Annotated in this window: 48 protein-coding genes and 1 pseudogene (2 of these 49 running past the window's edge); 27 read left to right on the top strand and 22 right to left on the bottom strand. The window is 72.0% G+C overall.

Translation table 11 applies throughout. From position 1 onward, the window contains the following. Together FHX81_RS12600 and FHX81_RS12595 are read left to right on the top strand one after the other, a co-directional pair. Positions 1 to 150 carry the end of a helix-turn-helix domain-containing protein gene (locus FHX81_RS12600; protein ID WP_141978060.1) on the top strand. The gene continues 705 nt to the left of window position 1, outside the view, so 150 of the gene's 855 nt are visible here — the last part of the coding sequence; its start codon lies beyond the left edge, outside the window; its stop codon occupies positions 148 to 150. Beyond that, positions 147 to 323, top strand: a complete 177-nt coding sequence (locus FHX81_RS12595; protein ID WP_141978058.1) for a DUF397 domain-containing protein — start codon at positions 147 to 149, stop codon at positions 321 to 323. Before FHX81_RS12600 ends, FHX81_RS12595 begins: the two co-directional genes overlap by 4 nt. Positions 324 to 466: 143 nt before the next feature. Here the strand turns inward: FHX81_RS12595 and FHX81_RS12590 are convergent, their stop codons facing one another. Next, a complete protein-coding gene (locus FHX81_RS12590) occupies positions 467 to 1,189 on the bottom strand; it encodes a hypothetical protein (protein WP_141978056.1) in 723 nt (240 codons plus the stop codon). 168 nt (positions 1,190 to 1,357) lie between these two features. Here FHX81_RS12590 and FHX81_RS12585 point away from each other — a divergent pair, with 168 nt between their 5' ends. Next, on the top strand, positions 1,358 to 2,539 hold the full coding sequence (locus tag FHX81_RS12585; RefSeq protein ID WP_141978054.1) for an NAD(P)/FAD-dependent oxidoreductase: 1,182 nt from the start codon (positions 1,358 to 1,360) through the stop codon (positions 2,537 to 2,539). A 9-nt stretch (positions 2,540 to 2,548) separates the two neighbouring features. After that, a complete protein-coding gene (locus FHX81_RS12580) occupies positions 2,549 to 3,484 on the top strand; it encodes a sigma-70 family RNA polymerase sigma factor (RefSeq protein WP_141978052.1) in 936 nt (311 codons plus the stop codon). Positions 3,485 to 3,557: 73 nt separating this feature from the next. Here the strand turns inward: FHX81_RS12580 and FHX81_RS12575 are convergent, their stop codons facing one another. Genes FHX81_RS12575 through FHX81_RS12565 form a run of 3 tightly spaced genes read right to left on the bottom strand, consistent with a single transcriptional unit; the run spans position 3,558 to position 6,681 of the window. Beyond that, entirely contained in the window at positions 3,558 to 5,054 is a 1,497-nt protein-coding gene (locus tag FHX81_RS12575; protein ID WP_141978049.1) for an aldehyde dehydrogenase (NADP(+)), read from the bottom strand. Further along, positions 5,051 to 5,872 carry an NAD-dependent epimerase/dehydratase family protein gene (locus FHX81_RS12570; RefSeq protein ID WP_141978047.1) on the bottom strand — a complete coding sequence of 274 codons (822 nt, stop codon included), beginning with the start codon at positions 5,870 to 5,872 and terminating at the stop codon, positions 5,051 to 5,053. Before FHX81_RS12570 ends, FHX81_RS12575 begins: the two co-directional genes overlap by 4 nt. A 26-nt stretch (positions 5,873 to 5,898) precedes the next feature. Further along, positions 5,899 to 6,681: an IclR family transcriptional regulator gene (locus FHX81_RS12565; RefSeq protein WP_073895339.1), complete on the bottom strand. Its 783-nt coding sequence runs from the start codon at positions 6,679 to 6,681 to the stop codon at positions 5,899 to 5,901. Positions 6,682 to 7,059: 378 nt separating this feature from the next. On the opposite strand from FHX81_RS12565, the gene FHX81_RS12560 reads away from it, so the two are divergent. The 8 genes and pseudogenes from FHX81_RS12560 to FHX81_RS12525 all read left to right on the top strand — a co-directional run bounded on the left by FHX81_RS12560 (position 7,060) and on the right by FHX81_RS12525 (position 13,713). Beyond that, positions 7,060 to 7,332, top strand: a complete 273-nt coding sequence (locus FHX81_RS12560) for a hypothetical protein (protein WP_141978045.1) — start codon at positions 7,060 to 7,062, stop codon at positions 7,330 to 7,332. Between the two features lie 10 nt (positions 7,333 to 7,342). After that, the gene (locus tag FHX81_RS12555) at positions 7,343 to 8,245 is read left to right on the top strand and encodes a 5-dehydro-4-deoxyglucarate dehydratase (protein ID WP_141978043.1); all 903 of its coding nucleotides are present in this window, start codon (positions 7,343 to 7,345) and stop codon (positions 8,243 to 8,245) included. After that, on the top strand, positions 8,242 to 9,498 hold the full coding sequence (locus FHX81_RS12550) for a glucarate dehydratase family protein (protein WP_141978041.1): 1,257 nt from the start codon (positions 8,242 to 8,244) through the stop codon (positions 9,496 to 9,498). The genes FHX81_RS12555 and FHX81_RS12550 overlap by 4 nt, the downstream gene beginning before the upstream one ends. Continuing rightward, positions 9,492 to 10,634 carry a hypothetical protein gene (locus FHX81_RS12545; RefSeq protein WP_141978039.1) on the top strand — a complete coding sequence of 381 codons (1,143 nt, stop codon included), beginning with the start codon at positions 9,492 to 9,494 and terminating at the stop codon, positions 10,632 to 10,634. Before FHX81_RS12550 ends, FHX81_RS12545 begins: the two co-directional genes overlap by 7 nt. Before the next feature lie 213 nt (positions 10,635 to 10,847). Continuing rightward, complete coding sequence (locus tag FHX81_RS12540) at positions 10,848 to 11,327, top strand: hypothetical protein (protein ID WP_141978037.1); 480 nt, start codon at positions 10,848 to 10,850, stop codon at positions 11,325 to 11,327. A gap of 84 nt (positions 11,328 to 11,411) precedes the next feature. Beyond that, positions 11,412 to 11,927 (top strand): hypothetical protein, encoded by a 516-nt coding sequence (locus tag FHX81_RS12535; protein ID WP_141978035.1) that lies wholly within the window; start codon positions 11,412 to 11,414, stop codon positions 11,925 to 11,927. A 234-nt stretch (positions 11,928 to 12,161) separates the two neighbouring features. Next, positions 12,162 to 12,386, top strand: a pseudogene (locus tag FHX81_RS42985) (MerR family transcriptional regulator); the annotation flags it as partial. Position 12,387: 1 nt separating this feature from the next. Beyond that, on the top strand, positions 12,388 to 13,713 hold the full coding sequence (locus FHX81_RS12525; RefSeq protein WP_141978033.1) for a jacalin-like lectin: 1,326 nt from the start codon (positions 12,388 to 12,390) through the stop codon (positions 13,711 to 13,713). Here FHX81_RS12525 and FHX81_RS12520 read toward each other — a convergent pair. Together FHX81_RS12520 and FHX81_RS12515 are read right to left on the bottom strand one after the other, a co-directional pair. Beyond that, positions 13,698 to 14,459, bottom strand: a complete 762-nt coding sequence (locus FHX81_RS12520; protein ID WP_141978031.1) for a class I SAM-dependent methyltransferase — start codon at positions 14,457 to 14,459, stop codon at positions 13,698 to 13,700. The genes FHX81_RS12525 and FHX81_RS12520 overlap by 16 nt on opposite strands. Positions 14,460 to 14,515: 56 nt before the next feature. After that, on the bottom strand, positions 14,516 to 14,773 hold the full coding sequence (locus FHX81_RS12515) for a hypothetical protein (RefSeq protein WP_141978029.1): 258 nt from the start codon (positions 14,771 to 14,773) through the stop codon (positions 14,516 to 14,518). A gap of 107 nt (positions 14,774 to 14,880) precedes the next feature. On the opposite strand from FHX81_RS12515, the gene FHX81_RS12510 reads away from it, so the two are divergent. Both FHX81_RS12510 and FHX81_RS12505 read left to right on the top strand, forming a co-directional pair. Next, positions 14,881 to 15,729 (top strand): helix-turn-helix domain-containing protein, encoded by an 849-nt coding sequence (locus FHX81_RS12510; RefSeq protein ID WP_141978027.1) that lies wholly within the window; start codon positions 14,881 to 14,883, stop codon positions 15,727 to 15,729. Continuing rightward, positions 15,726 to 15,914 carry a DUF397 domain-containing protein gene (locus tag FHX81_RS12505; RefSeq protein ID WP_141978025.1) on the top strand — a complete coding sequence of 63 codons (189 nt, stop codon included), beginning with the start codon at positions 15,726 to 15,728 and terminating at the stop codon, positions 15,912 to 15,914. The genes FHX81_RS12510 and FHX81_RS12505 overlap by 4 nt, the downstream gene beginning before the upstream one ends. A gap of 2 nt (positions 15,915 to 15,916) precedes the next feature. Here FHX81_RS12505 and FHX81_RS12500 read toward each other — a convergent pair whose 3' ends face one another. Continuing rightward, a complete protein-coding gene (locus FHX81_RS12500; RefSeq protein WP_141983909.1) occupies positions 15,917 to 17,575 on the bottom strand; it encodes a fumarate hydratase in 1,659 nt (552 codons plus the stop codon). Positions 17,576 to 17,678: 103 nt separating this feature from the next. Here FHX81_RS12500 and FHX81_RS12495 point away from each other — a divergent pair, with 103 nt between their 5' ends. Further along, entirely contained in the window at positions 17,679 to 18,614 is a 936-nt protein-coding gene (locus tag FHX81_RS12495) for a phosphotransferase family protein (protein WP_141978023.1), read from the top strand. A gap of 186 nt (positions 18,615 to 18,800) precedes the next feature. Here the strand turns inward: FHX81_RS12495 and FHX81_RS12490 are convergent, their stop codons facing one another. The 4 genes from FHX81_RS12490 to FHX81_RS41280 form a co-directional block, all read right to left on the bottom strand. After that, on the bottom strand, positions 18,801 to 19,793 hold the full coding sequence (locus FHX81_RS12490; RefSeq protein ID WP_073895269.1) for a sigma-70 family RNA polymerase sigma factor: 993 nt from the start codon (positions 19,791 to 19,793) through the stop codon (positions 18,801 to 18,803). Between the two features lie 201 nt (positions 19,794 to 19,994). Beyond that, positions 19,995 to 20,420 carry a D-aminoacyl-tRNA deacylase gene (gene dtd, locus FHX81_RS12485; protein ID WP_141978021.1) on the bottom strand — a complete coding sequence of 142 codons (426 nt, stop codon included), beginning with the start codon at positions 20,418 to 20,420 and terminating at the stop codon, positions 19,995 to 19,997. After that, positions 20,417 to 21,904, bottom strand: a complete 1,488-nt coding sequence (locus FHX81_RS12480) for a DUF7782 domain-containing protein (protein WP_141978019.1) — start codon at positions 21,902 to 21,904, stop codon at positions 20,417 to 20,419. Before FHX81_RS12480 ends, dtd begins: the two co-directional genes overlap by 4 nt. 122 nt (positions 21,905 to 22,026) lie before the next feature. Continuing rightward, positions 22,027 to 22,407, bottom strand: a complete 381-nt coding sequence (locus FHX81_RS41280) for a hypothetical protein (protein WP_211363476.1) — start codon at positions 22,405 to 22,407, stop codon at positions 22,027 to 22,029. 49 nt (positions 22,408 to 22,456) lie between these two features. On the opposite strand from FHX81_RS41280, the gene FHX81_RS12470 reads away from it, so the two are divergent. Beyond that, positions 22,457 to 23,146: a TetR/AcrR family transcriptional regulator C-terminal domain-containing protein gene (locus tag FHX81_RS12470; RefSeq protein ID WP_141978018.1), complete on the top strand. Its 690-nt coding sequence runs from the start codon at positions 22,457 to 22,459 to the stop codon at positions 23,144 to 23,146. On the opposite strand, the gene FHX81_RS12465 is transcribed toward FHX81_RS12470, so the two are convergent. After that, positions 23,136 to 24,629 carry a PucR family transcriptional regulator gene (locus FHX81_RS12465; protein WP_141978016.1) on the bottom strand — a complete coding sequence of 498 codons (1,494 nt, stop codon included), beginning with the start codon at positions 24,627 to 24,629 and terminating at the stop codon, positions 23,136 to 23,138. The two genes, FHX81_RS12470 and FHX81_RS12465, sit on opposite strands and share 11 nt — an antisense overlap. Before the next feature lie 118 nt (positions 24,630 to 24,747). Here FHX81_RS12465 and FHX81_RS12460 point away from each other — a divergent pair, with 118 nt between their 5' ends. Beyond that, positions 24,748 to 25,062: a DUF3099 domain-containing protein gene (locus FHX81_RS12460; protein ID WP_141978014.1), complete on the top strand. Its 315-nt coding sequence runs from the start codon at positions 24,748 to 24,750 to the stop codon at positions 25,060 to 25,062. Here FHX81_RS12460 and FHX81_RS12455 read toward each other — a convergent pair. Together FHX81_RS12455 and FHX81_RS12450 are read right to left on the bottom strand one after the other, a co-directional pair. After that, positions 25,044 to 25,946 (bottom strand): carbohydrate kinase family protein, encoded by a 903-nt coding sequence (locus FHX81_RS12455; RefSeq protein WP_141978012.1) that lies wholly within the window; start codon positions 25,944 to 25,946, stop codon positions 25,044 to 25,046. The genes FHX81_RS12460 and FHX81_RS12455 overlap by 19 nt on opposite strands. Then, entirely contained in the window at positions 25,943 to 26,851 is a 909-nt protein-coding gene (locus tag FHX81_RS12450) for a pseudouridine-5'-phosphate glycosidase (RefSeq protein WP_141978010.1), read from the bottom strand. Before FHX81_RS12450 ends, FHX81_RS12455 begins: the two co-directional genes overlap by 4 nt. A gap of 31 nt (positions 26,852 to 26,882) precedes the next feature. On the opposite strand from FHX81_RS12450, the gene FHX81_RS12445 reads away from it, so the two are divergent. The 4 genes from FHX81_RS12445 to FHX81_RS12430 all read left to right on the top strand — a co-directional run bounded on the left by FHX81_RS12445 (position 26,883) and on the right by FHX81_RS12430 (position 41,222). Beyond that, positions 26,883 to 27,131, top strand: a complete 249-nt coding sequence (locus FHX81_RS12445) for a DUF3039 domain-containing protein (RefSeq protein WP_141978007.1) — start codon at positions 26,883 to 26,885, stop codon at positions 27,129 to 27,131. Between the two features lie 157 nt (positions 27,132 to 27,288). Continuing rightward, positions 27,289 to 36,126: a LamG-like jellyroll fold domain-containing protein gene (locus FHX81_RS12440; protein ID WP_141978005.1), complete on the top strand. Its 8,838-nt coding sequence runs from the start codon at positions 27,289 to 27,291 to the stop codon at positions 36,124 to 36,126. After that, on the top strand, positions 36,114 to 36,716 hold the full coding sequence (locus FHX81_RS12435) for a hypothetical protein (protein ID WP_141978003.1): 603 nt from the start codon (positions 36,114 to 36,116) through the stop codon (positions 36,714 to 36,716). Before FHX81_RS12440 ends, FHX81_RS12435 begins: the two co-directional genes overlap by 13 nt. Positions 36,717 to 36,869: 153 nt before the next feature. Next, positions 36,870 to 41,222 carry a ricin-type beta-trefoil lectin domain protein gene (locus FHX81_RS12430; RefSeq protein WP_141978001.1) on the top strand — a complete coding sequence of 1,451 codons (4,353 nt, stop codon included), beginning with the start codon at positions 36,870 to 36,872 and terminating at the stop codon, positions 41,220 to 41,222. Here the strand turns inward: FHX81_RS12430 and FHX81_RS12425 are convergent, their stop codons facing one another. Next, entirely contained in the window at positions 41,223 to 42,377 is a 1,155-nt protein-coding gene (locus tag FHX81_RS12425) for a YihY/virulence factor BrkB family protein (RefSeq protein ID WP_141978000.1), read from the bottom strand. Positions 42,378 to 42,551: 174 nt separating this feature from the next. Here FHX81_RS12425 and FHX81_RS12420 point away from each other — a divergent pair, with 174 nt between their 5' ends. The 5 genes from FHX81_RS12420 to FHX81_RS12400 all read left to right on the top strand — a co-directional run bounded on the left by FHX81_RS12420 (position 42,552) and on the right by FHX81_RS12400 (position 49,137). After that, positions 42,552 to 44,270, top strand: a complete 1,719-nt coding sequence (locus FHX81_RS12420) for a DEAD/DEAH box helicase (protein WP_141977999.1) — start codon at positions 42,552 to 42,554, stop codon at positions 44,268 to 44,270. Positions 44,271 to 44,449: 179 nt separating this feature from the next. Then, complete coding sequence (locus tag FHX81_RS12415; protein ID WP_141977998.1) at positions 44,450 to 45,586, top strand: sugar ABC transporter substrate-binding protein; 1,137 nt, start codon at positions 44,450 to 44,452, stop codon at positions 45,584 to 45,586. A gap of 123 nt (positions 45,587 to 45,709) precedes the next feature. After that, complete coding sequence (locus FHX81_RS12410; RefSeq protein ID WP_141977997.1) at positions 45,710 to 46,483, top strand: ATP-binding cassette domain-containing protein; 774 nt, start codon at positions 45,710 to 45,712, stop codon at positions 46,481 to 46,483. Positions 46,484 to 46,535: 52 nt separating this feature from the next. Then, positions 46,536 to 47,963 (top strand): sugar ABC transporter permease, encoded by a 1,428-nt coding sequence (locus FHX81_RS12405; protein ID WP_141977996.1) that lies wholly within the window; start codon positions 46,536 to 46,538, stop codon positions 47,961 to 47,963. A 1-nt stretch (position 47,964) separates the two neighbouring features. Beyond that, entirely contained in the window at positions 47,965 to 49,137 is a 1,173-nt protein-coding gene (locus tag FHX81_RS12400; protein ID WP_141977995.1) for an ROK family transcriptional regulator, read from the top strand. On the opposite strand, the gene FHX81_RS12395 is transcribed toward FHX81_RS12400, so the two are convergent. The 6 genes from FHX81_RS12395 to ppgK form a co-directional block, all read right to left on the bottom strand. Beyond that, positions 49,021 to 51,138 (bottom strand): tetratricopeptide repeat protein, encoded by a 2,118-nt coding sequence (locus FHX81_RS12395; RefSeq protein WP_141977994.1) that lies wholly within the window; start codon positions 51,136 to 51,138, stop codon positions 49,021 to 49,023. The genes FHX81_RS12400 and FHX81_RS12395 overlap by 117 nt on opposite strands. A gap of 7 nt (positions 51,139 to 51,145) precedes the next feature. Further along, the gene (locus FHX81_RS12390) at positions 51,146 to 51,487 is read right to left on the bottom strand and encodes an RIP homotypic interaction motif-containing protein (RefSeq protein WP_141977993.1); all 342 of its coding nucleotides are present in this window, start codon (positions 51,485 to 51,487) and stop codon (positions 51,146 to 51,148) included. A gap of 141 nt (positions 51,488 to 51,628) precedes the next feature. Then, positions 51,629 to 51,808 (bottom strand): DUF7455 domain-containing protein, encoded by a 180-nt coding sequence (locus tag FHX81_RS12385; protein WP_015800348.1) that lies wholly within the window; start codon positions 51,806 to 51,808, stop codon positions 51,629 to 51,631. Between the two features lie 415 nt (positions 51,809 to 52,223). Beyond that, a complete protein-coding gene (locus tag FHX81_RS12380; protein ID WP_141977992.1) occupies positions 52,224 to 53,717 on the bottom strand; it encodes a vanadium-dependent haloperoxidase in 1,494 nt (497 codons plus the stop codon). 181 nt (positions 53,718 to 53,898) lie between these two features. Continuing rightward, on the bottom strand, positions 53,899 to 55,227 hold the full coding sequence (locus FHX81_RS12375) for an RNA polymerase sigma factor (RefSeq protein WP_211363475.1): 1,329 nt from the start codon (positions 55,225 to 55,227) through the stop codon (positions 53,899 to 53,901). 170 nt (positions 55,228 to 55,397) lie between these two features. Continuing rightward, the gene (gene ppgK, locus FHX81_RS12370) at positions 55,398 to 56,159 is read right to left on the bottom strand and encodes a polyphosphate--glucose phosphotransferase (protein WP_141977991.1); all 762 of its coding nucleotides are present in this window, start codon (positions 56,157 to 56,159) and stop codon (positions 55,398 to 55,400) included. 95 nt (positions 56,160 to 56,254) lie between these two features. Between ppgK and FHX81_RS12365 the strand changes: the two genes are divergently transcribed. Then, entirely contained in the window at positions 56,255 to 57,055 is an 801-nt protein-coding gene (locus FHX81_RS12365; RefSeq protein ID WP_141977990.1) for an inositol monophosphatase family protein, read from the top strand. A gap of 192 nt (positions 57,056 to 57,247) precedes the next feature. Here the strand turns inward: FHX81_RS12365 and cei are convergent, their stop codons facing one another. Further along, positions 57,248 to 57,671, bottom strand: partial view of an envelope integrity protein Cei gene (gene cei, locus FHX81_RS12360; protein WP_141977989.1) — the 3' portion only. 296 nt of this gene lie beyond the right edge of the window; only the last 424 of its 720 coding nucleotides appear in the window; its start codon lies beyond the right edge, outside the window; it ends in the stop codon at positions 57,248 to 57,250.

Raw genomic sequence — 57,671 nt, 5'->3', positions numbered from 1 at the left:
TACGCGGGCGGTGGGAAGTGGGTGGACAATCGCGCCGACGTGCAGAAGTACCTGTTGCACTTCGACGAAATGGTGAACGAGGTCGCCCTGTCGCCCAAGGAGTCGGCCTCGTTGATCAGAAAACTGGCAACCGCAATGAAGGAAACATGAACAACGACAAGGCGTGGCGCAAGAGCACCTACTCCGGCGCGGGGAACAACTGCGTCGAGCTGGCCGTGGGACGGAGCACGACCAGCGTCAGGGACAGCAAACGACCCGGACCGAGACTGACCTTCGGGGAGCGCCCGTTCCGGGCGTTCCTCACCGCCCTCCGGCAAGCCTGACCGGCAGCCCCGACCCGCCGTCCGCCCCGGTCACCGAAGCACCGCGGGCGGCGGCGACGGCACGGCAGGCAGAGTCCACAGAGGACCGGTGGCGGCGGGTCCCCGACCGCGCGGACGGCCCGCACGCGGTCCGCGCCGACCCCCTACCAGCCGTACTCGCCGTGGATGGCGGTGGCGAAGTGGATGCCGCCGCCCATGTGCGCGAGGTGGCGGGCGTCGTCCACGGTGAGGGTGAACTCGACGTACGGGTAGTCCTCCAGCGTCATCGCGGCGAGCTTGTCGGAGTACGCGTCCTCGTCGTAGTCCTCGTCCGCCTCGTCGCCGAAGTCCCACGGTGGCGGCCAGTTGCGGACCTCGCCGAGGCGGTAGTCGGTGACGACCTCGCACGCCTTGTCGTAGAACGCGCGGCCGTCGCGCTCGGTCCGCACGAACGGGGTGCCGTCGTTGCCGACGGAGAGCGACTTGACGCCGTACCGGTCCATCAACGCCTGCCGGGCGGCTTGCTCCCGCTCGTGGTCGCGGATCTCCCGCACCGCGCGGATCTCGGCCACCTGCTCGTCGGTCAGGTAGACGACCCGGCCGTGGTCCAGGCCCATGAGCTGCTCGAACGACGCTTTCAGCGCCGGGTCGTCGACGACGTTCTCCAGCTCGTCCAGGTGCAGGTGCAGCCGGTCGTCGGGCAGGTTCTCGTCGCCGGAGGTGAAGAAGTAGCCGTGCCGGATGCGGTGCCAGACCTCGATGATCATCCGCAGGGCGAAGTCCCGGCCGGGCGGGACCTGCTCGGCGTCGGGGTTGACGATGTGCACCCGGCCGCGCAGCGTCGCGCCCGACCGGTCGTCGATCGAGATGCGGTAGGTATCGGTCACTGTCGGCTGTCCCCCGTCGTCGCGGCGTGCGGACCCACCCCCAACCGACGTGGCGGGCGACAGTCCGGTTCCCCCCGCGTCCGACGTGACCCACGCCATGGCCCGACCTGTCAGGGATCGGAGCCCTGTCCCGTCAAGAGGGGGAGCGAACCGGACAGGAGTGAGAACATGACGCACCGCATCGTCGTCCTCGGGGCCGGGTACGCCGGCGCCTACGCCGCTGGGTACCTCGCCCGCCACCTGCACCACGACGACTTCACCGTCACCGTGGTCAACGCCGAGCCGGACTTCGTCGAGCGGTTGCGCCTGCACCAGCTCGCGGCGGGCCGGGACCTGCCACGCCGGGGGCTGGCGGAGGTGTTCGCGGGCACCGGCGTCGACCTGCGCCTGGCGCGGGTCACCGCGGTCGACCCCGAGCGGCGGACGGTCGCCGTCGCCGACGGCGACCCGGTCGACTACGACACGCTGCTCTACGCGCTCGGCAGCACCGTCGCCGACCACGGCGTCCCCGGTGTGGCCGAGCACGCGTTCCACGTCGCCTCCCGGCCCGCGGCCCTGCGCCTGCGCCGCCGGCTGGACGAGCTGGACGGCACCGGCGCGGTGCTGGTCGTCGGCGGCAACCTGACCGCGATCGAGGCGGCCACGGAGATCGCCGAGTCGCGGCCCGGGCTCCGCGTCACCCTCGCCACCCGCGGCCGGTTGGGCGGGTGGCTGGGTCCGAAGGCCCGCCGCCACCTGCTGCGCGCGTTCGAGCGGTTCGGCATCGCGGTCCACGAGCACACCTCCGTCGAGCGGGTCGAAGCGACCGGGGCCGTGGCGTCCGACGGCACGGTGTTCGAGGCGGACGCCACGGTGTGGGCGGCGGGCTTCGCCGTCCACCCGATCGCCGCCGCGAGCGGTCTCGCCGTCACCGACACCGGGCAGGTCCTGGTCGACCGGCAGATGCGGTCGGTGTCCCACCAGGGCGTGTACGCCGCGGGCGACAGCGTCCACGTCATCGGTGGGAACGGCCTGCCGCTGCCGATGTCCTGCGCTTCGGCCGGGTTCACCGCGGGGCAGGCGGTGGCCGCGATCGTGGGGGACCTGACCGGCCGCGAGGTCGTGAGGAAGGCGCTGCCCTACGTGGGCAACCACATCAGCCTCGGCCGTGAGGACGCGATCTTCCAGTTGGTCGACGGGGAGGCGCGGTCGAGGACGTGGGCGCTGCGCGGCCGTGTGGCGGCACGGGTGAAGGCGGGCATCCTGGCCACGGCCGCCTTCGGCGTGGGCCACCCGACGTGGGGGATGCCGGCGCGCAGGCGTCGACCGGCCGTCCCGTCCGACCGGGTCGCCGCAGCGGCCAGCGCCTAGCCTGACGCCGTGGACAGCGCGGCGGTGGAGCGGTTCGAGGCCGGCCGGGACCGGCTGGCCTCGTTGGCGTACCGCCTGCTCGGCTCGGCCGCGGACGCCGAGGACGTGGTGCAGGACGCGTTCCTGCGCTGGCAGGCCGCCGACCGCGAGCACGTCGAGGTGCCCGAGGCGTGGCTGACCAAGGTGGTCACCAACCTGGCGCTGGACCGGCTGCGCTCGGCGAGCGCCCGCCGGGAACGCACGGTGGGCGCGTGGCTGCCCGAGCCGCTGCTCGACGGCGACCCGATGCTCGGCCCGGCCGAGACCGCCGAGCAGCGGGATTCGGTGACGTTGGCCGTGCTGACCCTGATGGAACGCCTGCCACCGGTCGAGCGGGCCGTCTACGTGCTGCGGGAGGCGTTCTCCTACAGCCACGTCGAGATCGCCGGGATCCTCGACATCTCCGTGTCCGCGAGCCAGCAGCACGCGCACCGGGCCAAGCGGCACGTGGCGTCGGCGCGCACGACCGGCGGGATCGACCGCGCCGCCGCGCGCCGCGTCGTCGAGGAGTTCATCGCCGCCGCGTCCTCGGGCCGGACGGACCGGCTGGTCGCCCTGCTGACGCGGGACGCGACCGCGATCTCCGACGGCGCCGGGCTGACCGCGAAGCTGGTCCGGTACGCGGACCCCGTCCGGCTCGCCGCCGCCCTGCGCGCCGCGTTCCGGCCGACCCCGGCGAAGCGCAAGCTGGTCGGCGGCTCACCGGCCTTCCACGCGGGTGTGGTCAACGGCTCCCCGGCGGTGCTCGCGGTGCTGGCCGACCGGGTCGTGGGCGTGGTGGTCCTGGAGGTCCGCGACGACGGGATCGCCTCCGTGCACGGCGTCGCCACCGCCGCCCGCCTGGCCCGCCTCACCGACCGGTGGCGGCGGCAGGGGCCCGACGCGCCGATCCTCGGATCGTGGTGACCGGGCAGGCCGCGATCCCGAGCCGGTCCGGGCGGCCGGGCCGCCCGGACCGGAGCTTCCCGGCCGAACCCCGTCAGTGGACGCCGAGCACGCCGTCCACCCGCCGCGGGATCCCCAGCGGGTTGCCCTCCCGCAGCTCCGCGGGCAGCAGGTCGTCCGGCCACGACTGGTAGGTCACCGGGGTGACCCACCGGCGGATCGAGGTGGCGCCGACGGAGGTGTGGAGCGGGTTGGTGGTGGCGGGCCACGGCCCGCCGTGGTGCATGCCCCACGCCACCGCGACGCCGGTCGGCCAGCCGTTGAAGATCAGCCGGCCCACGACCGACCGCAGGGCTCCCGCGACGCGACCGGCGGGCTCGTGCTCGGACTCGGCGGCGTGCACGGTGCCGGTCAGGGTGCCCGGCAGGCGCGGCAGGACCAGTTCCAGCTCGGCGGGATCGGTGTAGGTGACCACGACCGCGGCCGGGCCGAAGTGCTCTTCGGTCAGCTTGTCGAGGTTGTCCGCGAACGTCGCCAGCGGCACCTGGAAGAGGCGTGGTTCGACGCTCCAGCCCTCGCTCGGCGCGGTGCCCGAGGCGACCAGCTCGGCCAGGCCGGACGCGGCCAGGTCGTCGGTGCCCGAGCGGTAGGAGTCGGACATGCGCTCGTTCAGCATCGGGCCGCCCGTCGCGGACGAGACCGCGTCCGCCAGGGCCGGCAGGAGGGCGGCCGGGGCGAAGAGCAGGCCGGGGTTGGTGCAGAACTGGCCCACGCCCAGGGTCAGGGACCCGACGAACTCGGCCGCGAAACCCTCCGGGCGCGCGGCGGCGGCGTCGGGCAGGACCACGGTCGGGTTGACGCTGCCCAGCTCGCCGTAGAACGGGATCGGGTCGGGGCGCGCGTTGGCCAGGTCGAACAGCGCCCGGCCGCCGACGGTCGAGCCGGTGAAGCCCACCGCCTTGATCGCGGGGTGCTTGACCAGCGTCACGCCGGCCTGCTGACCGTGCACGACGCCGAACACGCCCGCCGGCACGACCGACGCCACGATCCGCGCCGTCTCCTCCGACGTCCGAGGGTGCGACGGGTGCGCCTTCACGACCACCGGGCACCCCGCGGCGAGCGCGGAGGCCGTGTCGCCGCCCGCCACCGAGAACGCGAACGGGAAGTTCGACGCCGCGAACACCCCGACCGTCCCGAGTGGACGGAGCATGCGCCGCAGCACCGGGCGCGGCGGGATGATGTCGGGGTTCGCCGAGTCCAGCGTCGCCTCGACGTAGCTGCCCTCGCGCAGCACGTCACCGAACAGCCGCAGCTGGTTCGTGGTCCGCTTCAACTCGGTCGTCAACCGCGGCCTGCCCAGCGCCGTCTCGGCGTCGGCCAGCTCCACCAAGCCGTCGGACGCGGCATCGAGCGCATCCGCCACCGCGTCGAGCACCGAGGCCCGCTCCGCCGCCGGCAACGACGACCAAGCGGGGAACGCGGCCTCCGCGGCGCGGGCCACCGCGTCCACCGAGACGTCCGGGGTCTCCGGGACCGCGTCACCCACCGGTTCACCGGTCCGCGGGTCGTACCCCTGCACGCCGCCGCTCATCGACCGGCCTCCTTCACCGCGGTGTCGAACTCCGGCGTGCACCACGCGCCGCCCAGGTACGCCATGGCCGGCGAGCCGGGGTCCGGCTCCCCACCGGCCAGGACCTCCGCGGCGAACACCTCGGAGTCGTCCGCCGACTCGTACCCCAACGCCTCGGCCTCGCTCAGCGAGAACCACCGCCGCGCGTTGTCCGAGACGCCCCACACCACCCGGAACCCGGGCGACGGCGCCGACAGGCACGCCTCGAACAGCCGCGCGCCGTCGTCCGGCGACAGCCACGTCGACAGCATCCGCGCGTCGCGCGGCTTCTCGAAGCACGACCCGATCCGGACCGCGATCACGTCCATCCCGTACCGGGACGCGTACAGGCTGCCCAACGCCTCCAGCGCCACCTTGCTCACGCCGTAGTACGTGTCGGGCTTGGGGAACAGGTAGTCGCCCGCCTCGCCGTCGGCGCGCTCGTAGTACCCGACCGCGTGGTTGGAGCTGGCCAGCACCACCCGGGACACCCCGGCCCGCCGCGCCGCCTCCAGCACCACGTGCGTGCCGTTGATGTTGACGTCCAGGATCTCCGCCCACGGCCGCTCGAGGCTGTGCCCACCGAGGTGGATCACCGCGTCGACGCCCGCGCACGCCTCCTCCATCGCGGCCTGGTCGGTCACCGACGCCGTGACCAGCTCAACCCGCTCACCGTCGGCGGCCGCCGGCAGCGGCGCGATGTCGAGCAGGCGCAGGGTCCGGTCGGGTGCGGCCAGCCGGGTGCGCATGAGCGTGCCGACTATGCCGGCGGCGCCGGTGATCAGGATTCGTGCGGTCACATCGAGCCCTTTCGCGGAAGCGGAAATCAGCGGCCGAACTGGCGCAGCAGTTCGGTGATCGTGCGGGCGGCGTGCAGCAGCGCTTCGACGACCTGGCGCTCGTGGTCGGGGTCCAGCCGGCCCAGCGGCACCGAGCAGCTCATCGCGTCGAGCACGGGGTTGCGGTACGGCAGGGCGACGGCGAAGCAGCCCAGGCCGGGCGTGTTCTCCTCGCGCTCGTGCGCGTACCCGACCGCGCGGAAGCCCGCGAGCTGCGCGTGCAGCGCCGGGCGTTCGATGATGGTGTTCGGCGTCAACGGCGTCAGCCGGGCGGGCAGGATCGCGTCGACCTCGGCGGGCGTGCGCGCGGCGAGCAGCGCCTTGCCCAGCGACGTGGAGTGCGCGGGCAGCCGTCGGCCGACGCGGGACACCACGCGCAGGTGGTGCTCGGACTCGCGGCTGGCCAGGTAGACGACGTCCGCGCCGTCGAGGCGGGCCAGGTGCACGGTCTCGTTGATCTCGCGGCGCACCTGCTCCATCACCCGGATGGCGACCTGCACCACCGGGTCGTGGTCGAGGTACGACGTGCCGACGAGCAGGGCGCGCACGCCGATGCCGTACGTGCCGCGGGTGGGGTCGAGCTCCACCCAGCCCCGGGCGACGAGCGTCTGCAAGAGCATGTAGAGGCTCGACTTCGGGTAGCTCAGCTCGCGGTGCAGTTCGGTCAGGGTCAGCGGGCGGTCCGACGCCGACAGCACTTCGAGCAGTTCCACAGTCCGATCGGCCGACTTGACCGCGTTCGGCCGAGCGGGTGACGCGGGTCCAGTCACCAAGTCCTCCACGGGAAACGTTCCGGCAACACGCACTTGACACGTCGCTGCGCCGATTCTTACAGTCCGCCCAACACGTTCACAAGTACGACCGCGATTCATATATATGAACGCTCCGGTCGCGAACAGGAGTCGCCGTCCATGACACCCACCCGCCGGTGCGCCACGGCCCTTGCGGTGGTGACCGCCGCGGGTCCCGGCACGCACCCGAGCTGCGGGTACGTGTCGGCGACGGGAGCGGTGCGCCGCCACGCGCCGCCCGAGGGCGGGACGTGCCGCCCGACGGGGTTGCCCGACACCCCGGACCCGGTCTCCCGGCGCGCGGCCGGGGTTGCGCAAAACCTGGACGCGGACCGCCCGTTCGCCCAGGGTGGCCCGGTGACACCGATCGACACCACCCGAGACGTGGGGGTGACGGCCAGTGGCGGCGGTGCCGTCACGACCCACCCCGCGGGGCGGCCCCGACGTCGGGGTCGCCCCGCGGAACCGCACCCGAACCACTGCCACGTCGGCGGGGATTCGCTCATCAGCGCCGATGTGCCCCTGCTGCTCCACCTCGCCGCCAGTGCGCTCGCCGCCTGTGCGCTGCCGCGCGAGGAAACGCGAAAGTCCTTCCTGCGTGGGATCACCACCGGAGCGATCAAGGGATGAAGGTCTGGGTATGCAACTGGATGGGGTGCTGTTCTTCCCGGTGACGCCGTTCGACGCGGACGGCGCGCTCGCGGAGGACGTGCTGGCCGAGCACGTCGGGCGCGGGGTGGCGGCGGGCGCGGGCGGCGTGTTCGTCGCCTGCGGCACCGGCGAGTTCCACGCGTTGGAGCCGTCGGAGGTCGAGCGGGCGGTGGCCGTCGCGGTCGAGGCGACGGCCGGGCGGGTGCCGGTGTTCGCGGGCGTCGGCGGCCCGCTGCCGACGGCCAAGCGGATCGCCAAGGCCGCCGAGGGGGCGGGCGCGGACGGTTTGCTGCTGCTGCCGCCGTACCTGGTGACCAACCCGGCCAAGGGGCTGGTGCGGTACGTGACGGAGGTGGCGGCCGCGTCGGACCTCGCGCTGATCGTCTACCAGCGCAACAACGCGGTGTTCACGCCGGAGACCGCGGTGGAGGTCGCGTCGCTGCCGACCGTGATCGGCTTCAAGGACGGGCTCGGCGACCTCGACCAGCTCCACCGCATCGTGCTCGCGGTGCGGTCGTCGGTGGAGAAGCCGTTCCAGTTCTTCAACGGCCTGCCGACCGCCGAGCTGACCGTGCCCGCGTACCGGGGCATCGGCGTGGACCTGTACTCGTCGGCGGTGTTCTGCTTCGCGCCGGAGATCTCGCTCGGCTTCTACCACGCCGTGCACAGCGGTGACGACGCGCTGGTCAACAGGTACCTGCTGGAGTTCTACAAGCCGCTGGTCGAGTTGCGCGACAAGGTGCCCGGCTACGCCGTGTCACTGGTGAAGGCGGCCGTGCGGGCCACCGGGCTCGACGTCGGCGGCGTCCGCGCGCCGCTGCTCGACCCGACGCCCGAGCACGCGGCGGAGCTGGAGAAGATCGTCGCGGCGGGTCGGAGCCTGTCCGCATGAAGATCACCGACATCGTCATCACCCCGGTCGCCTTCCGCGACCCTCCGCTGCTGAACTCGGTGGGCGTGCACGAGCCCTGGGCGTTGCGCACCATCGTGGAGGTGCACACCGACGAGGGGATCTCCGGGCTCGGCGAGAGCTACGGCGACATCGGCCACCTCAACCGGATGCGCACGGCCGCACCCGCGCTGGTGGGCCTGGACGTGCACGCGTTGAACGAGATGCACTCCCGCATCGCGGCGGCGCTGGGCGGCGAGGCCGGGTCCGACCGGCACGGGCTGACCGGGCCGCTCACCGTCGAGTCCACTGTGGACCGGGTGTTCTCGCCGTTCGAGGTGGCGTGCTGGGACATCCGCGGCAAGGCGCTCGGCCGCCCGGTCAGCGACCTGCTCGGCGGCGCGGTGCGCGACGCCGTGCCGTACAGCGCGTACCTGTTCTACAAGTGGGCCGGGCACCCCGGCGCGGAGCCGGACGGGTTCGGCGAGGCGCTGGACCCGGCGGGCATCGTGGCCCAGGCCCGGTTGCTGGTCGAGCGGCACGGGTTCGGCTCGATCAAGCTCAAGGGCGGCGTGTACCCGCCCGAGCAGGAGGTCGAGGCGATCCGCGCGCTGCGCGAGGCGTTCCCCGACCACCCGCTGCGGCTGGACCCCAACGCGGCGTGGACGCCGGAGACGTCGCTGAAGGTCGCCGAGGAGCTCGACGGGGTGGTCGAGTACCTGGAGGACCCGGCACCGGGCATCGACGGGATGGCGGAGGTCGCGGCACGCGCGCCGATGCCGCTGGCGACGAACATGTGCGTGATCGCGTTCGAGCACATCGCCCGGTCGGTCGAGGTCGGCGCGGTGCAGGTCATCCTGTCCGACCACCACTACTGGGGCGGCCTGTCGCGGTCCAAGGAGCTGGCCGGGATCTGCCGGACGTTCGGCATCGGCCTGTCCATGCACTCCAACTCGCACCTGGGCATCAGCCTGGCCGCGATGACGCACCTGGCCGCGTCCACGCCGAACCTGAACTACGCGTGCGACACGCACTACCCGTGGAACTCCGCGGACGACGTGATCACCACGCCGTTCACGTTCGTGGACGGTGCCCTGCCGGTGCCGACCGCGCCCGGCCTGGGCGTCGAGCTGGACCGGGACGCGCTGGCGCGGCTCGCGGAGAACTACCGGACGTGCGGCCTCGTGCAGCGCGACGACACCGGTTACATGCAGGAGCACGACCCGTCCTACGAGAGGAAGCGCCCCCGGTGGTGACCACCGTTGCGCACGTCTACCCCTGGGATGTCGTCGGCGACCCGGCCGCCGTCGACCGGATCGCGTCGTTGGGGGTGGACGCGGTCGCGTTGGCCGCGTCGTACCACACGGTGCGGGCCGCGACGCCGTTCCATCCCTCGCACCGGATGGTGGACGCGCGGCACGCGGCGTTCTACCTGCCCGTGCGGGAGGAGGCTTGGAGGGGCAAGCGGTTGGTGCCCGCCGAACCGTCGTGGATGGACGGTGCGGACTCGTACACGGAGGCTTCGGACGCGCTGAGGGCGGCCGGGCTGCCGGTGTACGCGTGGACCGTGCTGACGCACAGCAGCCGGTTGGGCGACGCTCACCCGGACGTGGCGGTTCGTAACGCTTTCGGGGATCTGTACCCGTACGCGTTGTGCCCGTCGAACGAGGACGTGGTCGAGTACGCGCGGACGCTGGTGTCCGAGGTGCTCGCGCTCGGGCGGCCGGACGGGATCGTGCTGGAGGCGTGCGGGCCGCTCGGGTTCTTCCACGGCGGGCACCACGAGAAGACCGACGGCGCGGACTGGTCGGCGGTGCAGCAGAAGCTGCTGTCGTTGTGCTTCTGCGCGGGGTGCTCGCGGCGTCACGACGACGTCGAGGGCTTGCGCGCTCTGGTGCGTGCGGGTGTGGACAGCGCCGCCACCAGCGTGGAGGAGGCTCTGGGTGCGCGGGCCGACAGCGTGCGCTCGGTGCGCACCGACCTGTCCCGTTCCCTCCGACGTGACCTCGTCGGGCTCATCCGGTCGACTTCGCCGTCCACGCGCATCGCCGCGCACGCGACGGCCGACCCGTGGGGCACCGGGCCGTTCGCCACGGTGGCCGGGGGCGTCGACGCCGACGTCGACGTGCTGACCGTGACGTGCTGGCCGGGCGTGGACGCGTCGTTGCCGGCGATCCGCGCCCTGCGCGCGGAGGCGGACGTGCGCACGGCGGCCTACGTGCTGGCCCTGCCGCCGAAACCGGCCGACGGCGACGAGCTGCTGAAGGAGTGGCTGGCCTACGCGGAGGCCGGCGTCCAGGAGTTCCACCTCTACCACGCGGGCCTCGCCTCCGAGTCGCGCCTGACCGCCCTCCGCCACGCCATCGCCGGCCTCACCCAATCCCTCCGCTAACGCGAGAGTCGAACGCTCAGCGCCCGAGAGTCGAACGCTCAGGTACCCCGAGTTCAACGCTCAGGTCGGCACGCCCGTGTCCTGAGCGTTGAATTCAGGGGTCCTGAGCGTTCGACTCTCGGGACCTGAGCGTTCGACTCTCGGGGTCGCCTGAACGGGTAACTGTGAAGAAGGGTGGGCAACCCGGGGGTGGGGTCGGTCCGTCCTTGGGTCATGAGAAGCCTTGGAACCGCGATCGGCGCGGGTGTGCTGCTGGTCGTGCTCGCCGCCTGCGCAACGTCCACGCCCGTCGGTCCGGGCAACAGCGGACCGACGCTGACCACGTCGGCCGAACCGACTTCGCCCAGCGTCGAAGAGCCGGAGTTCGAGAGCCCCGTGCCGCCGGGCGGCAAGGAAGTGCCCAAGGAGCGGATCGACGCGAGCAGCGTCCCCGAGGGCAACCCCACCACCACCTGGACCGAGGGCGACGGCAGCGTGCTCGGCGTCATCGCCCAGGAAGCGGGCTGCGGCAAGGCGAGCGTCGAGATCGCCGAGCAGAACGCCCAGGTCGTGAAGGTGGTGCTGGTCGAGACCACGCCGGCGGACCAGCCGGTCTGCACGATGGACATCCGCTACCCGCCGCTGACCGCGAAGCTCGACGCGCCGCTCGGCGACCGCCAGGTCGTGCTGAGCACCCGGCAGGACCAGAAGTAACCCCTCGGGTGCCCGGTCGACCTGCCCCCGGTCGGCCGGGCACCGCCTTGCAACCTCCACGGCGGCGACTACCGTCCTCGAGGTATGAGACACGTCCACGTCGCCGCCGCCGTTCTGGCCCTCGTCGCGCTCGCGGGCTGCACGAGCAACACCGCCAACGCCCCGTTCGGCGGCGGCCAGCCTTCGTCGAGCACGGCGACGACCAGCTCTTCGGCTGCTCCGACAACGTTGTCATCGTTGTCCGAGTCCGAGCCCACGCCGCCACCACCCCAGACGAGCGCCGCACCGCTGGCGGGCGGCGGGACCGAGGTGCCGGCCGCCCAGGTCGACAGCGGCGCGCTCGGCCACCAGGAGCCGGTGTGGACGTCCGCCGACGCCCGCACGATCCGCGTCACGGGCGAAGAAGGCGGCTGCGACCGCGTGCGCGCCGAGGTCACGGCCCAGTCCGGCGACCAGGTGCTGATCACGCTGGTCACGACCAAGTACTCGGAGTCCGCCGCCTGCACCGCCGACATCCGCCACGTGCCGCTCGACGTCACGCTCGACGCACCCCTCGGCCAACGTCGGATCCTCCTGGAGACCCGCGAAGAGTCGGCTTGACCTCCACGCGGACGTCAAGCCCTGCGGTCGGCCGCATGACGACGGCCATCGGTCAGCGCGGTCGGCCGTGCCCGGCGGCGAGCCCTGCGCGGCGTTGACGTCGGCGCTGGAGAGCCTGACCCGGAGCTGGGCCGTGCAAGTACGCGCCGCACGGCGTGCGAGCGGTGGCCGTAGAGCTGGGCCCGATCGCCACACCCATGCACGAGCAGCCGGACGAGGCCGCGTTCTCAGACGCCCAACGGCTACCGCCGGTACGGCCCCGGCACGGTCGATCGCGCGCACTCGATCCGCTACCTGCTCGAGCACGGCCTCACGCTGGAGGACATCGCCCACTTCCGGCACCGCCTCGACGGCGACGTGGCGAACGCCGATGGCGCGGGCGTCCGTCCGGGTGATTACCTGAGAAAGTCTCGCGTCAGCGGTTCCGGTCGGGTCGACCGGACCACCAGACTCCGGTGACGTGAGACGACCCCTCGGCCTGCTGCTCGCCGTCGTGCTCGCCGCGTCGGCCGCCACCGCGCTGACCACGCCCGCGTCCGCCGACGTCACCGGCCAGTCCACCGGCCGGTTCTCGGTGCTGACCTACAACGTCGCCGGCCTCCCCGAACCGCTGTCCGGCTCGAACCCGGCGGAGAACACCCCGCTCATCGGCGCGCGGATCCGCGACTACGCCGTGGTGAACGTCCAGGAGGACTTCAACTACCACGCCGCCCTCTACGCCGCCGACAACCACCCGCACCGCACGCCGACCAGCGGGGGAGTGCCGTTCGGCGACGGCCTCAACACCCTGTCCGCCTACCCGTACACCGACTTCACGCGCGTGAAGTGGGACCGGTGCAACGGCACGGACTGCCTGACCCCCAAGGGCTTTTCGTTCGCCCGCCTCCGCCTGGCCGAGGGCGTGTACGTCGACCTCTACAACGTGCACGCCAACGCCGGCAGCTCGGACGCCGACCTCGCCGCCCGCCGCGCCAACATCACCCAACTGTCCCAGTACGTCACCCGGAACTCGGCCGGCAACGCGGTGATCATCATGGGCGACACCAACACCCGCTACACCCGGGCGGGCGACAACATCCGCGACCTGGTCCACTCCAACGGTCTCACCGACGCCTGGGTCGAGCTGGTCCGGGGCGGTGTCGAACCGGCCGCCGGCGCACCGGCGCTCGTCTGCGACCCGCAGAACGTCACCAGTTCGTGTGAAGTCGTGGACAAGGTCTTCTACCGCGACAACGCGTTCGTCGACCTCACCGCCACCACCTACCGCAACGACCACGCGGCGTTCCTCGACGCCGACGGCGAGCCGTTGTCCGACCACTACCCGCACGCCGTCGGCTTCACCTGGCGGCTCGCCGACCACCTGCGCCTGAGCGACCCGTTCGGCGGCCCGCACGGCACCCCGTTCACCGACGTGGACACCGTCCACCCCGGCACGACGGTCCGCTCGCTCACCCTGAGCGGCGGCGCGCGGCTCGACCGCGTCGGGATCACCCTCGCCGACGGCACCACCCGCACCCACGGCGGTCCCGGCGGCACGCCGACCACGCTCACCCTCGAACCCGGCGAGCGCCTGACCGCGGCCACGCTCACCCGCGGTCAACGCGACGGCCGCACCCGGATCTTCTCCGTCCGCATCACGACCACGCTCGGCCGGACGATCGCCGCGGGCACCCCGACCGGCGACGCGGTCACGGTCACCGCACCCGCCGGCTGGCACATCGCGGGCTTCACGGGCCGGTCCGGCACCGAGGTGGACCAGCTCGGGGTGATCTACACCCCCGGCTGACCGTCCTTGCGCGCCTCGACCAGGAACCGCTCCGAACTCGTGACGAACGACCCCTCCCTCGCGATGTGGTCGTGCATCGCGACCAACCGGTCCCGGTAGGACTCGACGGTGAAGTCGGGCACCGCCCACACCACCTTGCGCAGGAAGTGCACGACCGCGCCGACGTCGAAGAACTCCACCCGCAACGACTCCGACCGCAGGTCCACGACCGTCAGCCCGGCCGCCTCCAGCCCGGTCACCGCCCGTTCGGTGCTGCGCTCGTCGCCGACGGGCCGCGGACCCATCATGAAGTCGGTGATCTCCCGCAACGTGCCCATGCCGACCTGCTGCGACAGGTAGGTGCCACCCGGTCGCAGCACCCGGCCGACCTCGTCCCACCGCGTCACGACCGGGTGCCTGCTCACCACCAGGTCGAACGACGCGTCCGGGAACGGCAGCGGCCCGTCGTCCTCGGCGCGCACCACCCGCGCGCCCAGGGGAGCGAGGGTGCGGCGGGCGATCTCCAGGTTCGGCGGCCACGACTCGGTCGCCGCCAGCACGGGCGGTGCCTGCGGGATCTCCGCCAGCACCTCACCGCCGCCGGTCTGGACGTCGAGCGCCGCCTCGGCCGTCGCCATCCGAGCGGCCATCAGCTTCGAGTAGCCCCACGACGGCCGCCCCTCCGTCGCCCGGCCCTCGAACCAGGAGAAGTCCCACCCCTCCACCGGCACGGCCGCGCCCTCGGCCACCAACTCGTCGAACGTCATGCCGCCAAGGTGCTACAGCGGTCCGGAGCACGCGACTGCTTTACCCCGCGCACCCGTCACTCGGCGGTCGCGAACGCGGCCACCCCGTCCCACGCCAGCCACAGGTCGGCGTCCACCTGGTCCTCGTCCGCCACGATCACCCCCGCCTCGCCGACGTAGAGCCCCAGGTCGCACCGGCGGTCCAGCAACGTCCGCACCATCCACGCGTGCAGGTCCTCCGTCCCGTCCGCGGGCTCCCGCGTGATCTGGCGGAAGAGCGACGTACCGCTCCCGGACGACTCGATCACGCTCACCTGGTAGAAACGCGACCCCATGGTCACTCACTCTCCGCACTTGGTTGTATACTCCCCGAATTCGGGACAACCATCTCGTACGTACACCATGTGCACAAGTCCCGATCGGGTGATGATCGAGGAGAGCGATGACCAGCCCACACCGCAGTGCCGCCCGCATCCAGATCGGCACGACCTTGCGCCGCATGCGCGAAGAGGCAGGCGTGCCCCGGGAACGCGTGGGCGAGGTGCTGCACTGCACGCTGACCAAGGTCAGCAACATCGAGAACGCCATCAGCGGCATCAAGCAGGCCGAGCTGGAGAAGCTGCTCGACCTCTACGGCGCCGACGACGAGACCCGCGAGGACCTGTTCGCGCTCAACTCCGACGCCCACCGCCGCCGGCCCAAGAGCAAGATCGGCGGTCCGATCCCGCCCTGGCTGCGCCGCATCCTCGACGTGGAGGCCATCGCCACCGAAGCGCTGTACTCGTCGTTCGAGCTCATCCCGGCGGTCCTCCAGACCGAGTACTACACGCGTGCACTCATGGCCGGGGTCGGCCTGAGCGGCGAGGTGCTGGAGAAGAACCTTTACCTGCGCATGGAACGGCAGGCGTTGCTGACCGAGCGCCAGCCGCCGCTGAAGCTGTGGGCGGTGATCTCGGAGCCAGCCTTCCGAGCGAACATCGGCGGCCCGGAGATCATGCGCGACCAGCTCAAGCACGTGCTCGCCATGACCGAGCTGGACAACGTCGTGGTGCAGGTGATGCCGCAGGGAGCCGGGGCGCACGCACTGACCGGTACTACGCTGACCTTGTTCCGGCTACCCAACAAGATGCCGTCGCTGGTCAGCGTCGACACCCCGTTCGGAGACCACTTCGAGGACGGGGTCAACCACGTGGAGAAGGCCGGCCGCTGGTTCGACCACACCCGGGCGAAGGCGCTGGGAGTGGAGGAGAGCCGCGAACTCCTGACCCGGATCACAGAGGAGACCGGATGACCCTGAAGCCAGGCGAGTGGACCAAGTTCAGCGGCGGAGGTTCGAACTGCGTCGAGGTCATGCGCACGGACGACGAGGTGCTCGTCCGCAACAGCAACCGGCCGGAAGAAGTCCCACAGCGCTTCACCTTCAGCGAGTGGGACTTCTTCACGCGCGGCGCCAAGCTCGGCGTGTTCGACCTGTAGGGCTACTTCCGGAACGAGATCTGGAGGGTCGGGGCGGAGGTCTCGGCGAAGAAGTCGTTGCCCTTGTCGTCCACCACGACGAACGCCGGGAAGTCCTCCACCTCGATCTTCCAGACCGCTTCCATGCCCAGCTCGGGGTACTCGAGCACCTCGACCTTGCGGATGCAGTCCTGGGCCAGCCGGGCCGCCGGGCCACCGATCGAGCCCAGGTAGAACCCGCCGTGCGTGGCGCACGCCGACGTCACCTGCTTGGACCGGTTGCCCTTCGCCAGCATCACCAGCGACCCGCCGGCCGCCTGGAACTGCTCGACGTAGGAGTCCATCCGGCCGGCCGTCGTCGGCCCGAACGACCCGGAGGCGTAGCCCTCGGGCGTCTTGGCCGGCCCGGCGTAGTACACCGGGTGGTCCTTGAGGTACTGCGGCATGGGCTCGCCCGCGTCCAGCCGCTCCTTGATCTTGGCGTGCGCGATGTCGCGCGCCACCACCAACGGCCCGGTCAGCGACACGCGCGTCTTCACCGGCAACGCCGACAGCGTCGCGCGGATCTCGGCCATCGGCCGGGTCAGGTCGATCTTCACGACCTCGTCGGACAGGTCCTCGCCGGTCACGTCGGGCAGGAAGTGCGCCGGGTCCCGTTCCAGCTGCTCCAGGAAGATGCCCTCGGGCGTGATCTTCGCCTTGGCCTGGCGGTCCGCCGAGCACGACACGGCGATGCCGACCGGGCAGGACGCGCCGTGCCGGGGCAGCCGGATCACGCGCACGTCGTGGCAGAAGTACTTGCCGCCGAACTGCGCGCCGATGCCGAAGTTCCGGGTCAGCTCCAGCACCTGCTGCTCCAGGTCGACGTCCCGGAACGCGTGCCCGGCGGCCGAGCCCTCGGTGGGCAGGCCGTCGAGGTAGCGGGCGGACGCGAGCTTGGCGACCTTCAGGTTCTGCTCGGCCGACAGGCCGCCGACGACCACGGCGAGGTGGTAGGGCGGGCACGCGGCCGTGCCGAGCGAGCGCAGCTTCTCGTCCAGGAACTTGGCCAGCCGCGAGGGGTTCAGCAGCGCCTTGGTCTCCTGGTACAGGAACGTCTTGTTGGCCGAGCCGCCGCCCTTGGCCATGAACAGGAACTCGTACTTCGGCTCCACGCCCGGCGCGGTGAACAGCTCGATCTGCGCGGGCAGGTTGGTGCCGGTGTTCTTCTCGTCCCAGAACGTGACCGGGGCCATCTGCGAGTACCGGAGGTTCAGCTCCTGGTAGGCCTCGAAGATGCCGCGCGACAACGCCTCCTCGTCGGTGCCGCCGGTCAGCACGGACTCGGTGCGCTTGCCCATCACGATCGCCGTGCCGGTGTCCTGGCACATGGGCAGCACGCCGCCCGCGGAGATGCACGCGTTGCGCAGCAGGTCCATCGCGACGAACCGGTCGTTGCCGCTGGCCTCGGGGTCGTCCACGATCGCGCGCAGCTGGGCCAGGTGCGAGGGCCGCAGCAGGTGCTGGATGTCCCGGATCGCCTCCTTGGCCAGCAGCGTCAACGCCGCGGGCTCGACCTGGAGGAACGTCCGTCCGGCGGCCTCGACGACCGACACGCCGTCCGGCGTCACGAGCCGGTACTCGGTGTGGTTGTCCTTGGCCAGCGGCAGGACGTCGGTGTACTGGAACGTCGGTCCCAACAGGTTCGACGAGGTCACGTCGCGGGCTCCCTTGCGCGCTTCGGGTTCCGCCGAACTTATACCGACAGCCCCGTCAGGTCCCGCCAGGCGTGGTGTGATTCGCGTCGTGGTCGACAGCCTCACCAAGCGCCGGCTCCCCGAAGCCGAACTCGACGCCCTGGTCCGCCGCGTCCTCGGAGTGCCGCTCGCCGCGCACGTCGAGCTGACCGAGGGCATGTTCAACACCGCCTACCGGCTCACCGCGGCGGACGGCCGCGAGACCGTGCTGAAGGTCGCGCCACCGCCGGACGTGCCGCTGCTCACCTACGAGCGTGACCTGATGCGGACGGAGGCGTTGGCGTTCGAGCTGATGGCGGCGCACGGCCTGCCCGTGCCGCAGGTGCTGCTGCACGAGGACGGCCTGCTGCTCATGACGGCGCTGCTGGGCGAGCCCTGGTCGTCGGCGCGGGCCCGGCTGACCGATGCCGAGCACGCCGCGCTGCGCCGCGAGCTGGGCGTGGTCGTCCGCGACCTGCACCGGATCACCGGTGACGTCTTCGGTTACGTGCAGGGGCCGAACGGGGCGACGTGGCGCGAGGCGTTCACGGCCATGGTGGACGCGGCGCTGGCCGACGCGGACCGGTTCGGCGTGGAGCTGCCGGACGTGCGGCCGGCGTTCGAGGCCCGCGCGCACCTGCTGGACGAGGTGGCCGAGCCGGTGCTCGTGCACTTCGACCTGTGGGAGGCGAACATCTTCCTCGCCGGCGGCCCGGACGGGCAGTACCGGATCGAGGGGATCATCGACCCGGAACGGGCGATGTTCGGCGACCCGCTGGCCGAGATCGCGACCGTGGCGCTGTTCGCCGACCTGGACGACGACTTCAAGGCCGGGTACGGCGTGACGGCGTTCAGCGAGGCCGAGCTGACCCGGATCGCGCTCTACCGCGCGTACCTGTGCCTGGTGATGATCGTGGAGGGCGTGCCCCGCGGTTACACCGGCGAGGAGCACGAGGCGCACGTCCGGTTCTTCCGCGAGAAGCTCGTGGAGTACCTGGGCGGCTGAGCGAAGATGCGGAAGGCCGGGCCGGCCCCCGACCGCCCCGACCTTCCTCGGCGTGCGACAACCTCCGCGTGATGGGGCGGAGGTGTCGCTTGGCTCGTGTAACGCACGACCGTGCCGTGACTGGCGTCACAAGTCAATCCCGCGCGGTGGTGACTTCCCGCTGGGTGGACGCTGTATCGCGTCAGCTCAGCTGGCGTAGGCCCGCAGCTTGGCCGCCCGCTCGCCCTGGCGCAGCTTCGACATGACCTCGCGCTCGATCTGCCGCACCCGCTCCCGCGACAGGCCGAACTGCTTGCCGATCTGGTCCAGGGTGCGCGGCTGGCCGTCCTCCAGCCCGTAGCGCAGCCGGATCACCGCCTGCTCGCGCGGGTCCAGCGTGGCCAGCACCCGGCGCAGGTCGTCCTGCAGCAGGCCGGAGATGACCGCGCTCTCCGCGTCCGTGGCGTCGGAGTCCTCGATGAAGTCGCCCAGCGGGGCGTCCTCCTCGGTACCGACCGGCATGTCCAGGCTCACCGGGTCGCGCGCGTGGTCGAGCAGGTCGACGACCTTCTCCGGGGACAGGCCCGACTCCTTGGCCAGTTCCTCGTTGGTCGCCTCGCGGCCGAGCTGCTGGTGCAGGTCGCGCTTGATCCGGGCGAGCTTGTTGACCTGTTCCACGAGGTGGACGGGCAGCCGGATCGTGCGACCCTGGTCCGCCATTCCCCGCGTGATCGCCTGGCGGATCCACCAGGTCGCGTAGGTCGAGAACTTGAAGCCCTTGGTGTAGTCGAACTTCTCCACCGCGCGGATCAGACCCAGGTTCCCCTCCTGGATCAGATCGAGCAGCGGCATTCCGCGCCCGGTGTATCGCTTCGCCAGCGAAACCACCAAGCGCAGATTCGCTTCGAGAAGGTGGTTCTTTGCCACGTGCCCATCCCGGATCAACGCGCGGAGTTCGCGTTGGCGCTCCTCCGGCAGCTCCGGGTGGGTCTCGAGCTTGTGCTGCGCGAAGACGCCCGCCTCGATCCGCTTGGCGAGCTCCACCTCGTCCGCCGCGGTCAGCAGCGCTGTCTTGCCGATCCCGTTCAGGTAGACCCGAACCAGGTCCGCGGCCGGTCCCTGGGCGTCGAGGTCCAACTCGGCGCTCGTGCTGGTCGTCTCGTTCCCGACCTGACGGTCGAGGAGCTTCGGGACGGTCATGGCGCTCCCTCCCCCTTGTGTCGCGGGCTGGCAGTGCGGTCGTGTCGCACACTCCGCGCTGCGCTGCGCGGCCACCTTTCGGTGTCTGTCACTGGGGGAAACGCGAACCGGGTCGAAATGGTTCCCGCTTCCCATGACCAAGAGACGTCACTGCCGTCACAGCGGTTGCGCCGCGAATCCTGAGGATTGCCTGAGAACGATCTAGAGTTCGACCAACACGGTGAACGGACCGTCGTTCGCACTGCGCACGGACATCATCGCGCCGAACCGTCCGGTTTGTACCCGGGCGCCCTTCCGGCGCAGTTCCGAGACCACTTCCCCCACCAACGGCTCGGCGTGCTCGGGTCGTGCGGCGGCCGTCCAGGACGGCCGCCGACCCTTCCGCGCGTCTCCGTAGAGTGTGAACTGACTCACCACGAGCAGGGGTGCGCCGGTCGTGGCGCACGACTCCTCGTCCCGCAGGACGCGCAACTCGTGCAGCTTCCGCGCCATCACGTGCGCCTTGGCCACGTCGTCGTCCACGTGGATGCCGAGCAGGACCAACAGGCCCGGTTCGGCGATCTCGCCCACGACCTCGCCGTCCACCGTGACCGACGCCTCTGTGACGCGTGCCACAACCGCTCTCACGCGGGCACCACCATGCCGTGCCGGACGAGGTCGCGGACGATCGGGAGGGCGGCCGCGGCCAGCGCGTCGGCGTCCAGGTCGTGCGCGTAGGCGAGCAGCGTGACCAGGTCGGCCAGCGGCAGCGCGCCCCGGAAGCCGGCGAGGAGCTTGGCCGCGGTCTCGTCCAGCTCGTGCTGCCAGCCCGGGCCGTCCACGCGGTGCAGGCGGCGCACGACCGCCTCCCAGCCCTCGTCGGTCGGCTCGGAGACCTCTTCGAGGAGCACGGTCCCCGGCACGGTGAAGCGGGTGGCCAGCAGCCGGTCGTTGTCGGTGGCGCGCAGCCAGGCGACCCGGTCCAGCCAGGCGGCGGACTCGGGGCCCAGCGGGTCGTCGAAGGCGTGGCGCAGGTCCTCGCACACCACCTCGGCGTGCGCGGCGTCCGTGCGGCGGAGGGTGACGAAGCCGAACCCGATGCCCTCGACGTCGTTGTCGGCGAACCAGTCCAGCCACGCCGACGCCTTGGCGCGGCCCTCGGCGCTGCGCGGGTCGACGCCCGCGTCGCGCAGCCACGTGCCGACGTAGAGGGCGGGGTCGGCGACGTCGCGCTGCACGAACCAGGCGTCCACGCCGCCGCGCGGCAGCCAGGACGACACGCGGTCGGCCCAGTCCTCGCCCCTGCGGTGCAGCCAGGAGGCCAGCAGCTGGCCGACGCCGCCCTCGTTGAGGAACGCCGGCATCTGGCGCACGACCAGGGCGCTGGCGTCGTCGCCACCGAGGCCGGAGTCGCGGTAGACGTAGTCGACCCGGGGCGGGCCCACCACGAACGGCGGGTTGCAGACGACCTGGTCGAACCGGCGGCCGCGCAGGGGGCCGAACCACTCGCCCTGGCGCAGTTCGACGTCCACCTCGTTGATCCGGAACGTGCCCGCCGCCAGCGCCAGCGCCCGGTCGGACAGGTCGGTGGCGGTGATGCGCTCCGCGTGCCTGCTCGCGTGCAGGGCCTGGACGCCGCAGCCGGTGCCCAGGTCGAGCAGGGTGCCGACCGGGCGGCGGGACGTGGCGCGGGCCAGGCTGATGGAGGCGTGGCCGACGCCGAGCACGTGGTCGGTGGGCACGGGGCCGCCGCGCTGGTCGGCGTCCTGGTCGGCGATGACCCACCAGGAGCCCTCGTCGTCGCCGTAGGGGCGGATGTCCAGCCCGGCGCGCAGCCCGTCGCCGTCACCGCGCAGCACCTCGGCCTTGACGGCGGTGTCCAGGTCGACGTCCGGCAGGGCCGCGCGGACGGCGGCCTCGGGCTCGGTGTCGCCGAGCAGGAACAGGCGGACCAGCGTGCCGAGCGCGCCCGCGTCACGGGTGGCCCGGCGGGCGGCCTCGGGTTCACCGCGGCCGAGGGCGGCGTGCGCCTGCGGCCCGAGCACGTCGACCACCCCGTCCGCGTCGTAGTCGGCGGCGCGGAACGCCTCGCGCAGCCGTGCGGTCAGGTCGGCGGAAAGATCAGGGAGCACGCCGCCATGGTCTCGCGCCCCACCCGCCCGCGCCCGACCAGCCCACCCGAACGTCGAACTCGGGGTACCTGAGCGTTCGACACTCGGGACCTGAGCGTTCGACACACGCGAGAGTCGAACGCTCAGGTCTCGAGAGTCGAACGTTCAGGACCCCCGAATTCAACGTTCAGGTCCCTCACGAACGCGGTGAAGCCGCAGGAGGTCCGCGCGCGGTAGCCCACGAATAGGCGGTTGGCCAGCGGCACGGCCCAGCGGCCCCGGCGGGCGACGTTGCGGACGCGGTGGGTCAGGCGGCTGCCCCCGGCGGTCGCCTCCACCTCGTACTCGCCGCGGTACCACCACCCGCCCTGAACGGCGACCGTCCGCCGCACGCGGTCCACCTCGATCCGGCCACCCCCGGCGGCACGGATCGCCGCCTCCACCGCGGCCAGCACGACCTCCGGGGACGCGGCGACAGCAGCGGTCAGCTCGATCAGCGGTCTCGGTCGAACAGTGTTCGTCACACGAACGATGTTCCGAACGAACGGTGTTCGTGTCAAGTACGGTGTTCGCATGACGCAGGACCCGCCCTGGCGCACGCCACCCGCCAAGCCGGCCGTCAAGCCGCGCCTGTCACGGGAGCTGATCGTCCGCACCGGCCTGGACGTGCTGCTCGCCGAAGGCCTCGACGCCGTCAGCATGCGGCGGGTCGCGCACGCCCTCGGCACGGGCCCGGCCTCGCTCTACGCCCACGTCGCCACCAAGGACGAGCTGGTCGAGCTGATGCTGGACCGGGTCCTGGAGGACGTCCCGCTGCCCGCGCCCGACCCCGATCGCTGGCAGCACCAGGTCAAGGACCTGCTCCGCGCCCAGGTCGCGGCCATGCAGGCCCACCCGGGCATCGCCGAGGTCGCCTGGCAGATCATGATCCCGATCGGCCCGAACGCCCTGCGGCACGGCGAAGCGCTGCTCAGCCTCCTGCGCGCGGGCGGCCTGTCGCTCACCCGGGCGGCCTACGCCGCCGACGCGCTCACCCTCTACACCAAAGCGTTCGCGTACGAGGGCAGTGCGTGGCTCGCGGTCGACCGGACCGAGGTCGCCGACCGGGGCAGCCGGATGGGGGAGTACCTGAGCTCCCTGCCACCGGACGCGTTCGCCAACACGCTCGCCGCCGGCCCCCTGTTCACCGCCGAGACCGCGGCGGAGCGGTTCGAGTTCGGCCTGGACCTGCTGCTCGGCGGCTTGGCGGCGCTCAGGGCGTGATCGCCAGCGCGATGGCCATCGCCAGCCGCTGCTCCGGGTCGTCCAACGGCAACGACGTCACCGCCGCCATCCGCTGCATCCGGTACCGCAGCGTGTTCGGGTGCACGGACAGCACCCGCGCCGCCTCGCGCGAATCGCCCTGGGCCGCCAACCACGCCCGCAACGTGACCGCGTACTGCGTGCCGTGCTCGGCGTCGTGCCGCACCAGGTCCGCCACCGGCCCGCGCGACGGCAACCGCCCGGCCTCCGCCACCGCCGCGAGCCGCCGCAACAGCACCCGCGCCCACGCCCGGTCGTACACCACGGGCTCGCCGCCGGACAGCGCCAGGCACTCGTCGGCCTCACCGCGCGACGCGGGCAGCGACGCCGCGTCCGCCCGGCCACCCACCCCGGCCAGCACCAGGGCTTCCGCGGGCAGCTCACGCCCCAGCGCCCGCACCCAGTCCACCGCCGCCGACGGGTCGTCGCCGCACGGCAGCACGGTGTAGAGCACGTTGCCGAACAACGCCGACCGGCCGGGCCGCGACCAGCCGAAGCCCGCCGTCGCCCGGGAGAACGCGAGCAGCGCCGCGCCGTGCTCACCCTCGCCGGCGTGCGCCTGCACGGCGATCACCCGCAGGTCGGTCGACGGCAGCCCCAGCCGGGCCAGGTTCGCGGGCAGCCCCGAGTCCAGCGCCTCGATCACCAGGTCCGCCTCGGCCTGCCGCTCCAGATCCGCCGACGCCCGTGCTCGCAGCAGGTGCAACGCCGCCGTGCGCGCACCGTCCACCAGGGCCGACGCCCGGGCCGCGTCCACCGGCTCGTCCACCTCGACCCAGACCGATCCCAGCAGCTCGCGCCCGGCCCGCACCGCCGCCACCAACCGCCCGCCGAGCTGGTCGGTCAGCTTCGGCACGAACAGCGGCTCGTCGGACCGCGCCAGGTGCGTGAACACGCCGTACGCGTCCAGCGCCTGCCACGCCTCCTCCGGCACCCGCCGTCCCAGGATCGTCTGCACCCGCACCGGGTCGACGCCCTGCTGCCGGTAGGAGTAGGCCAGCACCCGCGACTGCTGGTCCTCGATGGTCACGGGCCCGCCGACCACCGCCGCGATCGCGTCCGCCACCGCGAACAGGTCACCGGAGCCCTGACCGCCGAGCACCAGGGTCTGCGCGACGTTCGCCAACTGCCCCCACGGCACCGACGGGTCGACCAGCAGCACCGCCGCGCCGGACTTCTTCGCCGCCGCGAGCACCCGCTCGTCCAACGGCGGGGCGCCGTGCAGCACGACCGCCGCGGCCGCCGTCGTGCCCACCAACCTGGCCGCGGCGGCGGGTGAGGGCACGCCCAACCCGAGCAGCACGTCGTCCGGGGCGGCGGTCGTGTGCTCCGCCGGGTCGTGCAGCGCGACCCCGCGCAGGTCCACGTTGCGTCCCCGGGGCGCGCAGCTCAGGTGCGTGCCGAGGCTCCCCAGCACGTCGACCAGGCGATCAAGGGCGACCACAACGGGATCCTAAGGTCACCGGCGCGCCCGTGCGGCGGTCACGCCGGCCGGCACGAGCAGCAATCAAAAACACACCGGGCAGGTATCCGTCGGGCTCACGCGGTGGGACGATGGAGGCATGGTCAGTCCCGAGCGCGACGGCACACCGGTGCTCATCACCGAAGCGGCGCCCTCCTACGAGGAGCAGCACGCCGCGCGCAAGCGCAAGTACGCGATCATGATGGGCGCCCGCATCCCGTGCCTCATCCTGGCGATGGTCTTCTACCAGACCTGGTGGCTGGCCCTGGCCTTCCTGGTGCTGTCGGTACCGCTGCCGTGGATGGCGGTGCTGGTCGCGAACGACCGGCCGCCCCGCAAGGCGGAGAAGGCCAGCCGCCTCGTCAAGGAGCACCGGGCGATCGAGTCGCGCCCGCATCACGTCATCGAGGGCTGAACCCCCGACGGCTGGACCTCCGCCGGCTGCGCGCCGACGGCGGACACCGCCCGCGCCGCCGCGCGCACCCCGCCGAGCAGCGCGTCCCGGCGTGACGCCCCGGACAGCCACGCCGCCAGCAGCCCGGCGTCGAACGCGTCCCCCGCGCCGGTCGAGTCCACGCACTCGACGTCCTCCGCCGGCACGGACACCACGCCGTCGGCGTCGACCCAGCTCGCGCCGCCCGCGCCGGACGTCAACGCCACCGCGCCCACCACGTCCAGCAGCGACGCGGCCGACGCGGGCTCGGCCGACCCGGTCAGCGCCACCAGCTCCTCGGTGTTGGGCAGCAGCAGGTCGACGCCGCGGATGTCGTCCAGGAACCCGTCGTAGATCAACGCCGACGACTGCGGGTCGACCGACGTGGTCAACCCCGCCTCGCGGGCCGCGCGCAGCACCGCCAACCCGGCCGGCCGCGACGACGCGTCCAGCAGCACGTACCCGGACAGGTGCAGGTGCGAGGCGTCCCGCAGCAGCCCCCGGTCCAGGTCGCCGGGGGAGAAGCGGGCGTTGGCGCCGCGGTCGGGCAGCATGCTGCGCTGACCGGTGTCGTCCACCAGCACCACCACGCAGCACGTCGCCGCCTCGGTGTCCACGGCGAACGCGCACCGCACCCCGGCCGACGTCAGCTCGGCGTGCACCTGCCGTCCCGCCGAGTCCGCGCCGACCCGGGCGACCAGCACCGGCGACGTGCCGCACGCGGCCAGCCACACCGCGGTGTTCGCGCCCGCGCCGCCGGGTTCGATGGTCACCGACGCCCGCGAGTCGCCGCCGTGCACGATCGGGCCGGCGTGCCGGGCCACCACGTCCAGCCCGGCGTCGCCGACGACCACGATCGAAGTCACGACGCGAGCTCCACGGCCACCGACGCGGCCAGGGAGGCGTTCGACACGACCAGCGCCTCGTTGGCGTCCAGGCTCACCCCGCCGCTGGCGGTGTGGAAGTGCTCCAGCAGCACGGGCGTGACCTCCTTGCCCTGCACGTTCCGCTCGCGCAGCAGCTCCAGGCCCTCCGACAGCAGCCGCTCGTGCAGGTCGGCGTCCATCTCGAACTCGACCGGGATCGGGTTGGCCAGCAGCACGCCCGCCACACCGGGCACGGTCCGGTGCGCCGCCACCACGGCCGCCGCACCGGCCGCCGAATCCACCCGCCACGGCACGCCGAACTCCGATTCCCGCCGGTAGAACGCGGGGAAGCGGTCCGTGCCGAAGCCGATCACCGGCACCGAGCGGGTCTCCAGCAGCTCCAGCGTCGCGCCCATGTCCAGGATCGACTTCACGCCCGAGCACACCACCAGCACCGGCGTCGTGGCCAGCACGTCCAGGTCCGCGGACACGTCCCACGTCTCACGCGCACCCCGGTGCACGCCGCCCAGCCCGCCGGTGGCGAACACCCCGATGCCCGCCGCGTGGGCCAGCGCGGCCGTGCTCGCGACCGTCGTCGCACCGTCGCGCTTGAGCGCGTACGCCGCGCCCAGGTCGCGCCGGGACAGCTTCACCAGGTCGTTGGCCGGGTCGCAGACGTGGTCGAGCTCGGCGGGGGTCAACCCGATCTTGGGTACGCCGCCGAGGACGGCGATCGTGGCGGGCACCGCGCCCGCGGCGCGCACCACGCCTTCGAGCCGTTCGGCGACCTCGCGGTTGCGGCCGGGCGGTAGCCCGTGGGACAGGATCGTGCTCTCCAACGCGACCACCGGCCGGTTCTCGGCCAGGGCGGATCGGACCTCGTCGGTGACGCTCGGCGTGCTCACGAGGGGCCATCATCCCAGGTACGCTGTTCGCGTGAGCACGCAGACTCTGCCCGAGGTGGAGACCCGGCCGGAAGGCACGGACCACACCGGGGACGACACCCCGAAGATGTTCCACTACGTGCGCAAGGCCAAGATCGCGGAGAGCGCGGTGATGGGCACGCACGTGGTGGCGCTGTGCGGCGAGGTGTTCCCGGTGACGAAGTCGCCGAAGCCGGGCTCGCCCGTCTGCCCGGAGTGCAAGAAGATCTACGACGGCCTGCCCAAGGGCGGCGGCGAGTAGGACCCGGCGGACCGCACCCCGGGCGCACCGGTCGACGCGCCCGGGGTTTTACCGCGCCTGGTGGCGCGTTGGTGTTGTGTGAGCCGAGTGTGAGGACCCCTCGTTAACGTTCCGGCCGGGCTGAGGACGGCCCGTCAACGGAACCTGGGGGGGACGCGTGAGACGCGCGCCGGTAGTTCGTGCTGCCCGAAGATGGTTCGTCCTGCTGCTGGTGCTGGCGGTGGTCGCGCCGGTGGTGCCCGGCTCGCAGACCCCGTTCGGCCCGGGGCGGGGGCTCCCCCCTGGGGCGTCGACCACCGCTCCCGAGCAGCGCGGCGGCACCGCCGACGACTCGACGCACGACGCCTCCGCGCAGGACTCGCGGTTCGGCCGGGAACTCCCGCCGCGCGACCAGGCCCGTCCGGCCGGCGCGGTGCCCGACCAGGCGGCCCCGCTGCCCGAGGTGCGCGCCTTCACCGCCGGGCAGCAGCGCGTCACACCGGCCGTGACCGGTGCTCGCGACGTGCCCGCGATCGACGCGAACGCCGTCGAGCGCACGGGTGACCGCACCGAGGACTCGCAGACCTTCGACAACCCCGACGGCACGCGGACCCTGCGCCTGCACACCGGTCAGGCCAACGTCCGGCAGGCCGACGGCTCGTGGCAGCCGGTCGACCTCACCCTCGCGCCCGACGGTGACCGCGTCCGGCCCGGGACCACCCCGGTCGAGGTCAGCTTCGCCACCTCCGCCCAGGCGCGCGACCTGGTCCGGGTCGAGTTCGACGCGGACCACCACCTCACCTACGGCCTGCGTGACGCCGCCGCCTCCCGCGGTGAGGTCTCCGGCAGCGCGATCACCTACCGCGCCGTGCTGCCCGCCACCGACCTCCGGCTCACCGCCACCCGGACCGGGCTGAAGGAAGACCTGGTGCTGGCGTCGGCCGCCGCGCCCACGTCGTACTCGTTCACCCTGTCGACGCGCGCCCTGCAACCGCGGCTCGGCGCGGCGGGTGACGTGGAACTCGTCGACGGCGACGAGGTCGTCGCCGTCATCCCGGCCGGTTTCATGGACGACGCCGCCGGCGTGCGCTCCACCGGCGTCCGCTACGCCCTCGACCGGTCCGGTGACGCGTGGACGTTGCGCGTCGACCTGGACCAGGCCTGGCTCCGCGCGCCCGAACGGGTCTTCCCGGTGACGGTCGACCCGTCGGCCGGCCGCTTCACCACCGACCTGGACGACACCTACGTCCGCTCGAACCAGGCCAGCCGACCCAGCGCCATCGACCTGGAAGTCGGTCGGGTCCAGGGCCAGCCCGCATCCCGCGCGTACCTGCGCTTCGGGGCGGCGCAGAACTCCCTGCGCAACACGTTCGTCCTGAGCGCCTCGCTGGCGGTCGACAACATCTACTCGCCGAACTGCACCCCGCGCTCCGTGACGGTGTTCGAGGTGACGCAGCCGTGGAACGGCACGACGCCCTGGCCCGGCGCGGCGGTCGGCCAGGCGCTGTCGAGCAAGTCGTTCGCGCACGGCGGCCCGGCCGGCAGCGCCTGCGCCGCACCCGGCTGGGAAGGGCTCCCGCTCGACGCCTGGCTGATGACCAGGTGGACGCACGGCGCGGCCCTCGCCCACGGCCTGTCGCTGCGGGCGTCCGACGAGACCGACGTCAACGGCAAGCGCTTCGCGTCGGCGAACTCCGCGAACCCGCCGTACCTCGACGTGCGCTACTCGCCGGAGGGCGCGTCGTTCGAGGTCTCCGGCGTCACGCTGCCCACGAACAGCCGCGCGGGCAGCCTCCAGGCGACCGCGGTGAACCTCGGCTCCTCCACCTGGACCCCCGGCGGCGGCACGCGGTTCGGCTACATCGTCAAGCAGGGCGACACGTTCATCCGCACGCCCACGTTCGCGCCGCCCCACGACGTCCCCCCGATGGGCTCGGCGGCGTTCGACGTCCCGATCGACCCGCTGGCACCCGGTGACTACCAGCTCTACCTGACCATGTTCACCCCCGGCGGCCACGACTACTTCGTCGCGCACGGCGTCCCCTACGGACGGGTGGACCTGACGGTTCACAACACCCCGCCGTCGTCGAACTACCAGCAGCCGGGCAGCGGCTCGGTGGTCGAGTCGGTGACGCCGACGCTGTTCGCCGAAGGGGTGGACGACGACAACTGGCCGGCCCGCGGGCTGACCTACAAGTTCCTGGTCTGCACCGACGAGGCGTTGACCGCGGGCTGCCAGGAGTCCGGCTGGACCGCGCAGTCGTGGACGCCGGAGCCGCTCAAGTGGGCCGAGACCTACTTCTGGGCGGTGAAGGTCTACGACACCGTGGACGCGACCCCGTTCTGGATCGGACCGCTGGTCCTGACGACCCGCGTGCCGCAGCCCCAGATCACCTCCCACCTCGCGGGCAACCCGGACGGCGCACTGGCGCCCGGCCTCGACCCGAACATCGGCAACTACTCGACCACCGTGACCGACGCCGCGGTGGCCACCGCCGGACCCGACCTCACGATCACCCGCACCTACAACAGCCTCGACCCGCGCCGCGACACCGCGTTCGGCGTCGGCTGGGCGTCCCGGCTCGACATGCGCCTGGAGCAGGACGACGACCGGTCCGGCAACGTGGTGGTCACCTACCCGAGCGGCAGGCAGATCCGGTTCGGCCGCAACAGCGACGGGACCTTCGGCTCACCCCTGGGCGACAGCGCCGAACTGGTCCACGACACCGCGTCGGGGTACTACACGCTGCGCGACTCAACCGGCGGCCAGTGGCGGTTCGACGTCCTGGGCAGGCTCCGCGCGATCGTGGACCCGGCGGGGCTGGTCGAGGACCTGCACTACGACGCGAACGACCACGTCACCAGGATCGCCAGCGCGGTCAGCGGCCGTGAGCTGACCATGACGTGGGTCGGCGGGCACGTCACGGCCGTCACCACGCAGCCTCCCGCGACCGGCGCGGCGCCGCTCGTGTGGACCTACGAGTACGTGGGCGACCGGCTCACCAAGGCGTGCGTGCCCGGTGTCGGGCCGAACTGCACCACCTATGGGCACACTGCGGCGTCGCACTACCCGAGCTCGGTGCTGGACGACAAGCCGAGGACCTACTGGAGGCTCGGCGAGACCGAAGGCGACACGTTCGCCAACGCCACCGCGCGGCGTCCCGGCGAGCACGCGGCCACCCCGCACGGCGTCATCCTCGGCACGGGGGGCGCGCTCGGCGGCACCGGCGACGCGGCGGCCTCGTTCGACGGCAACAGCAGCTACGTGACGCTGCCGGACGACCTGACCAAGGGCACCATGTCGCTCGCGGTCGAGCTGTGGTTCAAGACCACCGCGCACGGCACCCTGATCAGCTACGCCGACCAGCCGTTCCCGAGCGGCACGCCCACGCGGTCCACCCCGATCCTGTACGTCGGCACCGACGGCCTGCTCTACGGCGGGTTCTCGCTGCGGGACACCGGTGGGCCGCGGCAGGTCGTGAGCACCCGACCGGTCGCCGACGGCCAGTGGCACCACGCCGTGCTGTCCGCCGCCATCGACACCCAGGTCCTCTACCTCGACGGACGTGCCGAGGGCACGCTGTCCGGGCTCGTGGACCCGAAGCAGCAGGGCAAGCTCACCCTCGGCGCCGGCGTGGCGAAGGACTGGCCCGCCACCAACGGGGCGAACTTCCACTTCGACGGCTCCATCGACGAGGTGGCGCTCTACGGCCGCCCGCTCGGCGCGCTGGCCGCCCGGCAGCACTTCGACGCCCGCGCGTCCATCGACGTGCTGACCTCGATCACGCTGCCGCAGGACGACCGGCAGTTCGCCCGGATCACCTACGACGACGTGAACGACCGGGTCAAGACCCTGGTCGACCACCACGGGCGCACCTGGTCCACCGACACGCCGGTGGTCCTGGACGCGACGCGCACCGCGGTGCTGCGCGGTCCGGCCAACCACGGCGACTGGACGCACACGTTCGACGTCGACAACGGCGGCAGGCAGACCGGACGCCTGCACCGGGGCGTGTGGCGCAAGTACGAGTACAACACCGCCGGTTTCCGGTCCGCGGTCGTCGACGAGAGCGACCGGCGCACCGAGGAGACCACCGACGAGCGCGGGAACGTGCTGAGCCGCAAGACGTGCCGGGCGCCGGGGTCGTGCAACACGACCTACTTCACCTACGTCCGGTCGACCGACCCGCTCGACCCCCGGCGCGACAAGGTGGAGTCCACCTCCGACGCGCGGTCCAGCGGCCCCGAGGACACCACCTACCGGATGACGTTCGCCTACGACGAGGACGGCCGCCCCACGCGCACCACCCGGCCCAAGCCGGAAGGGGCGGCGACCGCGCCCGTCGAGACCCACACCTACTCGACGGGGGTGGAGCCCTCGGCGGACGGCCGCACCGTCCCGGCCGGCCTGCTGCTGACGTCGACCGGCGCGCGCAACCAGGTCACCTCCTACTCGTACTTCGCCAACGGCGACCTGGCGCAGGTGACCGGACCGACCGGGCTGCGCGTCCGCCACACCTACGACGCGCTGGGCCGCCGCACGGCGATCACCCGGGCCAACGCGGGCGGTGTCGCGTTCGGCACGACCACCTACGAGTACACGCCGCGGTCCCAGCTCGCGAAGACGACCGAGCCCACCACGACCAACCCGGTCACCGGCGCGAAGCACGCCAAGGTCACCTCCTACGAGTACGACGGCAACGGCAACCTGGTGAAGACCGTGGTCGCGGACGCGTTGCCGGTCGACCAGGGCGGTGCTGCCGCGCGCTCGACCACCATGGCCTACGACGCGCACGACCGCCTGGTCTCCACCCGGTTCCCGGACGGCGGCGAGGAGACGCGCGCCTACCTCGACCACGGCCTGACGCAGGTCGTCACCGACGTCAACGGCACCGCGTGGGCTTCGCAGTTCGACGAGCGCGGCCTGCTGCTGTCCAGGACGACGACCGGTGCCGGTGTCGACCCGGAGGACCCCGCCGCGACCGGCCTGCTGGTCGAGTCGCACGTCTACGACCCGTCCGGTCTGCGCCAGACCTCGTACGACGCCGCGGGCCGCCGCACCGAGTACCGCTACTACGACGACGGCCTGCCGGCTTCGGTGGTGCGCAAGGACCACTCGCGCCCCGACGGCTCGGTCGTCGACGTCACGCTGGAGGAGCGGTTCTACGACCCGGCCGGGAACCTCACCCAGGTCGTCGGGGCCGGTGGCCGCAAGACCGTGCAGGCGTTCGACGCGGCGGGCTTCGTCACCACCGCCACGGTCGACCCGGAGGGGTTGCAGCGCAGCACCACCTACCGGCGCGACGCGGACGGCAACCCCGTCCGGGTGGAGTCCCGCGGCGCCGCCGACCCGAACCGGGTCGAGGTCGCGGCGTACGAGTACGACGCCGCCGGCCTGGTGACCCGCGAGGACGCGGTCCTCGACGCCACCACGACGTTCAGCACGCACTACGACCGCGACGAGCGCGGCCTGGTGCTGGCCGCGACGGACCGGCGCCAGATCACCACCTCGTACGACTACGACCCGAACGGCCTGCCGGTCACGACCACCCACCCGCCGACCGAGGTGTGGGTCGCGGGCGTGCGGACCACCGGCTTCGCCCGCACAGAGGTCGTCGGCCGCAACGCGTTCGGCGAACCGACCCACGTCAAGGACGGCAACGGCGGCGTCACCACCTACGACCGCGACCTGATGGGCCGGGCCACGACGACCACCGTGCCCGAGTACACGCCACCCGGCGGCACGCCCGTCCGCGCGGCCGCCCGCAGCGAGTACGACCACGCGGGCCGCCTGACCCGCATGACCGACCCGCTCGACCGCGTGACGTCCTACGAGTACGACCCGTACGGGCGGGTGCTGGCGGTGACGCTCCCGCAGGTCGGCACCGCGCCGAGCGTCGAGCGGACCACCTACGACCGGGTCGGCCAGGTGCTCTCGCGGACCGACCCCGCGGGTGGGCAGACCAGGTTCACCTACGACGACCTGGGCCGCCAGGTCACGTCGACGCAGGTCGACCGGTCGTCGGGCACCGCGCTCTACTACACGACGACGGTCCGGTACGACCCGGCCGGCAACCCCGTCGCCGTCACCAACCCGCTGCAGTCGACCGAGACGGCGGCGTTCGACGCGATCGGCGCCGTGCTGAGCAGGACCGACGCGACGAACCGCACCGTGGGCTACGGCTACGACAACGCGGGCCGGCTCGCCACCGCGACCGACACCGCGGGCGTCGTCACCGTCCACACCTACGACCTGCTCGGTCGCAAGACCCGCAGCGCGCAGCTCGTCGACGGCGTCGAGCGGCGGGCCACCGGCTTCCGCTACGACGCGGCCGACAACCTGGTCGAGGAGACCACGCCGCAGGGCCGGGTGCGCGGCTTCGTCCACGACGAGCTGAACCGGGTCGTGCGGCAGGTCGAGCGGGTGGACGCGACCAAGGCGATCACCACCGCGACCGGCTACGACAAGGTCGGCAACCGGAGCCGGTTCGTCGACGGCAACGGCAACGCCACCGACTACACCCACACGCCGTTCGGCGCCGCGGAATCGGTGGTCGAACCGCCGACCGCGGCGCACCCCGCCCCGGCCGACCGCACGTGGACCACGGTCTACGACGCGGCCGGGCAGGCGGTCCGGCTGGTCAAGCCGGGCGGCGTGACCGTGGAGCGGGAGTACGACGCCCAGGGGCGGGTGACCGTCGAGCGGGGCGCCGGCGCGGAGGCGGCCACGGCAGACCGGACGTTCGCCTACGACCTCGCGGGCCGTCTCGTCCGCGTCGGTTCGCCGAGCGGTGACAGCGGCTACCGGTACGACGAGCGCGGCAACCTGGTCCAGTCGTTCGGCGCGGCCGGCAACGCCACCTACACCTACAACGGCGACAACACCGTCCTGACCAGGGAGGACGCGTCCGGGAAGGCCACGTTCGGCTACGACAGGGCGGGCCGGCAGGCCAGCACGGTCGACGCGCTGTCCGGGCGGACCGTCGACCACCGGTACGACGCGGCCGGGCGCCTGGCGCTGGTCTCCGACCGCTCGGTCAGCTCGTGGACCAGCAGGCAGCTCGCTTACGACGCGCTCGGCCGGCCCTCGTCCGACCAGGTGTTGCAGTACGTCGACAGCGGACTTCCGCCGCGCGTCCTGCTCGGCGCGGAGTACGACCACGACCTCGACGACAAGCTGGTGGCCAAGTCGGTCACCGACACCTCGACCGAGGAGACCAACGAGTACGGCTACGACGGCGCGGGCCGGCTCACGTCCTGGAAGGACCACACCGGCACGACCACCCAGTACCGGTGGGACGACGCGGGCAACCGCACCGGCGTCGGCGTCGAGACGTTCACCTACGACCAGCGCAACCGGCTCCAGTCGGGCGAGGGCGCGACCTACTCGTACTCCGCCCGCGGCACCCTGGCCTCGACCGTCGCGGCCGGGCAGTCGAAGGCCTCGGCGTTCGACGCCTTCGACCGGCTCGTGGCGAACGGGGCGGCCCAGTACGCCTACGACAGCCTCGACCGGGTCGTCACCAGGGGCAGCGCGCGGTTCCAGTACGCCGGGCTGTCCAACGAGGCGGTGGCCGACGGGACCAGGCTGATCAGCCGCCTGCCCGACGGCAGGCCGCTCTCCGACAAGCAGGCGTCCGCCACCACCAAGGGCAAGATGCTCTTCACCGACCGGCACGGTGACGTGATCGGCCGGTACCTCGGGGCGTCGGTGGACGGCCTGCGCGGGTTCGACCCGTTCGGCGAGGTGACCAGGTCGTCCGGCGAGACGTCGTCGCTGGGCTACCAGGGCGACTGGACCGACGGCGACACCGGCGCGGTCAACATGACCGCCCGCTGGTACTCGCCCGGCACGGGCTCCTTCCTCAGCCGCGACGACTGGGACATCCCACCGTCACCCTCGTCCGCCGCGAACCGCTACCAGTACGGCAACAACGACCCGGTCGGCAACGCCGACCCCTCCGGCCACTGCCCGCCTTGCCTCGCCGCCGCCATCATCGCGGCCGCGGGCGGGATCACCGCCGGTCAGGCGGCCACCGGCGCGGCGGTCCTGGTGGGTGGCGCGCTGGTGATCCACGCCGCGGAGCAGGCCGTGGACAACATCGATTCGATGAGCCGGACCGGCACGTCCACGACCACCTCGCCCAGGACCGGTTCACCCGGCCGCCCGATGCGACTGGACTGCGCCCGGGGCGCCCGTTGCTACGACACCGTGGGCGGCCCCCGTCCGCCCGGGACGTCCGCGCCGACCATCCCGAGGTCGCCCGCACCGATCGTGCGGCCTCCCGCGCCGCCGCCGCCCCCGCCGTGGGTCGTCAACGCCCTCGTCCCCCTGGCCAGGGCCGCCGCCGGCGAACTGGCCAGGCAGGACCTCGACCCGACCATCGAGCTGCACCCGACCTTCGGCGCGACCAATCAGATCGACAAGGCGATCGACGAGAACACGGTGATCACGAAGGACGGGTTCACCCACTCCGTCGACACCCCCGACATCACCAAGTCCCGCAAGGACACCGACGAGGAGAAGGGCTGCCTCGACGGTGAGCTGAAGAGCTCGGTGGTCTGGTACGGGCCGTTGCAGAACAACCACGCCACCGGAGTGGTCGCCTGCCTGACCAAGTTCCGCGGCGCGGCGACGCGCGAGGCGTACCCCGAGTTGACGGGCTACGACTCCGAGTGCGAGCTGGCCAAGGCGCACGGCCACCTGCTGGCCCACTGCCTCGGCGGCTTGGACATCCGGGAGAACTTCGTCCCGATCAACCAGAACTCCGCGAACGTCTCGCAGATGTGGCACGGCGTCGAGAAGCAGATCAAGAAGGCGCTGGAGAAGGACGAGACGATCTACTACCAGGTCATCCCGCACTTCCCGGAAGACCCCGCGATGATCGAGCACTACGGGGTGGGTGTCCCTGACTACATCGACATCTACGCCAAGGGGAACAAAGGCTTCGAGTGTGCGGCGAAGGTGCACAACGTGACGACGAAGATCCCGAGTTACAAGGGGTGCAGGCAGTAGTGTTCATCTACCGCAAGTACTGGACGGAAATGCACCAGCCCGCCTCCATGAAGCGCCCGTTGGACTGCTTCGAGCAGGTGGCGGCGGTGCTGGGCGAGCCGGGTGCGCCCGCTCCCGAGGTGGACTGGGACGAGGTCCGACAGCAGCTCGGCGTCGCGCCGCCCGCCGACTACCGGCGGTTCGTCGACCGGTTCGGCGCCGGGTGGGTCGGAGCCCTGCGCGTCTTCGCGCCCCGCGCGAGCACCCCGTCGTTCGACCTGTTCCGGCAGGTCGAACGGGTCACCGAGCTGACGACCGAGTTCCGCGGGAGCACCACCCCGACGTTCCCCGGGCCGTACCACCCGCAGGAGGGCGGCCTGATCGTCTGGGGCGAGATGGACGGGCTCCACTTCTTCTGGAACCCGGCCGGTGCCGACCCGGACGCGTGGCCGGTGATGATCTCGGACGAGAGCTGGCTGATGACGTTCACGCCGGACAAGTCGTTCACCCTCTTCCTGGCCGATTACCTCGCGGGGAAGAACGCCGGCTCGGGCGCTCCTCTCCTGTCTCCCGACGAGGGGGTCGGGGTGCGGTTCGTCCCGGCTTCCTGATTTCCCTGTTGCAGCACCAACCCTGAATGGGATGACATGACAATAATGCGACGTGCGGCCGTCACGGCCGTGTGTTTCACGCTGGGGGCGGCTGTCGTCGCAGCTCCGGGGTGGGCGGCCGCCGAGCCGTCGAACGGGTCCAGACCCGATGTGGTGAACTCCGCCGACGACGCGAGACCCGGCCAGACGGTCGCCAAGGACGCCGAGGGCCGCACCCTCGTCTACGTCGAGGGTGCCGACGAGAACCGGCTGCGCGACGCGGTCGCCAAGGCGGGCGGCGTGGTCGCGGACTCGGACGGCGGCCGCGTCAAGGCCGCCGTGCCGGGGGACAGGCTGGACGTGGTGGCGGCCGAGCCCGGCGTCACCGAGGTCCGGCTGCCAGACCGGGCCGTCGCGATGGCGGGGCCGGTGACGTCCGAGGGCGTCGGGCTGTCCGGCGCCCAGGGGTGGATCGCCGACGGCAAGCGCGGTGCCGGGGTGAAGGTCGGCGTCATCGACGTCGGCTTCGGCGACCTGGTCGAGACGCAGACCGCGGGCGAGCTGCCGTCCGGGACCCGGTTGGAGATCAACAACACCAACTGCGTCGACGCGAGCGAGAAGACCGCGCACGGCACCGCGGTCGCCGAGATCGTGCACGACATGGCGCCCGACGCCGACCTGTACCTGGCGTGCATCGAGGACACGGTCAGCTTCTCGGCCGCCGAGGAGTGGCTGCGCGGCAAGGGTGTCCACGTGATCACCGCCGCCGTCGGCTTCCTGAGCCCGACGGGCGGTCGCGGTGACGGCACCGGTCCGGCGGGCAGCCCGGCGGACGTGGTCAAGCGCAGCCGCGAGGCGGGCATCCTGTGGTCCGTCGCCGCCGGCAACCAGGCGCGCCTGCACTTCGCGGGCAAGCCGGTCGACGCCAACGGCGACAGCTGGGTCGAGTTCAGCGGCAGCACGCAGAACAACGGGTTCCCGGTCCAGCCGGGCGTGTCGGCGACGGTCGGCGTCCGCTGGGACGCGTGGCCGCGCACGACCCAGGACCTCGACCTCTACGTGATGTCCGGGTCGCAGCCGCCCACCGGGCCGAACGACCCGAACATCGTGGCCCGGTCGACCAGGGCGCAGAAGGACACCGCGGGCGGCCTCAGCCCGAACGAGGAAGTCACGTTCACCAACCCGAACGTGGTGACCTACACCTACTACGCGTTCGTGAAGAACAACAACGCGCAGTTCACCACGCCGTTCGAGTTGTTCGTCACGGGCAGCAGCGGCCAGCTCCAGACGTTCACCGAAGCGGGGAGCGTGACCGAGCCCGCGACCTCACCGCACGTGATCGCGGTCGGCGCCACCGCGGCCGGCTCCGGCGTGATCGAGTCGTCCAGCGGGCGCGGTCCGACGGTCGACGGCCGGCTCAAGCCCGACCTCACCGGTCCGGACAAGGTGGCCACGTCCTCGTGGCACCAGCCGATGGCCGGCACCTCGGCCGCGGCGGCGCACGTGGCGGGCGCGGCGGCGTTGCTCAAGGCGGCGAACCCCGCCATGGACGCGGCCCAGATCCAGGCCGCGCTCCAGGGCCGGACCTCGCCGAAGACCCACGACACCACGTGGGGTCACGGCGTGCTCAACCTGGGCCCGCACTCCGACGTGCCCGCCTTCCCCGGCGCGGGCTTCACCGTGAACCAGTCGCAGCAGCGCATCCACTCGCAGTGGTACGCCGCCGGGCAGGTCGTCACGCTGCCGTTCCCGAACGTCCCCGGCGACACGACCGCCGTGGCGATCACGATCAGCGCCCGGTCCGCCGCCGACAACGTGGTGGAGGTCTCGCCCGGCGACCCCGCCGCCCACGCCGGCCGGACCACCGCGGTGCGGCTGCGGGGTGACGACCGGTTCACCGCGCTGACCATGTTCGCCCCGCTCGGTGACGACCGCGCCATCCGCATCCGGAGCCGGGACGCCGGTGCGTGGGTGGTGGTGGAAGCCCTCGGCCACTTCAGCCCGGCGGAGAGCACCGACCTGTTCACCGCGGCGCAGACGCCGCGACGGGTGCTCGACACGCGCGGGTTCACGTCCAGCCCGCGCAGCACGCCGTTGAAGAAGGACGACGTCCAGGAGCTGCCGATCCGGGGACAGGTCGGCGTACCGACCAACGCGACCTCCGTCGTGGTCAACGTGACGGGGTTCGAGGCGACCGGCGTCTCGTACCTGTCCCTGCACGGCGACAACCCGACCGGCATCACCACGGTGGCCCTGAGCCAGGCCGACCGGCGCTCGAACATCTCCGTCGTCCCCATCGGGGGTGACGGCAAGATCCGGATCGCGAACCACTCGGACGGGGCCCGGACCGGTGCGGCGGTCGACGTCGTCGGCTGGTTCGTGCCGGGCTCCGGCTCGCGCTACGTCACGCTGCCCACCTCGACCCGCATCGCCGACACGGTGACCGGCCAGGGTGTGCCGGTCGGCCCGGTCGGGGCGGGCCAGTCGGCGAACGTCCAGGTCAAGGGCATCGGCGGGATCAGCTCGCAGGCCGTCGCGGCGGCGCTGACCGTGACGTCGACCGGTAACTCGGCCGACACCGAGCTGACCGTGTCACCGTCCGAGCGCGGGTGGTCGCCGGTGACCAACACGGGCTCCCGCAAGCTGGAGTCGATCGCGGGCCTGGCGCTCGCGCCGCTGGGCGCGGGCGGCAAGGTGGACGTGCGCAACGAGCGCGGCCAGGCCGAGGTCTCGGTCGACGCGTCCGGCTACTTCGTCGGCGGCCAGGCGTACGCGCCGCCCGCGTCCAACTGCGTCACCGCCGTGGACGGACCGGGCTTCACCGGCGTGTTCGACGGCCGGCACGAGTCCGAGCTGTCCGGCTGGCGGATCGCGGGCACGACCAAGGTGCAGCGCGACGGCTGCGAGCTGGTCACCACCACCGGCACCGACGTGACCTGGTACGCCGCTCGCACCTACAACAACGACTACACGCTCAAGCTGGACTGGAAGGCCACCTCGGCCAACTCCGACTCGGGCGTGTTCGTGCTGTTCCCGGCACCGGTCACCAGCTCCGGCACGACGACGGTCGGTGCGACGGGGAAGGGCGTGGAGGTCAACATCGGGCCGACCGGCGCGACCGACACCCTCAAAACCGGCGGCATCGTCGCGTGGCAGGCGCCGAGCACGACCGCGCCCGTCAAGCCGGTCGGCGAGTGGAACACGTTCGAGCTGGTCGTGCACTGGAACACGGTGACCGTGCTGCTCAACGGCACGCAGGTCAACCAGTTCACGGTCCCCGACGGCGTGTACGCCCGCAACAGCTACTTCGGGTTGCAGAACAGCGGCGGAAACGACCCCGTCCGGTTCCGCAACGTGCGGGTCAAGCGGGACACGCCGGTCACCTCGGGCCAGTTCCGGGCCGGTGGCATGTGCCTGGACCTGACCAACGGCGATCCCGGCCTGGGAGCGGTCGCCCTGCACAGCTGCCACACCGGCTTCGCCCAGGTCGTGACGACCAACGGCGACGGATCCGTCCTGCTCGGCGGCCGGTGCCTGGCGGCGGAGGGCTCCGGCACCGCCGACGGCACGCGGGTGGTCCTGCAGGGCTGCGCCGGCAACGACAGCGAGCAGTGGGTGGTGCGCCAGGACGGCCGGATCGTCAACACCCTGTCCGGTCGCTGCCTGACCCCGACGTCGATCGCGCTCAACGCGCCGCTCGTGCTCCAGACCTGCGCGACGAGCCTGTCCACGCAGGTCTGGCAGATCCCGGCCGAGCGCGGCCGGGTCGGGAAGGTCACCGGCCCGCCGGGGCAGTGCCTCGACGTCTCCGGGAACAACCCGCTGGAGAACAAGGTCGTCCAGTTCGGCTGCAACGGCTCGGTGGCGCAGAGCTGGGTGGCGATCGGCGGCGCGCTGCGCGGCGCGGGCAAGTGCCTGGACGTGTCGGGTGGCGTCACCGCGGCCGGTACCCCGGTGATCCTCTACGAGTGCAACGGCAGCGCGGCCCAGCAGTGGCAGGCGCGACCCGACGGCACCCTGGTGAACCCGGTGTCCGGCCGGTGCCTGACCTCGGCGAGCACCGCGTCGGGCGCCGCGCTCTCGATCGAGAACTGCGGCGCCGCACGGGACCGGCAGGTGTGGCGGATGACCGCGGAGACGGTCATGCGCGGCGCCCTGATCGGGCACGTCGACAAGTGCCTCGACGTCGTCGGCAACGACCCGAGCCGCAACGACCTGTGGCTGTGGACCTGCTACGGGCCGGGCGGGCAGCTGTGGTGGAACACCGGCGACGGCGCGTACCGGGCGTTCGGCAAGTGCCTGGACATCGGCAACGTCGCCGCGCTGACCCCGGTGCTGCTGAGCACCTGCAACGGCAACGAGAGCCAGCAGTGGGTGGCCCGGCACGACGGCCGGGTCGTCAACCTGCTGGCGAACCGGTGCCTGAGCGTGCGCGACGCCAACACCGGTGACGGGGCGACGGTGCAGATCAACGACTGCAACACGCACGTGGCGCAGCGCTGGACCATCCCGGTCAAGGCGAGCTGATCACTTCGGGAGCCCCCGTCCGCGCCGCGCGGGCGGGGGCTCCCACCGCTCCCCGCCACCCCGTTCGCCCCGGTCGGCGGGCGGGCGGTGCGCGCGTTCCACGGGCAGCGGCACGGTGTGGTTCCGGTCCGCCGGCGACGGTGCGGTGTGGTTGCGCTCCGCCGGCAGCGCCTGCCTGCCCTCGTCGGACCGGATCCGCTCGGCGGCGCGCTCGATCTCCAGCCGCTGCCACCGCCGCCGCTGCCGTCGCGTCATCCGCGCCGGCCACATCTCCTGCAACGCGCTGTTGAAGTACGCGCCGAGCGTGATCGCCAACCCGATCAGGTAGGCGAACAGCAGGAACGCGATCGGCGTCGCCAAGGCACCGTAGGTGTACCCGGTGGTGGTGATCCACTGGATGTAGAGCCGCAGCCCGATGGACGACAGCAGGAACACCGCCATCGCCAGCACGGCACCCGGCACGAGCCGGTGCCACGGCAGCTTGTTCGGCAGCGACAGCTTGTAGAGCGTCGCCAGCGCCAGCACCAGCAGCACCGCCATGCCCGGGTAGTAGAACCCGCTCAGCCACGACTCGATCGTCGGCTCCCACGAGTCCGGGAACACCCGCGGCAGCAGGTCGGGGCCCAGCGCCACCACCGGCAGGCCGATGATCAGCAGCACCAGGCTGGCCATGTAGAGCAGCAGCGCGAAGATCCGCTGCCACACCTCGTTCCGCACGCCGTACTGGTCGTGCGCGGCGGTGATCGCGTCCACGAACGACGACATGGCCGACGACCCGGCCCACAGCGAGATCAGGAAGCCGACCGAGACGATCTCACCCTTGCCGGTGGTGAGGATCTGGTCGACGGTGGGCACGATCACCCCGTTGACCACGTCCTGGCTGAAGATCGTCCGGCAGGTCGAGATGATCCGGTCCTTGACCGCGCTGACGACCTCCGGCCCGAACCAGTCACCGAGGTACCCGAGGCTGCCCAGCAGACCCAGCAGCAGCGGCGGGAACGACAGGACCTGCCAGAACGCCGCCTCGGCCGCCTCGGAGAAGATGCTGCCGTCCCAGGCCTTGGACAGCGTGCGCGCCAACAGACGCAGGGGCCCCTTGCGACCCGCGCTGCGTGCTGTGTCGTCCCTCGGCGAACCCATCGCAACATCAAGCATGGTGCATGCCGGGTGATTTCGCGGCATCGGCGACCGTGCGTCGCGGACGCAGCGGGTAGGCTGTCGGTGCCCTCGACGGTCAACCGCACCGAGGGCATTTGCGTGTCCACCACCGCCACACCGCCGCACCGGCACCGCGGCACGGCCGCTGATCAGCGCAGAAGGGGTTCGAGGTTGTCGCAACCGCAAGTCGCCACGACCCGTCCCCTCCGCGCCTGGCAGCGCCGGGCGCTGACCAAGTACCTGGCCGCGAAGCCCAAGGACTTCCTGGCCGTCGCCACGCCCGGCGCGGGCAAGACGACGTTCGGCCTGCGCGTCGCGGCCGAGCTGCTGGCGGATCGCACGATCGAGGCCGTCACGATCGTCACGCCGACCGAGCACCTCAAGCACCAGTGGGCCAAGGCGGCGGCCGAGGCCGGCATCGCGATCGACTCGAACTTCCGCAACACCAACGCGATGACCTCCCGCGACTACCACGGCGTCGCGCTGACGTACGCCCAGGTCGCCGCGCACCCGATGCTGCACCGGGTCCGCACGGAGAACCGCAAGACGCTCGTGCTGCTCGACGAGATCCACCACGGCGGCGACGCCAAGTCGTGGGGTGACGCGATCCGCGAGGCGTTCACGCCCGCCGTGCGGCGGCTGTGCCTGACCGGAACGCCGTTCCGCTCGGACGACTCGCCCATCCCGTTCGTGAGCTACGAGCCGGGACCGGACGGCGTGCAGCGCAGTCGCGCGGACCACTCCTACGGCTACTCCGACGCGTTGCGCGACGGCGTGGTCCGGCCGGTGATCTTCCTCGCCTACTCGGGTGAGGCGCAGTGGCGCACCAGCGCGGGCGAGGAGTTCTCCGCCCGGCTCGGCGAGCCGCTGACCCAGGAGCAGACGGCGCGGGCGTGGCGGGTGGCGCTGGACCCGACCGGCGAGTGGATGCCGTCGGTGCTCAAGGCCGCCGACATGCGCCTGACCCAGCTGCGCGAGGGCGGCATGCCGGACGCCGGCGGGCTGGTGATCGCCACCGACCAGACCGTGGCCAGGGCCTACGCCGAGATCCTGAAGCGCACCACGGGCCACGACGCGACCCTGGTGCTCTCCGACGACCCGAAGGCGTCGGGCCGGATCGCCGAGTTCTCCGCGTCGAACGACCGCTGGCTGATCGCCGTCCGGATGGTGTCGGAGGGCGTCGACGTACCGCGGCTGGCCGTCGGCGTCTACGCGACCAGCGCCTCGACACCCCTGTTCTTCGCCCAGGCCGTGGGCCGGTTCGTGCGCGCCCGCGCCAAGGGCGAGACGGCCAGCGTGTTCCTGCCCAGCGTGCCGGTCCTGCTGGGCCTGGCCAGCGAGCTGGAGCAGCAGCGCGACCACGTGCTGGGCAAGCCGCACCGGGAGAAGGACGGCTGGGACGACGAGCTGCTGTCCCAGGCCAACCAGGTCAAGGACGAGCCGGGCGAGGAGGAGAAGGCGTTCACCGCGCTGGGCGCCTCCGCCGAGCTCGACCAGGTGATCTACGACGGCTCGTCGTTCGGCACGGCCGCGTTCGCGGGCAGCGACGAGGAGCAGGAGTACCTGGGCCTGCCCGGCCTGCTGGAGCCCGACCAGGTGCGCGCGCTGCTGCGGCAGCGCCAGGAGAAGCAGCTGGTCGAGGCCAGCAAGCGCCAGGTCGCCGCGCCTGCCGCCCCGCCGCCCGCGCCGACGCGCACGGCGAGCGTGCAGGAACGGCTGGCGCAGCTCCGCAAGGAGCTCAACACGCTCGTGGCCATGTACCACCACCGCACCAAGAAGCCGCACGGCAAGATCCACAACCAGTTGCGCGAGTACTGCGGCGGCCCGCCGACCGCGATGGCCAGCATCGAACAGCTCGAGGAGCGGATCGCCACGCTGCGCTCGTGGTGACCTTTGTTGTGACCTGACGTAACCGACTACTGCATTCGGTGTAGTCAGATGTCCGTTCGGTTACCTGGCCGTTAGCGCATCGTGCCTACTTTACCGGTCAAGTGTGCTTCCGGTCACCGGCTGTCCCGGCATACGTTGTGCGCCACAACATTTACGCTCCTGCGTGAAAGGGATGGCGGATGCGCAGCAAGAGCCTCGCTCTCATCGCCCTTGGCACCGGCCTCGCCGTGGCCATGACGGCATGTGGCGCCAACACGTCCGGCGGTGGCAGCACCACCTCGGACACCAACACGAACAGCGGCTCGGGCGGCGCGAAGGTCGGCGTCATCCTCCCCGAGACCGCCAGCTCCGCGCGCTGGGAGGGCTTCGACAAGCCGCTCCTGAAGAAGGCGCTGGAGGCGGAGGGCCTCCAGGCGGACATCCAGAACGCCCAGGGTGACGTGCAGAAGTTCTCCACGCTCGCCGACGGCATGATCAACGCCGGCGTCAAGGTGCTGATCATCGCCACGCCGAACAGCGAGATCGGTGCGACGGTCGCGAAGAAGGCCGAGGCGCAGGGCATCCCGGTCATCGACTACGACCGGCTCAACCTGGGCGGCAGCTCGAAGTACTACGTCTCGTTCGACAACGAGAAGGTCGGCGAGCTGCAGGGCCAGGGCCTGGTCGAGGGCCTCGCGGCGCTCGCGCCGGGCAAGAAGCCGGCCGAGGTCATCGAGATCGAGGGTGCCCCGACCGACAACAACGCCACCCTGTTCTACAACGGCCAGCAGAAGGTGCTGAAGCCGAAGTACGACTCGGGTGACCTGAAGCTGGTCCAGTCGAAGCCGATCGACAAGTGGGACAACCAGGTCGGTGGCACCACCTTCGAGCAGATCCTGACCGGCAACGGCCAGAAGGTCGACGGCGTCGTCGCCGCGAACGACGGCCTCGCGGGCGCGATCATCACCGTGCTCAAGAAGTACGGCCTGAACGGCAAGGTCCCGGTCACCGGCCAGGACGCCACCCCGGAGGGCCTGCAGGCGATCCTGCGCGGCGACCAGTTCATGACGGTGTTCAAGCCGATCAACGAGCAGGCGGACGCGACCGCCAAGCTGGCCGCCGCGCTGGCCAAGGGCGACACGGCCGCCGCCGACAAGATGGCGACCGGCGTCACCAAGGACACCACCGGCAACCGCGACGTCAAGTCGGTCCTGCTGCCCGCGCAGCTGATCACCAAGGACAAGGTCAAGGTCGTGGTGGACGCGGGCTTCGTCAAGGCGACGGAGGTCTGCGTCGCCGACCTCGCGGCCGTCTGCACCGAGCTCGGCATCAAGTAAGTCAAGGCTCGCGCCGGGGCGGGGTGTGGGAGACGCACCCCGCTCCGGCGCGCCCACCCACGTGTGGGGCTGCACCCGAGAACGGGTTGGACCCCTTCAGACGGGTTAGACGGAGGAATTCCAGTGAGCGAGCCGATCCTCGAGCTGCGCGGCATCAACAAGAGCTTCGGTCCCGTGCACGTCCTGCACGACATCGACTTCGACGTCCACCCAGGCCAGGTCACCGCCCTCGTCGGCGACAACGGCGCGGGCAAGTCGACGTTGGTCAAGTGCATCGCGGGCATCCACCCCATCGACTCAGGCCAGGTCCTGTTCAACGGCGAGGAAGTCCACATCAACGGCCCGCGTGACGCCGCGCACCTGGGCATCGAGGTCGTCTACCAGGACCTCGCGCTGTGCGACAACCTCGACATCGTGCAGAACATGTTCCTCGGCCGCGAGCGCGGCAAGCTGGGCATGCTCGACGAGGCCGACATGGAGCAGGCCGCCCGCAAGACGCTGACCTCGCTGTCGGTGCGCACGGTCAAATCGGTGCGCACGCAGGTCGCGTCGCTGTCCGGCGGCCAGCGGCAGACCGTGGCGATCGCCAAGGCCGTGCTGTGGAACAGCAAGGTCGTGCTGCTGGACGAGCCGACCGCGGCCCTGGGCGTCGCGCAGACCCGCCAGGTCCTCGACCTGGTGCGCCGACTGGCCGAGCAGGGCCTGGGCGTGGTGCTGATCAGCCACAACATGAACGACGTGTTCGAGGTCGCGGACCGCATCGCGTGCCTGTACCTGGGCCGGATGGCGGCCGAGGTCAACACCAAGGACGTCACCCACGGCCAGGTGGTCGAGCTGATCACCGCGGGCCGTTCCGGCGACCTGGGCATCGCCCGACCCGAAACCGCGACCATCTGATGCCTTCCCCGGACCAACGCCGGCACAGCGCTCCACACGACGAGGAACGAGCATGACCAACACCACGAGCGAGACGGCCCCGGACGCACCCCAGGGCGCGATCTCCGACTTCGGCATCGACACCACGTCCCAGTCCACCGGCGAGGCGGTGCGCGACTACGCCGCCCGGCTGCGCGGCGGCGAACTCGGCTCCCTGCCCGCGCTGCTCGGCGTGGTCGTGCTGCTGATCGTGTTCAGCTCCCTCGCGGACACCTTCCTCACCCTGGGCAACATCGCCAACCTCCTCGCGCAGGGGGCCAGCGTCGTGATCATCGCGATGGGCCTGGTGTTCGTCCTGCTCCTGGGTGAGATCGACCTGTCCGCGGGCACCGCGTCCGGCGTCACCGCGTCGGTGATGGCGCTGCACCTGATCAACGGCGGCAACCTGCTCGGCGGCATGGGCGACACCGTCTTCTACCTCTTCTGCGGCCTGCTGGCGCTCGCCGCTGTGCTGGCCGGGATCATGCGCATCTGGGCGGGCGTCGCGATGTCCGTGATCGCACTGGTCATCGCGCTGATCGGCGTGCCCGCCAACCCGTGGGTCGAGATGCTGCTGGCCGTCTGCGTCGGCACCGCCATCGGCTGCATCACCGGCTTCCTCGTCGCCCGCGTCGGCATCCCGTCGTTCGTCGTGACCCTCGCGCTGTTCCTGGCCTGGGGTGGCGTCATCCTCCAGTTCATCGGTGAGGGCGGCACGCTCGGCCTGCGCGACGACGTGCTCTTCAACGTCGCCAACGGCAACCTGAGCACTGCGGGCTCGTGGGCGTTGTTCGTCCTCGCCGCCGGCGGTTACGGGGCGGTCGTGCTCGGCCGCCACTTCAGCAGGCTGCGCCGCGGCCTGGTCGCGTCGCCCACCCCGATCGTGCTGGTCAAGGTCGGCGTGGTCCTGGTGCTGGGCGCGGTGGCCACCTACGCGTTGACGCTCAACCGCTCCAAGAGCGACCTCGTGGTGATCACCGGTGTCCCGTTCGTGGTGCCGATCGTGCTCGTGCTGCTGGTCATCGGCACGTTCGTGCTCGAGCGCACCCGCTACGGCCGGCACGTCTACGCCGTCGGCGGCAACCAGGAAGCGGCCCGCCGCGCCGGCATCAACGTGGCGCAGATCCGGATGAGCGTGTTCGTGATCGCCTCCTCCATGGCGGCCATCGGCGCGATCGTCTACTCGTCGAAGGTCGGCTCGGTCGACCCGAACGCCGGTGGCGGCAACACGCTGCTGATGGCGGTCGGCGCGGCCGTGATCGGCGGCACGTCGCTGTTCGGCGGCAAGGGCAAGCTGCGTGACGCGGTGATCGGTGGCGCGGTGCTCGCGATCATCCAGAACGGCATGGGCCTGCTCGACCAGCCCGCCGCCGTGGTGTTCATCGTGACCGGCCTGGTGCTGCTGCTCGCCGCGAGCGTCGACGCGCTGTCCCGCCGCCGGGCGGCGTCCGCCGCCCGCTGACGTGAGCACACCTACCGCGGGAGCCCGACCCGACGAGGTACGAAGGCACAACAGAACGGCGCTGCTGCGCCGACTGCACGTGGACGGGCCCTCCACCAGGGCGTCGCTGGCGGCCGAGCTGGGCCTCAACCGCAGCACGATCAAAGCCCTGGTGGACGGCCTGGCCGAGTCGGGTGTGGTGGCCGAACGGGTGCCGGCGCAGCGTTCCGGCGCCGGCCGCCCGTCGCTGCTGGTGCTGCCGCAACCGCACGCCGCCGTGGTGATGGCCATCGACATCCGCGTCGAGCAGGTGGCGATGGCCATGGTCGGCCTGGGCGGCGACATCCTCGGCCGGGACTCGTGGAACCTGCACCACCGGTCCCGCGACCCGGGCGAGGTGATCACGCACGTCGCCGACTCGGCCAAGCTGCTGGCCGACGAGCTCGACGTGCAGGCGGTCGGCGTCGGCGTGTCCGTGCCCGGCGTGGTGCGCCGCGCCGACGGGCTGGTGCACGAGGCGCCGAACCTGCACTGGACCGACGTGGCGCTGGGCGAACGGCTCTCGTCGGTGCTCAAGGTCCCCGTCCAGGTCGGCAACGACGCCGAGCTGGGCGCCTTGGCCGAACACGTGCGCGGCGCGGCACGCGGGTCGTCGGACGTGGTCTACATCTCCGCCGACGTCGGCATCGGCGGCGGCGTGATCTCCAGCGGCCGGCCGCTGCGCGGCACCGGCGGCTACGTCGGCGAGCTGGGGCACATGGTGGTGCGGCCCGGCGGGCGGCGCTGCTACTGCGGCTGCCAGGGCTGCTGGGAGACCGAGGTCGGCGAGGCGGCGCTGTGCCGCGCCCTGGCCCTGCCCGAGGACTCGCCGCGCGGGACGGTGGTGGCCGAGCTGCGGTCGCTGGCCGGGTCGCCGGACAGCGTGGCGCACCGGTTGGGCGAGTTCACCGAGTGGCTGTCCATGGGCCTGATCACGGTGGTCAACATGCTCGGCCCGGAGCTCGTGGTGCTGGGCGACCTGTTCACGGCGCTGCCGGAGACGCTGGTGGACCAGCTGCGCCGCACCGTGCAGAAGCGGTCACTGGTGTCCCGCGCCGTCGGCGGCACCAGGATCGTCTCGTCGCCGCTGGGCCGTGACGCCAAGCTGATCGGCGCCGCCGAGCTGGCCTTCGAACCCGTCCTCGGCGACATCTGACCACCGCCGCACGGCTTGCCGGGTGATCGCCACGTCGGGGTGGTCCGGGCCGAGGACGCGGAGCTGGTCGGCGAGCAGGTCCCGGAACCCGGCGAGCGCGGTCGCGACGTCGCCGCCCAGCGCCCGCGAGTGCGCCGACCGGTAGCGGGTGACCAGGGTGTCGGGGTGGTCGGCGCCGAGGACCCGACATCGGTCTTCCGCGACCCGGGCCAGCTCGTCCGCCGCGCGGCGCGCCTCACCCGCGTCGCCCCGCCACACGGCCAGGTTGTAGCGGACGGTCAGGGTTCTCGCGTGGTCGGGACCGACCGTGCGCAGGAGACCGGCCAGCACCTCTTCGAGTTCGGCGATCGCCTCGGTCCGGGCGCCCGCGCCGGCGCGCGCCATCGCGAGGTTGTTGCGGGCGGCGAGGGTGTCCCGGTCGTCCGGGCCCCGGGCCCGCAGCAGGTCGGCGAGCAGGTCCGCCAGCTCCGCGATCACGTCGGCCGTCGTCGTCCGCAGCAGGGCGAGGTTGTTGCGGACGGCCAGGGTGTCGCGGTGGAACGGGCCCAGGATCCGCGCGGAGTCCACCGCCAGGCGCTCGTACTCGGCGACGGCCTCGGCCTCCTGCCCCGAACGCCGGGTGAAGAACGCGACTTCGTGGCCGGCGTGGAGGGTGTCGTGGTGATCGGGGCCCAGGTGGTGTTCCGCCTGTCGCCGCAGTTCTCGGAAGTGCGCGGCGGCTTGGGCCGCCAGACCCGCCTCGCCCAACGACTTGCCCGCCTGGAACAGCACCGCGTGCGCCCGCGGTGCCCACAGCGCCGGTGCGGTGTGGGTGTGCAGGGCGTTCGCGACGGACCGCAGTGACGCGGCCAGCGCGCTGTCGGTCTCATGCGCGGGCCAGGCCGACAGGAGCGCGTCCGCCGCGAGGTGGGCCAGGGGAGTGAGCCGTGGCGGGGCGATGGTGTCGCGGACGGCGCGTTGCAGCAGGGCGTGCGCCCGGACGACCCGGGCGTCGAGGGTGACGAGGCTGAGGCGGTGCAGGCACGCCAGCGCGTCACCGACGGCCTCGGCGTCCACCCCCAAATGTGCCAGGACGTTGTCCCGCGTGAGGACGGTGACGGGCGTGCCCGCCGGGTCGAGCAGGCTGATGATCTCCAGCAGCGGCCGGGAGAGCCCTTCCGGGCGCAGGCTGTCGGCGCGTTCGACGGACAGCGACCAGGTCGCCGCCACGGTGTCGCGGTGCTCGTCCGGCAACTCGTGCCGCGTCGGCATGACCTGCGCCAGCGTGCGGCGGCGGTCCGCCAGGCGGTCGCGGTAGCCGGCGACCGTGAGCAGCGGCTTGTCCGCGATGAACGCCGCCGCCTGCGCCAGGGCCAGCGGCAGGTGGCCCAGGTCCCCGGCCAGCTCGCGGAGCCCGTCGGTGTCCGGGAGCTTCGCGGTCAGGTAGGCCGACGACTCCGCCTCGGTGAACACGCCGACCTCGACCAACCGGCGGTCGTCGCGGACCAGCGCGGCGTCACGACGGCGGGTCGTCACCACGACTCGGCCCGTCGGCGTGGTCGGCGGCCACAGGCCCTTGAGGTCCGCCGGGTCGTGCACGTCGTCCAGGACGACCAGCCACCGCCGGCGAGTGGAACCGAGCCAGGCCTGGAAGGCCGCCGCCGCGTCCTCCGGCGTGCTCGGCGGATCGCGCAGCACCCGGTCGGCCGCGTCGGCGTACCCGCCGATCACGGCGGACCGCGTGTCGGCGGTGAGCCACAGCGCCAGGTCGACCGACTCGTCCCGCCACACCGCGTGCGCGTGCCGTGCCGCCACCTGCGACTTGCCCACACCGCCCAGCCCCGACAGCACCACCGACGTCTCCGCCACCGCCGCCTCGGCCGCGCGGCGCTGGTAGCGGTCCGCGAGCGGCGGCAGGACACCCACCCGCACGGGCCACTCGACCGGTGGCCGTGGCGGCAGGTGGATGTGCTGCACGTTCCCGTCGCCGATCTGCACGCCGACGTTGCCGCGGACGTCCACGGGACGACTACTCGCGGCCGAAGTGCAGCGTCATGGTGTTGTGGTCGCCGATCTGCACGCCCTGGTTGTCGTGCACGTGGACCGCTCCGGCCCGGCCGGTCAGCTCCAGCACGGCGCGCGCGGCGGCGAGCAGCTCGGCGTCGGCGTCCACGTCGGCCGCGACCAGCGCCGCGCGCAGCTCGTCCGGATCGGCGGTGTCCTCGTCCGCCCCACCGCGGCGCAAAGCCCGGCGCGTCAGCGACTTCAAGCCCTGGTAAGCGTCCCCCACGGCGGTCGACGCCGTGTCCGTCACACCCGCCGCCGCACCCGCGGCCAACGCCGCCACCACGAGATCGACCGACTCGATCACCGGCAACCCCCTCCGTCACGACGAGTATCGCCGACCCGACGGTGCGTGCGTACACCGGAAAAATGAGGGGGGCGGGGATCCTCTCGGATCCCCGCCCCGGACGGCTAGGGTGCTACGAGTCCCTGCCGGGACTCGTGGTGTTCAGCCCTGCTGCAACTCGGCAGCGAGCTCACGCAGCTTGGTGCTGTGCTCACGGGCGTGGTGCCCGCAGAACAGCAACTCGCCCCCGGAGGGGAGCACGGCGCGAACCTGGGCAGCAGCCCCGCAGCGGTCGCAGCGGTCGGCAGCGGTCAACGCGGGGCGGGTGAGCGTCGTAGTCATGGAAATCTCCCTCCGTCCCGGCACCGGGGATCGGTGCCCTCACACCTAGCTGCGACCACTTCGCATCTGGCGGGTGCGCCGTGTTCGCTGCTTCCACTCTTGCAGACGCGCGGGCGTAAGTCAGTGTTCCCTGGATCGTGGCGACCCGCGTCACTCGTCATTTACCCGGCGCCGGGGCACCCGGAACCTGCCACTTCCACCGGTTCGATCGGCACCTGCTCACGTTCCGCTGTCGTGGCAACGGATTTCCGACCTGCGAATACGGCGTTCGACGCACCTCCGATGCTCCAGAAGGTGGGTTCTCCGAAGTCGCCGGTGTGACGGGTAACACTTTGGTCAGCCGAGAGCGAACACGGCTCCACGTTCCACGATCCGGACATGATCCGTCCGGTTCACGCGCCGTTCGACCGACCGTTCAGATCGTCAGCCGACGGCCGTCGAACCGCGTCAGGCCGAACGACGCGTCCTCGTGGTTGACCCGCACGTGGTCGCGCAGCACCCCGATGCCGACCGCCTCGCCGAGCAGCACGGACTCGGTGAAGTCCGACCTCCAGTGCACGCCCGCCATGTTCCGGCCGGTCGCGACGTTCGCCGCCACCTTGTCCAGCTCGCCGCCCACGGTGAGCACGTCGGCGCCGGTGTAGGGCACGAGGGCGGTGCCGTCGGCGTCGGGCACCACCGGGTGGGGCAGCACCCACGACTCGTCGAACCACGCCTTGAGCACCGTGACGCACGCCCCGGCGACGGTCGCGTGACCCGAGCCGTACGACGGGTGCGTCGGCGAACCCTCCGGGAACGCCTGCGGCAGCAGGTACGAGCCGTGCTCGTCGTAAGTGAGCTTGACCGCCTCCGAGTCCAGCACCTCGCGGTCGATCACGCCGTAGTCCCGCAGCCCGGACAGGTGCGCGTGGACCCGACCGCCGAACGCCTCCGGTCGGAGCCTGCGGTGCACGAACCACTTCTGGAACCAGATCGCCTTCAACGCCCTCGTCGCCACCTCCGTCACCAGCGACAGCAGGTGCGGCCCGCCGTAGGTGCCGAAGCCTGCCTGGGTGGCCGAGTGCCGGTACGGGTTGCCCGCGTCGACCGGCGCGCCCAGGTCGAGCAGGATCAACGCGGCGTTGAGGTACGCCTCGTACAAAGCGTCGAAGTGCACGTAGTTGGCCAGGTCACGGGGCGTGCGCAGGTACCGGCGGTTGACCTGGTCCCGCTTGACGGGCGGCGTCGCCCCACCCGACTGCACCGCCCGCCACGCGTCGAAGTCGGTGAGGAAGTCGCGGCCCGGTCGCACGGTGTCGTGCAGCTGCGGGATGCGCAGCGTGCCGTACTGGATGTCGCGCAGCAGGAACTGCGACAGGAACGGTCCGCGCAGGTCGCCACGCGTGTCCCCGCGGAAGATCGTGCCCGGCGTCACCTCGCCGTCGACCTTCGGCGCTCGGTAGTCGCCCAGCCTCGACAGCTCGGCCGCCGCCTGCGCGATCAACGGGTGGTCGTCGTACGCGGTGAACGGAACGTCCCTGGTCAGCGCCATCCAGTAGAGCTCGACCGCCTCGGCGGAGTTGCGCGCGCTGTCGAGGCGCGGCGCGGGCGGCACGGCCAACGACTGCGGGTCCGGGCCCTCCAGCTCGAACGCCAGACCGGCCTGCGGGTTGGTCAGCTCGACGCCCCCGCCGAGCGGGATGCGCTCGAAGTCCTCCGACCGGCCCGTGGCCAGGGCCCTCAGCAACGTGTTGTACGCCTCCGGCCGCACCTCACCGACCTCGTCGTGCGGCAGGCCCTTGCTGTAGTTGGCGATGTACGGGTAATCGCCTTCCTCGCCGTTGTTGACGTGCTCCGGCCACGGTTGCCGGTCCAGCGCGTCGGCCGAGGCCAGGCGGGCGAGGCGTGCTCCAGTGCGACGTTCGCTCATGACTTCCCCCTGAGTCGGCGCGTACCCCTGTGCCGCCCCCCGGCGGCCGCGCCACTGTCCAGGACAGCACGGAGGGTGATCAGGTGCAGCGTCCGAACGGGTGACGACGCAGAAAAAGAGCAAGGGCCCCTCGACCGAACGGTCGAGGGGCCCTTGCTCGGAGTGATCTTCAGGTCGGCTATCAGTCCAGGTAGTCGCGCAGCACCTGCGACCGCGACGGGTGCCGGAGCTTCGACATCGTCTTCGACTCGATCTGCCGGATCCGCTCGCGCGTCACGCCGTAGACCTGGCCGATCTCGTCCAACGTGCGCGGCTGGCCGTCGGTGAGGCCGAACCGCAGCCGCACCACGCCCGCCTCGCGCTCGGACAGCGTCGCCAGCACCGACTGGAGCTGGTCCTGCAGCAGCGTGAACGACACCGCGTCCACGGCCACCACGGCCTCGGAGTCCTCGATGAAGTCACCGAGCTGGCTGTCGCCCTCGTCGCCGATCGTCTGGTCCAGCGAGATGGGCTCCCGGGCGTACTGCTGGATCTCCAGCACCTTCTCCGGGGTGATGTCCATCTCCTTCGCCAACTCCTCCGGGGTGGGCTCGCGGCCCAGGTCCTGGAGCAGTTCGCGCTGGATGCGACCCAGCTTGTTGATGACCTCGACCATGTGCACCGGGATGCGGATGGTGCGGGCCTGGTCGGCCATCGCGCGGGTGATCGCCTGGCGGATCCACCACGTCGCGTACGTGGAGAACTTGTAGCCCTTGGTGTAGTCGAACTTCTCCACCGCGCGGATCAGACCGAGGTTGCCCTCCTGGATCAGGTCCAGGAACGCCATGCCGCGACCGGTGTAGCGCTTGGCCAGCGACACCACCAGGCGGAGGTTCGCCTCCAGCAGGTGGTTCTTGGCCCGCTCGCCGTCCCGCACGATCCACCGCAGGTCGCGGCGCATCTGCGGAGTCAGCTTCTCCTGCTCGTCCTCGGCGCGGCGCACCCGCTCGGCGGCGTAGAGGCCGGCCTCGATGCGCTTGGCGAGCTCGACCTCCTCCTCCGCGTTGAGCAGGGCGACCTTGCCGATCTGCTTGAGGTAGGCGCGGACCGAGTCGGCCGACGCGGTGAGCTCGGCGTCCTTGCGGGCCTGCCGCAGGGCCTCCGACTCCTCCTCGTCCCAGACGAAGTCGCCCTCGCCGGGCTTGGCCTCCTCCTCGGCGGGCTCCTCCTCGACCGGCTCGTCGATCAGCTCGACGTCGTCGACCAGGTCTTCGGCGTCTGGAGCGCCTTCGAGGTCTTCCGGTTCCTCGCCGTCCTTCTTCACCTTGCCAGGCGCGGCAGCGGCGGCCTTGGCGGCCGTCTTGCGCGGCGCCCGCGTGGCCGTCTTCCCCGCCGCGGCGGTCTTCGCCGCCGGCTTCTTCGCCGGGGCCTTCCTCGCCGAGGTGGCCTTGGGCGTCTCCTCGGCGTCAGCCTTAGCTGCCTGAGTCGTCTTCGCGGCTGCCACGTACGCCCTTTCGCGACTGTCGATCAAGGCCGACCGAAGGGCGCGAACCTCGGTCGCCTGAGTACGGGGGATCCCCCGCCGGATCGTTCGTCAGCGGGGCACCGTTCCATTGTAACGACGAGAATCGCGTGCCGTTGCGCCCCGGCGTCATCCGAGGTGGTCCGGCACGCGTTCCCGCAGGTGGAACACCCCGGAAATCAGTGCCGGAGACCTTGCGCGGCGGCCACGGCGGCGCCGACGATGCCCGCGTCGTTCTTCAGCGCGGCGGCCACCACCTCGGTGCGCACCTCGAGCAGCGGGAGCCACTTCTCCGCCTTCTTGCTGACCCCGCCGCCCGCGATGACCAGGTCCGGCCAGATCAGGTTCTCCAGGACGTTGATGTAGCGGGACACGCGGGGCGTCCACTCCGCCCAGGTCAGGCCCTTGTCCTCCTTCACCGAGGCCGCCGCGCGCTTCTCCGCGTCGTGGCCGTCGACCTCCAGGTGGCCGAACTCGGTGTTGGGGACGAGCTTGCCGTCCAGGAACAGGGCGCTGCCGATGCCGGTGCCGAACGTCAGCAGGACCACCAGGCCGTCCCGGTCGACACCGGAACCGAACCGCATCTCGGCGATCCCGGCCGCGTCGGCGTCGTTGAGGACGACGACCTGGTCGGTCGGCCAGCCGAGGCGTTCGGCGAACAGCGCGGCGGCGTCCGTGCCGATCCACGCCTTGTCGACGTTCGCGGCGGAGTGCGCGACACCGTGCTTGACGACGCACGGCAGCGTGACGCCGACCGGACCGTCCCAGGTGAACTTCTCGACGATCTCGGCGACCACGTCGGCGACCGCGTCCGGGGTCGACGGTTGGGGTGTGGTGATGCGCAGTCGCTCACCGTCCAGCGCCCCCGCTTCGAGGTCCACGAGCCCGCCCTTGATGCCGGAACCGCCGATGTCCACGCCGAACCCGCGGGTCATGCCCATCCCCGTGGCCCTTCCTACTCGATTCAGTAACCGTGGCCGCAGACATTAGCCTGCAGTTCTCCGATAGTCCCGTGAGAGTGACGCAGGAGGAACAGTTGCGTTTCGATCCGCGCTCATTGGTCGACGTCGCCGTGCTCGTGGCCAAGGAGGCCGGCGAGCTGGCCGTGACCACGCGCGAAGCCGCCGTGACCGATGTCGACACCAAGAGCAGCGCCACCGACGTGGTGACCGCGGCCGACCGCGCGTCCGAACAGCTGGTCCGGCGCCGGCTCGCCGAGCTGCGGCCCGGTGAGCCGGTCATCGGGGAGGAGGAGGGCGGCAGCGCCGCCGTGGAGGGCTTGACCTGGGTCGTCGACCCGATCGACGGCACGGTGAACTACCTGTACGGCATCCCGCACTACGCCGTCTCCGTCGCCGCGCAGGTCGACGGGGAGTCTGTGGCGGGTGCCGTCGTGGAGCCGGCCAACGGTCGGGTGTGGACGGCGGCGCGGGGTGGTGGGGCGTGGTTGGACGGGCGTCGGCTGCGGGTCTCGGACGCCACCCGATTGGACTTGTCCCTTTTGGGTTACGGCTTCGCGTACCGGCCGGAGCGGCGGCAGCGGCAGGCGGACGTGTGGGCGGGCTTGGCGACCAGGGTGCGGGACATGCGGCGGGCCGGTGCCGCGTCGCTGGACCTGTGCGCCGTGGCGGCCGGCCGGCTGGACGCGTACGCCGAGCACACCCTCGGCCGGTGGGACTGGGCCGCGGGCGCCTTGCTGGCCGCGGAGGCGGGCGCCGTCGTCCACCTGCCGGGTGAAGCCCCGGAACTGGGCGCGGACGCCACCTTCGCCGCCGCCCCCGGCATCGCCGACGCCCTGTTCACCGCCCTGGTGGAGTGCGGCTTCGCCACCGTCTAACCCGAGCGTCGAACGCTCAGGCCTCGCGTGTCGAACGCTCAGGACCCCTGAATTCAACGCTCACGTCGCCGGGTCGGGACGCGAACGTAGAACTCGGGGGCCCTGAGCGTTCGACACGCGGGCGCTGGAGGTTCGACACGCGGGTCCTGAGCGTTCGACACGCGGGCGCTGGAGGTTCGACACTCGCGGGGGTCAGCACTGGATGTCGCGGGCGCCCTTGAGGTTGTCGGCGTTCAGGGACAGCGGCGTGGAGCCCTCGGCCACCTGGCCGCCCTGCTGCTCGGGTTGCTGGGCCGCCCACTCGGCGAGCTGGTCCAGCACCTTGCGGGCGGAGTTGTTCGGCTTCACGTCGCTGAACTTCTGCCCGATCGCCACGTCCACCGTCGCGTCCTGGCGCTCGTCGCGCACCAGCTCCAGGCACGGCTCGACCAGGCTCAACGTCCGCGCCGCACCCGCGCCGGGCGCGCCGAACCGGATCTGCCCGCGGCACGTCATGTCCTGCGCCGGGTACACCGGGTCGTTGCCCGGCTCGGCCGCCTGCTTCATGCCCAGCTCGGCCAACGTCGTCGCGACGTACCGCGCCTGGTTGCGCTGCGTGCTGGCGTTGAACACCCGG

This window comes from Saccharothrix saharensis, assembly GCF_006716745.1.
Lineage (GTDB): Bacteria > Actinomycetota > Actinomycetes > Mycobacteriales > Pseudonocardiaceae > Actinosynnema > Actinosynnema saharense.
Note: the sequence above shows the minus strand (reverse complement) of the source record. Positions and strands in the feature narration are given on the sequence as shown.

What these genes read in the sequence shown, in the direction of transcription:
- FHX81_RS12595 (WP_141978058.1), top strand. Translation starts at nt 147, where the DNA reads ATGAACAACGACAAGGCGTGGCGCAAGAGCACCTACTCCGGCGCGGGG.
- FHX81_RS12585 (WP_141978054.1), top strand. Translation starts at nt 1,358, where the DNA reads ATGACGCACCGCATCGTCGTCCTCGGGGCCGGGTACGCCGGCGCCTAC.
- FHX81_RS12575 (WP_141978049.1), bottom strand. Translation starts at nt 5,054, where the DNA reads ATGAGCGGCGGCGTGCAGGGGTACGACCCGCGGACCGGTGAACCGGTG.
- FHX81_RS12555 (WP_141978043.1), top strand. Translation starts at nt 7,343, where the DNA reads ATGCAACTGGATGGGGTGCTGTTCTTCCCGGTGACGCCGTTCGACGCG.
- FHX81_RS12550 (WP_141978041.1), top strand. Translation starts at nt 8,242, where the DNA reads ATGAAGATCACCGACATCGTCATCACCCCGGTCGCCTTCCGCGACCCT.
- FHX81_RS12540 (WP_141978037.1), top strand. Translation starts at nt 10,848, where the DNA reads ATGAGAAGCCTTGGAACCGCGATCGGCGCGGGTGTGCTGCTGGTCGTG.
- FHX81_RS12535 (WP_141978035.1), top strand. Translation starts at nt 11,412, where the DNA reads ATGAGACACGTCCACGTCGCCGCCGCCGTTCTGGCCCTCGTCGCGCTC.
- FHX81_RS12520 (WP_141978031.1), bottom strand. Translation starts at nt 14,459, where the DNA reads ATGACGTTCGACGAGTTGGTGGCCGAGGGCGCGGCCGTGCCGGTGGAG.
- FHX81_RS12515 (WP_141978029.1), bottom strand. Translation starts at nt 14,773, where the DNA reads ATGGGGTCGCGTTTCTACCAGGTGAGCGTGATCGAGTCGTCCGGGAGC.
- FHX81_RS12510 (WP_141978027.1), top strand. Translation starts at nt 14,881, where the DNA reads ATGACCAGCCCACACCGCAGTGCCGCCCGCATCCAGATCGGCACGACC.
- FHX81_RS12505 (WP_141978025.1), top strand. Translation starts at nt 15,726, where the DNA reads ATGACCCTGAAGCCAGGCGAGTGGACCAAGTTCAGCGGCGGAGGTTCG.
- FHX81_RS12490 (WP_073895269.1), bottom strand. Translation starts at nt 19,793, where the DNA reads ATGACCGTCCCGAAGCTCCTCGACCGTCAGGTCGGGAACGAGACGACC.
- FHX81_RS12470 (WP_141978018.1), top strand. Translation starts at nt 22,457, where the DNA reads ATGACGCAGGACCCGCCCTGGCGCACGCCACCCGCCAAGCCGGCCGTC.
- FHX81_RS12460 (WP_141978014.1), top strand. Translation starts at nt 24,748, where the DNA reads ATGGTCAGTCCCGAGCGCGACGGCACACCGGTGCTCATCACCGAAGCG.
- FHX81_RS12425 (WP_141978000.1), bottom strand. Translation starts at nt 42,377, where the DNA reads ATGCTTGATGTTGCGATGGGTTCGCCGAGGGACGACACAGCACGCAGC.
- FHX81_RS12415 (WP_141977998.1), top strand. Translation starts at nt 44,450, where the DNA reads ATGCGCAGCAAGAGCCTCGCTCTCATCGCCCTTGGCACCGGCCTCGCC.
- FHX81_RS12405 (WP_141977996.1), top strand. Translation starts at nt 46,536, where the DNA reads ATGACCAACACCACGAGCGAGACGGCCCCGGACGCACCCCAGGGCGCG.
- FHX81_RS12385 (WP_015800348.1), bottom strand. Translation starts at nt 51,808, where the DNA reads ATGACTACGACGCTCACCCGCCCCGCGTTGACCGCTGCCGACCGCTGC.
- FHX81_RS12380 (WP_141977992.1), bottom strand. Translation starts at nt 53,717, where the DNA reads ATGAGCGAACGTCGCACTGGAGCACGCCTCGCCCGCCTGGCCTCGGCC.
- ppgK (WP_141977991.1), bottom strand. Translation starts at nt 56,159, where the DNA reads ATGGGCATGACCCGCGGGTTCGGCGTGGACATCGGCGGTTCCGGCATC.